This is a genomic window from Paenibacillus terricola, assembly GCF_014779765.1.
GTDB classification, from domain to species: Bacteria; Bacillota; Bacilli; order Paenibacillales; family Paenibacillaceae; genus Paenibacillus_T; species Paenibacillus_T terricola.
In genome coordinates, this window is record NZ_JACXZA010000005.1 from 57,672 (window position 1) to 115,342 (window position 57,671).

Below are 57,671 nucleotides of genomic sequence, written 5' to 3' on the forward strand. Positions count from 1 at the left end.
CCACTGTCGTCTGTACTATAGCCGTCTTCGCCGTCGTTCCGCCTGACGAACTTCCGCTTGTAGTCGCATACGTTAGAATCGTATGTCCGCTGCCTACGCCTGTCTGTACAGCTGGCTTCTGATTCGGCGTGAAATCTCCGCCTACTGCGAAGTATCCGCCCGTCTTCACCGATAGGTTGTTGTTGACTGCCACGTTGTTCCGTACGAACAAGTCACCTGTCAGATCGAGCTGTGCCAACTGGTTATTAGATACGATCTCGCCGACCGTCATGTTGTCACTTACGTTCATATCAACCTTTGTATTGATGTTCAGGTTGTCCTTAATAACGATCTGCTTCGCATCAACCGTCAGCAGGCCGTTGTTGTACACGAGGTTGCCCGCGCGAAGCGTACCGTCGATCTGAATAATAGAATCATTATTCAGGTGCAGGCTGTCCTTTACCCACACGTTGCCTTGCTCCACATTGCCGCCATTGTGTGCTTTGATCGTTAACGCTTGGTTACCGTTCAGACTACCTTTGACAATGAGCGTGCCGTATACGTCGATCGTCAATGCTTTGTTAGAGTTGATGCCGTCGACGATGACAACAGCCGGCTTCGACGCCGAACCGAGTGTGATGCTGTTCTCAAGGTTGAGATAGTTCCCCTTCACGACAGGCAGACTGCCGCTTGCTGCCGCAACTGCCTTACGCATGCCGTCTGCATCGCAGTTGTCACAGCGGACCGCTGTGCCTTCATAGCCTGCAATCCGTGTATCGATCGCCGAGAGCTGCTGATCAAGATAGCGCCCGATCTCTTCCTTCAACCCCACCACTTGAACATATGGCGGAGCATTCCGTTCATTGTTCATTCGTCCAGACAACAGTACCGAGCTGCCGTTGCCAATATCCTTCGGCGAGGATGGATCGATACGCGTTGTGCTGCCGCTATTGTCACCACCACCTGTATCGCTTGGTGCGCCTGGCTCCGTCCCCTCTTCGAGCACTTCGTATTGATAGCCATAGTCCGTCCCATAGCCGTCTGAATAAGCAGTGACACGGCCCTTGTCATCATAACCAATCGTCGTAACCTCTTTACCTGAAGGGCTCGTCACGCTAGCGATATGATGACTGCTGTCGTACGTATACGTAATCTTCGTATCGTCTGCTTGTTTCAGACTAATCATGTCGCCTTTCGCGTCATACTCGAACCCGATGGAGCGTCCGCTCGGATCGGTAACGGAAGCAAGACGGCCGCCCGTATAAGTCAGCGACAGAGACGCGCCCAAAGTCGCAACCCGCGATAGCTGCGTACCCGAGTAGGAGAGCGTAATTGCGTTGCCGTTCGAGTCTGTAATGGAGGCCAGCTGTCCGTCCCCACGGAACGCATACGTCACTTGACCCGCCGAGGTCAGTGCGAACGTGCCGTCACTGCGCTTTGTCAGCGAGGCTGTCTCCCCGCGGGGGCTCATATAACTGCGGTCCGTCAGCGGTACATATTCCGACTTGCTGCCGTTCGGATCGGTCACAATGACCGTACCGCCCGTCTGTTCTTCTACACGCCACTCATAGCCGTGATGCCAGCCTACGCCAAGTGCACCTGCGTCGTTATCCCGGCTGCGCTTGCTGATTGTGAAATCAATCGGCATCAACGCGTCGATGGATAATCCGCTGTAACCGTAGACGTAATCGCCCGTCGCCAGATCGACGGGTCCACCTTGCGTCGAGTTGTCATAGACGAGACGAACTGCGATTCGCGCAGCCGTGAACTGCGGCAGCGCCGCTTGCGCCACACTGCCGTCCATCAGCGGATCGACGAGCAGCATATTGGTTCCCGATGGGACTTTCTCTACACACTGATTGCCGCCCGCGCACAGGCTGGCTGCTCCCGTGATGTTATTGGTCAGCGCGATATCCTTAACCTTCGCTACCGTATCCGCAATGGTATCCGTCTTATAATAGAAGCCTGCAAGCTGCTCCCATGTCACATCGTACGCCGGCTTCACATAGCGCATCACCGTCAATACATCCGATACGCCAGTGCTCAAGCCGTCCTTCTCGGCCGTCGCCGTAATGTTCACGATTCGGTTAGCCGGGAGCGTCACCTTCGTACTCCACTTGCCAGAACCGGACGCCATGACGTTCTTTACCGTCTGCTGATCCACACCATTCGCATCGAATACCTCGACCGTTACAGTCGATCCTGCATCTGCTTGTCCACTCACGCTGTACTGATCGCCCGTTGCCGCAGGCTGGAGCGTCAACTGTGACGGTGCTGCCGGCTGTGGTGAAGCAACGATCTCGACCTTGGCAATGTCGCTGTAGTTGTTCGCGCTAGCTCCATCCGGAATGACGCAGATGCCGTATTGGCCCGGGTCGAGCGTCTTGCCCCCAACCGTGCCATCCCAGACGTAGCTGTTTTCTACTCCGCTGCCGGTCGGGAATGATTTGCGCACAATTAATCCATTGCTCACTTCAATCGGCTTGCCGCCCTCTGGATTCGTTGTACATAACGTGATCTTCGTCATATGCGACGTCTCGGAACCCGGATTATCGAATGTAAAATAAATCGTTGCCGGCTCGCCGCTCAGCGCATTGAACTGATTCGGCTCCACGCGCATGATCGTATCGGCATACGCTTTCTTCGTGCCTAGAATACTCGTACTATCGCTGCTTGCCCCTGGATACAGAGGCACGCCTGTAATCATAATGATAGCTGCCATTGCCAGGCTCAGCGATCGGATGTACCATCGTTTCGTCTTCCTGAACACATCTTCACCTCATTGTTTGGTTGCTTGCTAGATTCGAATTAATAGATTCATAGACATAGCAATAGTGCCGTCTATCCCTTCCGAGCCATCGTCCGAAGAGAGATCGTTCCTTTCGCGCTATCCTGCAAGACGATATCATCGCCGTTAAAGCCTAGATAAGTCTTGCCAGCCCCTATATTGCCGATCGTATACACTTCGCCAGTTGATAGATTGACGCCGCGCATGACGAGCTTGCCGTTCATGTTCTCCGCCCATGCTCCTCGCGTCGCACCGATGAACATAATCGACGATTCGGTTTTCTTAACCGACGGATCCGTCAGCGCACGCGCCTTCGCCCCGCTCTTCACAGGCAGCATGACATAACCCGAATTGTTATTGCCGCTCTCGCGCTGCTTCCACAGCACGGTCGTGCCATTGAACACGAACCAGTTCACGTACTTACCCTTGGACGGCGTATACAGCGTGCTCGACTTGTCGGAGGCCACGTCATAGATGGAGAGGGATTCCCCGAACTCATCCTTATACACGATCTTGCCGCTGCCAACGACCGGGAAACGACCTAATCCAAACATGTAGTCCCATGGATCGTCGAAGTTGTACAGGTACATCTCGTTTGTATCCGTACGCGACCATACGATATGGCGGCCGCTTATGCTAATGTTCGTGAAAGGCCCAACCGCGCTGTTGAGCAAAATTACCTTATTCGCTTTAATGTCATAGGCCTTCACGTCCCATAGGACGGAATCCGCGGCATAAGATCCCTTGTCCAGCCAAGCAATGTAGCTGTCGCTTGCCTTCGGCGAGCTCTTCGCGGCGCTGCCGACGCTGACCGCCATCTTCTTGCCCGTCTTCACATTAAGCCACATCACCTGCTGCGCCCCGCTCTTGTCCTTCTCCACCCAGACAATCTGCGAAGTGCCGCCTGTCATTCGGTCCGTGGCTTTCGCAGCGGAAGCCGGTACGGTATAAGCCGTCACCCGGTCCTTCGCTACATAGGTGACAGCCGCCATAACCGATGCTGCAGCGAGCAGCGAGACTAGCGCCAACAGCGCTGTCACCGTGATCGACCTTTGCATTGTTTTACTGCCAAACATCATTGCATCGACTCCTATCGATAGTTGTGAACAGCACAAATACAAGCTAATCCGAGCAACCCGGCTATCGTGCCGCTCCATCCGGAACGGTGTTAGACCCGTGGCTTTGCGTCCCCGCCTTTCGGCCGAGTTTGCCTTTGTTCTGATACTTGTAGATCAAATAAGTCCTTCCATATAGGTCGCTAGAAATGCAGCAATTTGGCTGTTTATTCCACAATTTTCGACACAATTTACCTTTTTCCTTTACAAAATATTAACTATACCCAGTAATTGGTTCAAAAGTACTACTATTTTCAACGATCACACATCCTGCATATGATAGATTCATTGTCTCGTGTAAACCAACAATGGCATGACCAGATCCGCAACGTGCGGTGCCAAATGCCGCTCTATCAGTTGGAATGATGTGAAGATTACATGCGAGGCAAATGAATAAAATTAGTCAATAAATGCAAATAAGCCCTCCGAATGAGGGCTTGCGGAAAGTCTATTTTTAGTGAAGCGTATTATTGATGCTCTTCCCGTAGAAGATCTCGTCCTGCTCCATCTTCAGCCGCTGCGTGATCTCCTTCTGCTCCTCTTCGCTAAGCGCATCCTTCGTATAGCCGAATAGATAGTTGTTGAGATCGAACTGCCGCAGCTTGCATTTGGTATGGAAAATGTTCTCCTGATATACGTTCACGTCGATCATATCGAACTGCGCAATAATTTCGTCCGGGATATAGTTCTGGATCGAGTTGATCTCATGATCGATGAATAGCTTGTTGCCATGGATATCCCTCGTAAATCCGCGCACCCGATAATCGATCGTCATAATATCGGTATCGAAGGAATGGATGAGGTAGTTGAGCGCCTTCAGCGGCGATATTTCGCCGCAGGTGGAGACGTCAATGTCAGCGCGAAAGGTACTGATCCCTTCGCTCGGGTGATATTCCGGATACGTATGGACGGTAATATGGCTTTTGTCCAATTGCATAACGACGTTGTCCGGCAGCGGGCCTGGCGATTCTTCGAACGATTCGGTCGGCACCTCGACGATCGGACCTTCCGAGACGAGCAGCGTTACGCTGGCGCCTTGCGGCACATAATCCTGCTTCGCCGTATTGAGGACATGCGCACCGATAATATCAGCCACCGTATTCAGAATATACGTCAGCCGTTCCGAGTTGTACTGCTCGTCGATATATTCGATGTATGCCTCCCGCTCCTCCTTCGTCTTCGTGAAGCAAATATCGTACATATTGAAGCTGAGCGACTTGGTCAAATTGTTGAAGCCGTGCAGCGTAATCCGTTGTTCTTCTGAGAAAGCCATCCTCGTACCCCTCCTGTCCTTCCGTAATATAGCCAGTTTGCAGCTGGTTGATTCACCATGTATTGACAAAAGAGGATTACAGTTGTAGTCTATGTGTATCGATCGACTACAGTTGTAATCCATGAATATCAAAAGAGAGTGCTTTAGGAGGTTAGTCAATGGAATCGACCAATCCGATGCCCCGCATCTCCGAGGCGGAATGGGAAGTGATGAAGGTCGTGTGGGCGAATGCGCCAATGACCGCAAGCGATGTCGTCGCCGCGATTGGTGACAGCAAGACCTGGAACCCGAAGACCGTACGAAGCTTAATGAGCCGGCTTGTGGAGAAGGGCGCGCTTGGCTGCACGGTTGAAGGCAAGAGCTATACTTATTTCCCGCTCGTGAAGGAAGAAGAATGCGTTCGTTCCGAAACCTCGTCGTTATTGCGAAGAGTCTATGGCGGAGCCTTGAAGCCGATGCTCGTGAATTTCTTATCCGACGAACAGCTGACGAAGGCCGATATCGAAGAATTGAAGCAAATTCTCGACCAGCGGAAGGACTAGCGGCGCATGGATATCGTATACCTGCTCAGCGTTGTTCCTACCGTTCTCTTCCGCACGATTGTTACAACGTCGCTCATTGTATTGCCAGTCGTCGTACTCATTCTTATCAACCGGCAAATCCTACAGGACCACATGCCAGCACGGTGGATGTATCTAGTATGGTTGCTGCTTCCGATCCGACTGCTTCTGCCATGGACGCCTGACAGCAGCATCAGCTTATATAACTTCATCAACTTGCCAGCCGTCTTCGAATCCACCACGAACACTTCTACGACTACCGACCCGATTGTAAACGCAACTGCATCTGGCCCTTCGAACGACCAGCCATATACGATGAGTGATGTCGCTAATGATAGCTTGGCAACAGTCTACCTCAACAACAGCACGGGCACTGCCCTAGACACTTCATCCGAAACCAGCAGCATGAATACTTCAGTAATAGAACACACAACCGAAAAACCCGACTCCGCTTCTGCTCAGCAGAATACTGCCGTCAACCGTCCGCACTCTTCCATCCTGCTATCGACGCTATCTTGGATCTGGCTTGTTGGAACTGCCATCACGGCGGCTATTATGATACGTATGAATGTCAGATTCACCCGCGGACTGCGTCGAGGGACAAGCCTTACGGCCAATTCACATCTGCGTGAGCAGCTTGATGCATGTAAGCAGCAACTGCGGATTCGCAGGAACATTAGAATTATCATCACTGATTATGTATCTTCGCCTGCCCTAACGGGTCTCTTCCGACCGAAGCTGCTGCTGCCTGCTGGCCTGCTGACGTCTCTCGGCGAACAACAGATGCAGCATATTATGCTTCACGAGCTCGCGCATTGGAAACGCCGCGACTTGCTAGTCAATGCGCTCATGCACATCTTGCTCGCCATCCATTGGTTCAATCCGATGCTCTGGTACGCCTATTCGCGTATGCGGGAAGATCAAGAGTTCGCGTGTGACGCTCACGCTTTGTCCAAGCTGCAACCGACCGACAGCCGCGACTATGCGCTGACCATTATCCAGTTGCTCGAGAGTTGGTCGAAGCAGCGCCAATTCGTCAATGCTGCAGGCATGTCCGGCAGCCGAACACTAGTAAGAAGGAGAATTGTTATGATTCAATCCAATCGGCCAACCGGTCTCCGCCGTACCATACTCGGCCTAGCAGCTCTTGTGCTGATTGCAGGGTGCTCACTAACAGGGGCGAATGTGGACAAGTCTAATACAACTGCAGCTAATTCGAAGGAAATGATCGACAATGGCAAAGCATCTAGTGCTGCTGCGACGAATATTTCATATGCAACAGACTCTCCCTACCTATCTGTTCAAGAAAAAGTGGCCAAATATGACGGTTCCCGTCAGCTTTTTGTGTCGCGAGACGGCGTTGAAGTGTATGGAACGGTTCAAGCGAAGGTAAATGATAGATATGCGATTATTTATAGTTACGATGAGATGACGATATCTGTAGACGGTATCGCCCATACTTACCCTTGGCATACCATATCGGATACGAGTCCAACAATCCCCGCTAAAATTCAGCGAGCGGACGTTGATCAAGACGGAGAAGAAGAACTGATCGTCATTACTACCTCTAAGATGTGGCAGTACGGAGAACCCTATCTTCAACGTGAAGACATTCATATTATTAATCTAGACGACTGGAGCGAAACCGTTATACCAGATCCGATTGAATCGGCTTCCCGTGCGATCGTCAACTCGCGAGTTACAGTCAACAACAACCTTCATGAGGAATTGTCATTCGAATTTAATGGTGTTCGTTATATGCGTGAAGAATCATTCAATATGATGGCAGACGGAGTCCGCCTAAAGCTTGCCGATCACATCATATTGGGTCACTCTGTTTTCTACTACGTATCTTCGAATGGTGTTATTCGGGCAGGCGTATCCGCATCAGTCGATTCTGCAGATCATACAGGATCCAGCAGCGGGTTTATATCGATTATCGTGAATTACAGTGCCGATCTCCAAGAAGCTACTGTTGAAGTCACACCAAACGGAGAAGGTTGGAGCACAGAACCGATTTAACGAAGAAGTAGCGGGGTAATATTTTCCTGATAAGCGAATGTAACAATCGTCCACAAATTAGGAGGCAGTCCATGCTAGATATTGTTGAAATCAAACGTATGATTCCGCACCGTTATCCGTTTCTGCTTGTCGATCGTATCGATACATTCGAACCAGGCGTGAAGGCTGTCGGAATTAAGAATGTAACGATCAACGAGCCTTACTTCGCGGGGCATTTTCCCGAATATCCGGTCATGCCAGGCGTCCTGATTGTTGAGGCACTCGCTCAGGTTGGCGGCATTGCAGCTTTCCATGCAGACTCCGGCGTTCCTATGATCGGACTGCTGGCCGGTATCGATAACTGCCGTTTCAAACGTCAGGTCAAGCCCGGCGACCAGCTTACGTTGACCTTCGAGGTTACGCGAGCAAAAGGTCAGATCATTAAAGGCAAAGGCACGGCAACTGTAGACGGCGAGCTTGCATGCGAAGCCGAGATCATGTTTGCGCTTCAGGCAATTTGACACTCAGGTTAGTCCCAAGAGGCGGCGCGATCATTCGCGCCGCCTCTTCGTCTTGCAACCTTTTGCCAATAACGGTCGTTGTACTCGTAAAGATCCTATCGCAAAGGTTGTGTTCAATTGAAACCTGCAATGATTCGCAAACCCATCCTCGCCATAACGGCAGTAATCGCCTTATTGTCCGCTTCGCTTCCGGCAGCCCAACAAGTGCATGCCGCAACCTCAACGCAACAGCAACAACAGCTGTGGATTCAACAGGTCAAATTCAACGGCAATGAACGAGGACTTAGCTATCCGCTTATTGTCGAACCCGGCAGAGTCTGGATCGGCATGGATGACGCCGCCAGCCTATTGATCGAGTATCGTCGAGAATATAATGCGAAGAAAGGTACGATTACCTTCACGAATCCATGGCGTTATATTGAGATGAAGCTCGGGAGCAAAACAGCGACAGTTAACGGCACCAAGGTCGCACTTGCAGCCGCGCCTGCCAAGCGGGATGGCACCGTCTATCTGCCCGCCCAACTGCTCTCCCAACTCATGAAAGCGCAAGTGACATGGACCGCTAGAACATCTACGCTGTCTGTACAATATAAGACTCGTGCACTCGCCACGAGCTGGATCGATTATTACTGGGTCGACAAAGAGAATGGCGACATCTATAAAGCCGCTGCCGGGCAGCGCGCCGTACGAATCGATCGGACAACCGCCGACGTCAGCCACGCGCAGTACCTTGAACTAGAACCGCTGGGTGACAGCAATAAATTGCTGATCAAAGCGCTCGACCGTTATGCCGAACCGACTTACATTACGAAGTTAATCATCAACGGCGACAAGCTTGTGCATCAAGCAGCAGTTCACTATTCGAACTGGTTGTGGTTGGAGGGACTTGAACGGTACAACGATCAACTCGTTATGATCAACGGCTCAACGGTTGAATTCGTCACAACTGCCGGTCAAGTAAGCGCCAAATACAATCTTGCGGATTACGGTGTGAAAGACGAGTTTGTTGTAGAAGATTACTTCAATGACGTCCTCTTCGTCCGTTCTTATTCGAAACGCACGCTGCTGCTGATCGACCTGAAGGAGAAGAAAACGTACGAGCTGTACAAACTTATGCTTGATGCCAATGAGCAGAAGATTATGAACGACGCCATTGCCTACAATAACGGTTATCCTGGAGACAAATTGACTGTACTAGGCCGCAGAGGCGACACGTTCACCTTCCTGCATGGTCAGTTGATGGAGCCATACGAAGAAACGCAGCTGACGTTTACCATTCCGCGGAAGAAGTAGGCATACTATCTTTCGGCAAAATAATGCAAAATAGCAAAAAACCATCTTGAACTCGCTTCTGCGAGGCAGGATGGTTTTTTGCATGTTTACAACTAACCGCTAATTAAGCTCCCGTACCGAACCGCTGACGGTAGCCGCACTTGCGGCACAACTCCTCCACCGCTTCACGGCGCGAGAATCCATAATAAAGATTGTTCGCGCGCTCGCCGTCGACAATCTCGGAGAACGACGTTTCATGCACATTGCCAAGGTTGATGACGCCTTCTCCATCGAGGCAGCATGGGACAACCGTGCCATCCACGAGCACTGCCGCCTGAGTACGAAGGGCGTGGCAGAACCCTCGGCCATCGTCCTCAGGCGCATCAAGACTCGGCCACTGGAACTCGTAATCTTGATTAATATAAACGTTCTTCGCGATGCGGATTCCTTTGCCAGGTTCAACACGTTCCTCGATCTGATAGTCGAGATTGAACTCTTGCTCAAGTATCGACAACGTCTCACGGTTGCGGCTTCGCTCTGCATTCGTCATGTTGTCCTGCGTCAAATTCCACAGACGGAAAGAGAACAGCACGTTGTGCTCGGATGCCTCTCGAACGAAGTCGAGAATCTCTCGGAGATAGCCGTCGCGGTTCTCCGAGCCGATATGACCGTCGAAGCTGTGCAGCGAGAAATTCATTTGGCGAAGCGCTGGTTTGCCGAGCAGCTTCGCTTTATTTTTCGTAATCAGCGTGCCATTCGTCGTAATGTTGACCTTAAAGCCCTTCTCATGCGCGGCGTCGAGCAGCAGGTCAATCTTCGGATGCAGCAGCGGCTCGCCCTTCACATGCAAATAAATATGGTTCGTATGCGGCTTGATCTGATCGAGCACGTGTTCGAACGTCTCCTGCTTGATGAACCCCTTCGCGCGGGCCGTCGGCGGGCAGAACGTGCAGGACAGATTGCATACGCTCGTAATTTCGATATACACTTTCTTGAATGTTTTCAATGAGAGAGCCCCATTCCGTATGCGTGCTATTCATCTACCCATTATAACAGACTTGCCGAACAATAGGAGCATGGATGGACCAATCGCATCGTTAACCGCATTTTGGATAAAAAAAAGCCCGTCCGCCAGGGACGAGCTACAATCAAAGCTTAATAAGCATCGCTGGCTAATGCCCTGCAAACCAGAACGCTATTCGTTAGTCGTACAAATGAATTTCCGCCAGTTGCACAACGCCGCCGCCGTTTCCGATCAGCTCGAATTTATAATACTTATAAGCCGTCGCATTGCTGAACGTATACGTGTTCGTTTGATAGCGGTCTGCAAAATCCTCATTGGATCGCGTATCGAGTATGCTCCAATTCACGCCGTCGTTAGAACCGGACACCGTCCACGAGAGCGGATCGCGATCCTCATAATCGTTCGCGGACGTAATCGCGTACTTATTCACCGCATAAGTCGATGTGCCAGGGAACTCATATTGAATCGATGGCGCATTATCGAACACCAGCCATTTGGATGCGACATTGCCGTCGAACGCATTGTCCTTCTGCTCGGCGGCAGGGCTGTTGCTATTGCTGACCGACACCGTGCCGCTCGTCGTCAGTCCTCTTGGAATGTTGTATTCCGTAAAGAACGGACTTGCATGCAGTGTAACGGCGCTGACGGAAGCCCAGCCCGGCAGCTCGCTCTCGCCGAAAACGTAGCCGTCCGGATCCTGTAGAACGAACAACCGGTGCAAATAATCGAACCCGCGCCACATGATCGAATTGCCGTCGCCTTCGTGCGGCAGGCCGAATGCATGGCCAAGCTCATGCGCCGCAGCGCCATAGCCGATCGACAGCGCCTTCTGCACCGTCGATGCAGGCTCGCCGACGAAATCGGAATCGACCGGACTCAGGTTGGCGAATTGACTCTGCACTTCCGTCTCGTCATTCGGGAACAACCATACCGTCGCGCCGCCGAACACTCCGTAATCGCCGCCGCCGAGCGCGGTATGCGCGTACATATAGTTGGAAGCTGCGTCATACTTGGAGAAGCCGACGAACGCCAAGTTTTTCGTACCCGGCTGCGGGTACTGTTGCGGAACGAGGTTAGCGACTTCAGAGTAGAGCTCGCTCTTATCATACGTTTGGTTATAGTAATATGAGGTCGGGTGCTCGCTCTCCAGCACATGCACGTCGACTTTGCCCGTCGTGTTGTTGATTTCCAGGTTGAACGTTTCGCGGCCGTAGCCGTTGGCCTTCATGGAATCGGCCGTCAGCGACTGCAGAACCTTCATGTACGTGCTGAGCTTCGCAGCGTAGTTCTGCGGATCGTTCGGCAGCATCGTTTGATAATCGGTGTTGCCGCCGCTTGGCACATACCAGAAAATGCGCGTTAACGGCTTCGAAATCGGAGGCACATAGTTCAACGTAATCGTCGTCTGCTCCGTGCCGTTCTGAATAACGAGATTGTTCACGCCTGGCACGAGATCTGCGAATACTTTGAATTCGCCTTGATAGGCCATGCCTTGAATGACATTAGTCGAACGGCTCGAGGATGTATTGGTCAACGTGACGGTCGTCGCGCTGGTATCGACCAAATTGCCGCGGATAAGCGGGAACGAATACGAGATCGTTTCATTCGCGGCGAAATTCGTCACTGCAACGCCCGGTTGAGCGCCGTCCGTGACCGAAACCGTTACCGGTTGGCTCGAAGTCGAACCGTATGCGTTGATCAGCTTTGCCACATAAGTGTAAGTGCCGTTAATTTTGCCGCTAATTGCCTTTGATGCCGACTGCGCGCCAGGCGTTTGGTCGACTAGCGTCTGCGTATCGATCAGTGTGCCGTTTTCATACAATTCCAACGTCGTTCCGTTGTCTCCATACCACAGATTCGTTGTAATCGTGTAGTTCCCGTCTCCGTCCCAGTTATTGTGGGACACGACCGGCGTTCCAGGCACACCTGCAGCAGCTGCTGCGGCTGCAATCGGCATAAAAGTCGCCAACAGTACGATTGCTAAGCTAAAGCTCAGCCATTTGGATAATTTCATCTTCAAATCCCTCTCTTCTTCTCCTATTCCAATCTCTCTTTCTCTCTATGGTCTTGCTTATATCAAAAGAAAAGATCCTCCAAAGCGACGCCAGCAATCACAACCTAACAAATTCATTTTCTGTTAGGTAAAGGAAATTTTCTCCCTACGAGTCTACTTTTTCACGTGGAAATTTGCAATGACCTTTTTGGTATTTTTATATAAAAATAAAATAAAGTAACAAATTGTGTCCGCCGAGTGAACACGCCGCTTGCATAAGAGCGCATAAAAAAGCCCGAATGCACCGCTCGCTTTCAGCGGTACAACCGGACTTTCGCTTCAAGGCCATCCATTATTTAAGCATCAAAATTTCCTTGATCTCTTCTGCCGTCAGTGAGGCAATCGACTCGTGCCCCGGCTGGATGACCTCGTCGATCAGCCGCTTCTTGCGCTGCTGCAGCTCGAACATTTTGTCCTCGACGGTGCCCTTGGCGACGAGACGTATGACCTGCACCACATTCCGCTGGCCGATCCGATGCGCTCGGTCGGCAGCCTGCTGCTCTACAGCCGGATTCCACCACAGATCGTACAAAATAACAGTGTCTGCCCCCGTCAGGTTGAGCCCCGTACCGCCTGCTTTGAGTGAAATGAGGAAAACGTCCCGCTCGCCGCTGTTGAAGCGGTTGCACAGCTCCGCCCGCTCCTTCGGCGGCGTGCTGCCGTCGAGCGAGAACATCGGCACGCCTCGAACGCCAAGCTCTCGGCGAATAATCTCCAGCATGCTCGTGAATTGCGAGAAGACGAGCATTCGCTTGCCTGCGCTTCGGCAGTCCTCGATAATGTCGAGCAACTGCTCCAGCTTGGAGGAGCCGCCTCGGTAGTCCTCGACGAACAACGCCGGATGGCAGCAGATCTGACGAAGTCTCGTGAGGCCTGCCAGAATCCGAATCCGATGCTGATCCCAATCATTCGGATCGTCAAGATGCTTCAGCGTCTCCGCCTGCAGCTTCGCCAGATAAGCCGTATACAGCTTCTTCTGGTCTGGCAGCAGATCCGATGACTGCAGCGTCTCGATCGCATCCGGCAGCTCCTTCAGTACATCGCGCTTCAGCCGGCGCAGCAGGAATGGCTTCGACCGCTTCGCGACGGTCTCGCGCGTCAGCTCATGGAATCGCTGACGGCTTGGGAACAAGTCCGGGAATACCGCATCGAAGATCGACCACAGCTCCTCTAATCGATTCTCGATCGGCGTACCCGTCAGCGCGAAGCGATATTTGGACTGCAGCGCTTTAACCGACTGCGCAGTCTGGGTCGCATAGTTCTTGAAGTACTGCGCCTCATCCAAGATGAGCGTATGGAACGACCGCTTCGCATACGTCTTAATATCGCGGCGCAGCAGCGGGTAGGACGTAATGATGACGTCCGTTTCACCTTGCAGCAGACGATCACGCTCTGCTGGTCCACCGCTAATAATGACGGAGCGGATCGAGGGCGCGAACCGCGTCAGCTCCTGCTGCCAGTTATACAGCAGCGATGCCGGGCACACAATTAGCGCAGGTTGACCTTGTTCGCGGATTTCGGGCAGCACCGATAGCAGGAAAGCAATGCTCTGGACGGTCTTGCCCAGTCCCATGTCATCCGCCAGAATGCCGCCGAATCGATAGTGCGCCAGCGTCTTCAGCCATTGGTATCCGACCTGCTGATAGTCGCGCAGCACAGCATCAAGCGCTTCGGGCACCGGGAAGTTCAAGCTGTCCGGCTGGCGCAGATTGTGCAGCAGCTGGCGAAGCGAGCGGCCAAGCCTCACCGTGCGGCTCTCTTGATCGGCATCGATCAACCGAAGGCCGCGCACCGCCGGCAGCTTGAATCCGCTGCCGATCAGATCCGCATGCCGCACGCCAAGCAGATTCATAAGGCGGGATATCTCTTCCATCTCCTCGCTCTCAAGCGGCAGCAGCGCGCCGTTAGGCAGCCGGTAGAATCGCCGTTTCTCTTCTACCGCCTTTATCACTTTCCGAATGTCCCGCTCCGGAATGCCGCCCAGATCGAACTTGAACTCCAGCCAATCGGTACGTTCGTCGATCTCCGCTCTCACCGTCGGCGTCTCTGCGCCAACATGAATTCGCACCTTCACCGCGGACGTCGCATAGACGTCCAGCAGCTTCTCAAGCTCTGGCACAATATGATAGAGGAACTCATATTCCGCATCGTCGCCGCTCATCAAATACCCGCCTTCGGTCTCGATGAAGTCCGCTCTCGCCATGAGCGCTAAGATCCGCTCCTCTCGCTCGCCGTCTCGCATCAGGATCCGATCATCCGCCTTACGCTGGCTGGCAGGTTCAAGCGGATTGACGACTAGATCGCCATAATGGAACTCAAGCGCAGCCAGCAGCCGTTCACGCACACGGTCCAGATACAGCTTCGCCTTCAGCGGCGTGTGTACAACGCGCTCCGATACGTTCTTCGCCATATGGACGTGGCCGAGCTCCATCAAGCCTGGCACCACCCGTTCCATGAATGGCTCCATCTGCTCCTGCGCAATTCTGAACCGGTGACCGCTCGTCTGACTTAACAGCCGCTGCACTTCCGTCAGCCTGACGCTTTGCGCTTCGGATAGTCCAAGCAGCTTCCCATCGGCAATAGCTAAACCGTACGAAGGCAGAACTGCGATACGTTCCAGCCCTTCAACCTGCAGCATGTAGGCAGAAGAAGCAGAAGCTTGTGCAGCAGCCTCTGTCTGTTCCTCCATCTTAAACTCAAACCGAAGCGGCAGCGGCTCATCCGTCAGCGCGATCCCTTCATAGGCTTGACCGCCATAGGACAGAAGAGCATTCGGCACATCCGACAGCAGCGGCAGCAGCGCTCCCCACGCCGCCGGCGGAATGAACAACATACGGTCTCCCGCAGCCTGCGCCGCTTGGGCGAACCCATCTACTGAGGTCCGATACAGTCGTTCATCCCGAACAATGCGAATGAGCGCTTGTACAACCGCATCCTCCTGCTGCGGAAACCGATGAACCTCTGGATCATAGGTAAAATATTTCTGGAACGCATACGACTCTCGCCGCTCGACCGCCTCAAGGAACGCATGGAGCTTCTGCACCACATACAGCCGCTTCGGCTCCGGACCACTCCTCAGCTCGATGCCAAGCAGCAGCCTTCCGATCCGGTCTTGGAATGGACTAACCGTCATCTCGACTGTGAGCGGCTCCCTCGTATCGAACTGCGATCGCGTGCCGCTTGGCCGTTGAGGCTTTCCGCCGAACAGCTCAAGGAGCTCGCCCATCAGGCGCGAATCGTCGCCTGTTTGCTGGGTATCACGTGCACGGCCGAGTACCTTCAGCGGGCCAGCGGCTCCCCCATATGCATCGGTATCCACCGAATCAACCGCGAGCTGCTTGCCAACACTTGCACTCGCCACCGCTTCCGCACCATAACCTGGCGGGCGTTTCCCTTCCGCCGCCTCGTGCAGCTGGATATCCATCAGCACCGCAGCCACATGGCTGCAGCCGCCCTTATAAGAAGACAGCGATGGACAAGTGCAAGTCGTCTGGAGTTCGCCACCCGCATCCATCATCACGGTCACGATAAACGGTTCCGTTCCCTGCACAACCGCTTCATAGCGCGACTGCAGCGGCTCGGCTGTCGTGAAGGTGACTTTGCCCGCTCGGCGGAAGGCTTCACCCTTCTTATAGGCAAGCGTTCCGCACAATTGTTGAATGGAACGCTGCGTCAGCTGCATGCTCATCGCAATGCACCGGCCTTCTTGTCATCTCCGTACACGAACTGCTCAAGCAGCATGAGCCGATCCTCCGTCAGCGGCGCCGAATTGTCCCAATCGAGCACAGCGCCTTCCGGCAGCGGCCAGCGCACCTCGCGTCGAACGAGCGATCGACTGAACGTCTCCCAATGGTCCAGCTTCCATTGATCCAGCTCCGAGCCGCGCGTTCGAATGCGTTCATAATACTGCTCCGAACTTGGAAGCTGGACGAGCAGCACCTTCACTTCGACAGGTTCAAGCGCTTGCGGGAATGCGCCTCCACCCTCCAGCTTCGCAAGCTCTCCTTCCAGCCAGGCCGGATCCTCCAGCTCGCGTGTGAATGGCCCGATAACAATCGCGTCCTGGCCATTGCTTAAGAGATCAAGCGCAGCGTCCATCGTAATCCGGTAGCCAAGATCGCGGCACAACCGCTTATATTCAGCCGAATCGCGGTCGCTTGGATCGAGCCCCGCTCCGGTCATAATCGCTTCAGCCGCAGGCCGAAGCAGCGTATCCATATCAAGCAATGCCATACGGCAGCGGCGCGCAAGCGCCCGGGCCAGCGTTGTTTTGCCAGCGCCGGCACCTCCTGCAACGAACAGCAGCAATGCCATCGTATCTCCCTCTCTCTTATGCCTGTTACGACGTCTATTACTTCGATCATAGCACAATTACGAGGGGGAGCGCTCCTTTACGCAGACTTCTTCTGCAGCTTGTAACCAAGCATTTTACGCAAAAGTATCATGACAAGCGGCAGTCCAATGGCGACTGGCAGCGCAATGAACGGCCAATAATTTTCGAGAAAATCAAGCGCCCGGAAGTGATCCTTAATGATCCAATATCCGAATACGCCAAGCATAATGCAGCAAGGGATAATCATTGGCCTATTGCTCTTGATGCCGAAGATGCGGGACATGCACACCGACGTGCCGTAGATGCAGAACATGACCTCGAATAAAGCCGGCAGCGAATACAATGCGATCATGATCATTTCGTACCGTTGAAGGAAGTTGCCCATATGAGCGTTGCGCGCCAGCTTCATGCAAGACAACGTATATTGGCTCGTCACCTCTGAGGACAGCACAGCCCCCTCCAGAATGGCCCATATAATGATCATCATGCCGCTCCCCATAATGCCGAACACACCGAATCTGCCGTGACCTTGATCCACCTTCTTCACCACTGGAAGAACCAATGTCGCCATCATCGTCGCCATTGCACAGTCTGACAAATAGTGAATGCTGGCCTTAGCTGTCTTCGGCGCACCGGATTCCATAATCGGCAGCAGGTTCCGAATATCGAATTCCTGCATAGAGCCAATCGTAATCAGCACATTCAGCGCGAACATAAACAATAACCCGATTACTGCAATGCGCCCCATGACCTCAAGCCCATAGTAACAGCCGATTGTACCCACGATTAGCGATGTGACAACGAAGATCCACAGCGGCGCGTCCGGCAAGAAATAATCACGCAAATGATAAACAAACGTAATCATAACGGGTCCGAATGCCACAATGAAGAAAGCGAATATAACGAGCGCCACCAAACTGCTGAACCAACGGCCTAACAGCAATTGGCCTAGCTGGATATAGTCCTTATCCGGTGTCCGCCGGATTACAAGATAGGTCAAGTACATCATGACGATTCCTTCTATTGTACCGAGCAGCGTAGCCAGCCACATATCTTGGCCAACCGTACGCGCCAGCACACCTTGCGTAACCCCAATCGCCTTGGCATACATTATGTTAAGGATCATCGCAATGAACATCCCGTTTGAAATCTGAATCTTCATTACTTAATCCCCTCTCTTGTCGCTTTGACCACCCCGGATTTGACGGTCGTCTCCACTTGTACCGTTATTTCGGCCTCCGCGAAGGCCTCATCCCAATCTTTCTTCAACTTCTTCCACTCTGCGGGATACTTATTGCGGAATACATCACCCATCTTCAGAAAATCAGTACGGTACTTATGCTGCGCCTTATCGATAACACCTTCCAGGGTTTGCGTCAGTTCTTGATCGAGTCCTTCATCTGCATCCTTACGCAGTTGGCTGGTAGACTGGCTGCAGCCGTTCTCGACAATATCCGCCTTGGCTGTCAGATGAACATCGAACTTCGGTCGACCCTGGGCATACGCCGGCATCACCTTCAGCTTAGCCCCATTGAACTCCAGTGTAATCATGTTCGTATCGGAATCAGGACAAGAAATGACCTCAATTCCCTTGTCCAGCCGTTCGAGGAAGAAGAGTACGCCGCGTGCATCGTCCGCCGTCAGCCACCCGACCATCTGGCCATGTTTGAAAGCGGCAGCCCCTTTCAGCTCTACTTGTTTAATCGAGCCATGTTCGCCAGGTTTTTTATTAGAGACCCCCCTTGGCTGCAGTGATACCCTCGCAATAACCGGCTCTGTCGAGTCGCTCAAGTAACTCTCTTCCAGCGACATCATATTCGTGCCTGGCGCGCGGCCTGCAATTCGATGATCGCGGAACAGACGGTCTACCGCCTCGCCGGGCACGACCTCTAGTCCCGTTACCGTCGAGATGACTTCATCAGGCTTGTCCGAAGTGACAGCTACCCATGTATTCATTCGCAGCTCATGGTTGCGCGTGAAGAAATCGACCATATCATCGATCCCTTTGCGTGCATACTGCTCGCTCATGACAATAAGGAAATTATGCGCCCAATAGACGCGGCGAGAAGAGATCTGCCCCATATTGCGGATCGCATCAAAAATGCTGGATCCTTCCGTACTAATCGAGTAGATCGGCTCCCCTGTACCGCCTGAAGGGGCGCCCGTCTGTCCGCGCGCATCCGCTGGCCGGATAATCTGTGCAGACAGCCGGACCGTTCCTGGTTTCTCTCCTAGGTCAAGACCTACGGCTGCGACCATTGCCAATTCATTAATTTGCCGAAGTCCCATACAAGACGTAAGCAGCGGGACAGTGAGAACGATCAGCAGCATGCAGCACAATATACGTTTCATTGGGATCCATCCTTTTTCGGTGGTGCCGGCATCTGGTCATGCCCCATTCGATCATGATCCTGAGCAAACCCCGGCCTTGAATTCAGCATCCACATCGGCGCCCGCAGCATCGTGTCCCGTTGATCCGATGGGCGGAATGGACTGAGCGGCGTCAAATAAGGCTCGCCGAAAGAGCGAATCGACAGCGCGTGCAGCAGCAATGCGAAGAAGGTTGATGCAAAGCCGAGCAACCCCATCGTTCCCGAAGCAATCAGAATCGGAAAACGGAACATGCGCAGCGCAAGCGACGACGAATAGCTCGGGATGGCGAAAGAGGATATGCCTGTGATCGCCACAACGATAACCATGAACGGCGAGACGAGTCCTGCCTGAACGGCTGCCTGCCCGATAATGAGAGAGCCTACGATACTGACTGCTTGACCGATCGGCTTCGGCATGCGAAGGCCCGCTTCGCGCATTAGCTCGAAGGCCAGCTCCATGATGAGTGCTTCCAGTAACACCGGGAACGGAACGACTTCGCGTCCTGACGCGATGGTGAGTGCGAGCTGCGTCGGGATCATCTCGTGATGGAAAGATACCAGCATGACGTAGATCGATGGCAGCAGCAAGCTGATCAGGAAGGCGCAGTACCGCACGATGCGGAAGAACGAGCCGACCCAGTAGCGGTTGTAGTAATCATCAGGCGCTTGAATGAACTGCCAGAAGAAGGTCGGAACGATCAGTACCACGGGCGTATTATCGATAAAAATAACGACGCGTCCCTCAAGCAGCGCGGACGCCGCTTTGTCCGGCCGTTCCGTGCTTTGAACCGTGTTGAACGGCGACAAGGGAGCGTCTTCAATTAATTCCTCGATGTAGCCGCTCTCCAAGATCGCGTCGATCTTTATGCCGCCAAGCCTTTTCTTCACTTCGTCAACCAGTCCTGGCTTAACTAAATTATTGATATAAGCGATGTTAATGTCCGTCTGTGTTCGCTTGCCGATCACCATCGGATCAATTCGAAGATGCGGATCGCGAATTCTTCGCCGTACATTCGCTGTATTCGTACGGATGGTCTCCGTGAAGCCGTCGCGCGGACCGCGAACGTTATTTTCTGACGAAGGCTCTTCTACGCCACGATCCTTCCAACCTCTTGAACAGATCAACACGCCTTGCTTAAGACCATTGACGAACATCAGCGTGTCGCCCGCAACTAGCGCGGAGATGCCTTCCGCTACCGTATCGAAGGTTTTCACGGAAGCATTAATCATCAAGCTGGTGCGCAACATGTCCGCTGTCGACAGTTTCGCAGGGTCCAGATTTCGCTCGCTGCCGTATGTAATGAGCGCTTTAAGCACGGTGTCCACAATCGAGGCATCAGCCATCCCGTCAAGGAAATAGAGGATGCCTGGATAGTCAGGGTTGCCGCATAACAGGAAGTCACGCTTCAATAGATCTACGCTTTCCCCCATTACCTCATCTACCGCAGTGACGTTATCCGACAATTGGGGCTGAATCGGCTGTTCCAACAGCCTTTGCATATCGTCTTGCGGCTTGCCATCCTTTGCTTGATCGTTCTCTGGCATCCTCCATCCCTCACTTCCACGTTGTTTGGTGGTATAGGCAGCTTGCCGCTGGTTCACAATAACGTGCAATTGGAAAGGAGCTGCTTGTTATGGATCTGTATCACTCGTGGTTCTATCAGAAGCTGCTCAACACGCAGTGGTTTTTGTGGACCGTTGTCTATATCGTCCTTGGCCTGAATTTCCTAGCCCCCGTCATCGTGTGGCTCCTCATGAACTGGAGCGTCATTAAGGAACGGTTCAAAATGAAGAAGCACAAGTCCGATAAACCGGTAAAGTCGTCGTAATGGTACTGGAAAAATGCGGCGAGGCAGTCGATAGTTTCCCACTTGAGCGCTGTAATTATTCGGCAGCAGTCCACTGCTTATGGAACAGCAATGGCAAAAGCCCGACCATGTCTCCACTCGGAGACGGTCGGGCTTGTTGTATTGGGAATTTATCTTTACTGGGCAAGCATACAATCAACATGGCATTCACCTACGTATGATTCACAAGCAAGACATCCCGTATTGAAAGCTAGAACAACCTAAAGGAGTGCATACCATGAGTTTCATGCCATCAGGCGTTCCGGGATCAACCGTCCCTTTGCCTCCTCCTCCAGCCATTATTCCACCAAAGCCGAATGTATCCTACATTGTTGACTGTCTTCAGAACATTACTTATGTCTGGCTGTGGAATGGGGATAGCTTCTGGTACTACCCTATAAGCGTTCAATCCGGAGCAGTAACCGGCTACCGTTGGAACGGGGCGTTCTGGACGTTCTACGGATTTGATCCGCGTCTTATTAATGCGAGCTCTTGTCCTCCGATTCCGACACTATTCTAAATCCGAAACCCTTATAAGAGCTTTTTTCTACCCACCCAAACCCTCAGGATTTCTACCCACCCAAACCCTCCCTGCAAGGGAGGGCCCCAAAGGTCGTGTGACCTCTGGACTCCTCATAAGGACGCAGCTTTGATAATATGGACCGTGCGCCCGCTCTTGCCCCTTCGCGGCAAAGCTATTGTTCAATGTGTCTAGATACGGTCTAGCGTCCGCAACATTGTTCGTATATGTTCACCAGTCACCGCCCATTGATGAATGGTTTGAGTAAATGCAGCATTTTGCTATGGATAGTGTGCTGTGAATGGAATAACAAATAAAGCGCATCTCATCATCAATCAGATGATGGGATGCGCTTCTATTAGAGACTTCGAAACATCGATGTTACACCATAACCTTGCAAATATCGTTCGTGAACGCCACTGGATCTTGGATCGGGAGGCCTTCGATGAGCAGCGCTTGGTTGTACAACAGGTTCGTGTACAGCTTCAGCTTCTCAGGATCGGCCGCTTGCGCCGATTTCAACGTATTGAACACCTCATGGTTCACGTTGATCTCGAGCACCTTGTCGGCCTGTACGTCTTGACCGTTCGGCATCGCCTTCAAGATTTTCTCCATCTCGATCGATACTTCGCCCTCAGCGGACAAGCAGACCGGGTGAGACTTCAAGCGCTTCGATGCTTTAACGCTCTTCACTTTGCCCTCAAGAATGGCTTTCATGCCTTCGAACAGCTCTTTCGTGCCGTTCTCTTCAGCATCATCTGCCTTATCCTTCTCATCCGCTTCAATGCCCAGATCGCCGCTCGACACGGACTTGAACGATTTGTCCTTGTACGTGTTCAGCGCTTTGATCGCAAACTCGTCGATGTCGTCGGTGAAGTAGAGCATCTCGTAGCCCTTATCCGCGACAATTTCCGTCTGCGGCAGCTTCTCGATTCGATCGATCGAGCCGCCGGTTGCATAGTAGATGAACTTCTGGTCTTCCGGCATTCTCGACACATACTCATCCAATGATACAAGCTTCTTCTCCGTGGAGGAGTAGAACAGCAGCAGATCCTGCAGATCATCCTTGTGCATGCCGTAGTCGCCATATACGCCGAACTTCAGCTGGCGGCCGAACGATTCGTAGAACTGCTCGTACTGCTCGCGCTCGTCCTTCAGCAGGCTGATTAGCGAAGATTTGATTTTGTTCTTAATGTTCTTCGCGATCAGCTTCAGCTGGCGGTCATGCTGCAGCAGCTCGCGGGAGATGTTAAGCGACAGATCCTCGGAGTCGACCATCCCTTTGACGAAGCTGAAGTAGTCTGGCAGCAGGTCCGCGCATTTGTCCATAATGAGGACGCCGTTCGAGTACAGCTCCAGCCCCTTCTCGTATTCCTTTGTGTAATAATCGAAAGGCGTACGCTCTGGAATGAACAGAATCGCATTATAGACAACAGCGCCGTCCGCGCTGATATGAATATGTTTGATTGGCTTGTCGAAACCGTAGCGCTTCTCGAAGTAGAAGTTCTCGTAGTCCGCGTCGGTCAGCTCGCTTTTGTTCTTGCGCCAGATCGGCACCATGCTGTTGACCGTCTGCTCCTCGATCACTTGATCGAATTCGTTGTCCGCGCCTTCCTTCGGCTTCTGCGTCTCGAAGTCCATCTTGATCGGGTAGCGGATGAAGTCGGAGTACTTCTTCACGATCGCCTTCAGGCGGTATGGCTCGAGGAACTCATCATATTGGTCATCCTCAGTGTTCGGCTTGATCGTCATGACGATCTCGGTACCGATCTCTTCCTTCGCAGCCGGCTCAATCGTGTAACCTTCCGCGCCTTCGGATTCCCAGCGGTATGCTTCGCTGCTGCCAAGCGCGCGGCTCGTCACAACGACCTTGTCAGCCACCATGAATGCGGAATAGAAGCCAACGCCGAACTGGCCGATAATGTTATGGCCTTCCTTCGCTTCATTCTCCTGCTTGAACGCAAGCGATCCGCTCTTCGCGATGACGCCGAGGTTGTTCTCGAGTTCTTCCCGCGTCATGCCGATGCCGGTGTCGGTAATGGTCAGCGTACGGCTGGACTTATCCGCCGTTATTTTGATGAAATAATTATCCTTGTTGAAGACGAGACTGTCATCTGTCAGCGCCTTGTAGTAAATTTTATCGATAGCATCGCTGGCGTTCGAGATCAGCTCCCGCAGAAAAATTTCACGCTGGGTATAGATCGAGTTGATCATCATTTCGAGCAAACGCTTGGATTCTGCTTTGAATGCGATTTTGGACATGATTCAATCTCCTTCCGAGCAATGGCTCATGCGTATTGTTAGCACTCCCACATCGAGAGTGCCAAAGCACTTCCTTTTATATACCATAACCTAATTTTTCATGTCAATAGGGCAAGATGACGAGCCTTGTCGAAGCAAAATGGATGAATCGTACGGGGCAAACCTATGCGCTCCAACTATCATAGATTCATATGTTACGAGTATAAGAGAATGAAAGGATTGATGCGACCAAGATGGCATATGGATTTGGCCCTGGGGGCTTTGAGGCGCTGCGGGGTCTGGCTGGACGCAAACGCAGGTCGACGATCAACATCTTTATTTTCAACGGACCCATCATCAATCAGCGTGCAGAGGGCGGCGGACAAATTCTGAAGAATGTCGGTCAAAATGCAAACCAAGGCGGACAAAACGCAATTCTTGGACGCACATCCAATAAGAAGGCCAACTTCGCTAACGGCAACGGACGCAGCGGCATCGCGGGCAAGAGGAATGACGAGCAAGGCGGGCAAGAAGCAGTGAAGAAGAACATTACCGTGTTTAAGAAGAGCAAGCATACGCACCCTCATCATCGCAAAGGGATGTTTAAAGTCTGGTAACTTAAAGCAGAAGGCGCCTGGCGGTGTACACCGGGCGCTCTATTTTATAACAAGAGATTATACTATTATTCTATTACTCAGTCTGTATCGTGACCAAACCACATTCCGTTTTAGCATTCAGTGCAATAGCTGATGATGATTCGTTTCTGGAAAACCTATTATTCCCTTACATAAAATATTTCCTAGCGTTATACTCAATTTTGGAAGATCATGGATGAAGCATATCAATAGGAGATGACATAATGGCAATTGAACCATTTATTTTTCTTGCTTGTATCGTTTGTTTTATAGTCCCTATATTACTCCGGAGATATATAGAGGTTCTTCAAGTAATAGCAGGTGTGTTTTTATTCGGCAGCATTATGGTATTCCACGAGGATGTGCAAGTAAAAATCATATTTACGATTGCTTTCATCTGGACGTTTGGTTCTATTAGCGGTCTAGGGTTAAGGTCTAAAAAGAGGTATTAATACATGATAAGAATAGACCGCCCAATGTGGCGGTCTTTCCTTTTATACCATTACGGCAACAGCGCTTTTACATAAACTACACATCCAGATAATGTACAGATAATCGATTATCGGTATAACTAGTGAAGCAAATCTAGCAGCATATTCTACCGTCCGACAAAGGAGCTCTATACAATGAACAAGAAATGGGTCATTACAACGGCAACAGGTCTGTTCCTGACAGCAGGCATTGGATTCGCATCGGCAGCCGTTATTAACGGTACGCCAGCATTAGGCTTCAAATTCTCGAACAACGGACAAGCTGTTTCGATGTCCGAGACGCCGGTCAACATTGACGGCCGCCTGTACGTGCCGGTACGTGCGCTGAGCGAAGCATCCGGCAAATACGTTGATTATGATGCGTTTAACCAAGGCGTTGCGCTGACGGACAAACCAACGTTGATCGGCAAATATGCACTGAAAGATCCGGACATCGCTAAAGGTATCAAAATGGGTGTCGGCTCCTCGCTGACGCATATTCCAGGCGATCCTGACAACGTGTTCTATACGACGGCAGACCGCGGACCTAACGGACAAGTAGACGTGAATGGCAAAACGGTGCGTACGTTCCCGCTGGCCGACTACACGCCAACGATCTATAAGATCCAAATCGCAGACGGCACGATCAACATCATTGACCAGTTCCCGCTGAAGGTTAATGGCATTGATCCTGTAACGAAAAAAGCTAATATCACGGGCCTGCCCAACATCAAAGGCCGCGACGAAGCACCTTATGATGCAAAAGGCGAAAAAGAGCTCGAATACGATCCATACGGTCTCGATATCGAAGGTCTTGCATACAACGCACAAGACGACACGTTCTGGATTTCCGACGAGTACGGTCCTTCGATCGTTCACGTGAAACGTGACGGTACGCTCATCGAGCGCATCGTGCCGCAAGGTTGGGCTTCGCAAGCGGCAACGCCGCTCGTGCCTGCACGCGAGACGCTGCCAGCCGTGTACAACAAGCTGCGTCAGAACCGTGGCGCTGAAGCTGTAGGCGTTACGCAAGACGGCAAATATATGTTCATGGCTATGCAAAATGCGCTCCGCAATCCGGACAAAGCAATGGATAACTCGCGCCAAGTTCGCATTATCAAGTTCGACCTGTCGACGCTGAAGCCAGTTGCTGAATACGTCTATCAATTGGAGGACGCTTCGCAATTCAATGGCCTCGTACAAGGCGATATTGTCGTATCCGACCTCGTCGTTGTCAATGACCACACGCTGCTTATCGATGAGCGCGACAAGTTTGCTGGCGACAAAGCACAGCTGAAGCGCATCTATGCCGTTGATCTGTCGAACGCAACGAACGTTCTTGGCAAATACGACGACGACAAGGCAGCAGGCAAAACGCTGGAGCAAATGACCGTTGCAGATCTGAAGGCAAACGACATTAAACCGGTATCCAAACGTACGGTACTTGATTCCGTCGACTTCAAATTCCCTTATGAGAAAATCGAAGGCGTAACGCTCACGAATGGCGACACGCTGACGATCGTGAACGATAACGACTTCGGCATCGACAGCACGTCCGAAGCGAACGGTACGGAGCTGTGGCAGTTCAAGCTTCCATACACGCTGAAGTAAAAATAAAGCAGCCCTCCATAAACCATTCATCATGGCTTGCGGAGGGCTGTTTTTTTTGCTTACAATCCAATATTGCGCTTGAGCCCTTGGTAGCTCCCCGCATTCGGGAAGCCATCTCGGACTAAGGCTGCGAATTGCGCTGAGAAGCCATACGCTTCAAGCTCTTGGATCGGGATCATAACCACATCGGCTATCGGGTTGGCATCAAATTCGTTAGACGGCAGCCTGAACTCGCCGCCGGTGCGGCGCAGCAGAAACGTAATATGCAGCAGCGACGGGGATGCATCCGGTTTATCGCACAAGTACAGCAGCTTCACCACTTCCGTCGACAGCCCCGTCTCTTCCTCAAGTTCCCGCACAATCGCCGCTTCCAACGTTTCGCCTTGCTCCACTCGTCCACCCGGCAGTGACCACGCCCGATCCGCAGACACCCGCTGCTTCACAAGTAGAATACGTCCTTCTTCTACGATTACACCCGTTACGCGCACTTGCAGCAATGAGCTCATTGGGTTGCCTCCTCTAATAGTATCTTCAACAAGTCCGCATCAATTATTTTCCAATGCACATTTTACAATGGCACAAGGCGTCGGACAAGCAGGAATGACAACAAAACACCCCTTGATAGCCGCAAGTGACAACGCAATTGTCGCATTGCAACCCTCAAGGGGTGCTTCAATATTGGCAGTCAGCAACTAGCTGCCTAACGATCACTATTACACAAGATCAAGCACGATTACGCTGACGGAGTTCGCTGGCAGCGTCAGAACGACGCTGTCGCTTCCGATGTGCAGCTGCGATTCGCTTGGCTGCACCAGCTCAGCGTTCTTCTTGTTCACGTTTGGCGTATGCACGATCGACTCGTCGCCAGTAAGCGTAATCAGCTGCGCGGACGCAGCGACGTTCAGATCACGGAGCTCAAGACGCGTCATTTTGTCCACATTGTCCGCGTTAACCAGCTTCACGTACACATGCTTGTCGTCCTTCGTGACCGAGCTGAACACCTCGCGGTTGTACGCTTCAAGCTTGTACGCGTGCACATGGCTCGTCGTCTGGCCATCCGTGTACGAGCAGATGAGCGCATCGCCCTTCTCGCCGCCGTAGTTGACCGTAATCGTGTACGCCACGCCTTCCGCAAGCGGCTCATGGCCGTATTGACGGAGGTTGCCTGCCGCCGTGCTGGACGAGTAGTCGCCAAGCGTGTAGCCTTCTACGCCCTGTTTGAACACTTTGACACCCGTTGCGTTACCGTTGTAGTTGATCGCATATTCGATCACATCTTTGCGCTCCGACGTAATATCCGTCAGACCCGCGCCGATGTAGAAGCCTTCTACGCCGGACAGCTTCTCCGCTACGACTTCAACTTTGTAGTTCGTCCAAGCGTCGTTCAGGATATACAGGCCGTTCAGACCGCCGTTCTGTGCATGCAGCACGAGACCGCGCTTCGCATCAACCGTATAACCAGCCGTCGAGCTAGGAATGACCTGCCACTGCGCTTGAAGCGACTGCGTGAAGTCCTGCTCCAGCAAGACGCTGCCGTCTACATTCGACGTAACCGTCACGCGACGGACTGCGATTTCCGCATTGCCCGTTGCGATCTCGATGCCGCCGCGCGGCGTGAGAACGGCTTCAGCGCCATTGCGATACGTCTTGAACGATGTGCCAAGCACCTTCGTCCCGATATACTTCGCATATAGCTGCTGCACGTAGTAGTTCGGCGTGAACCATACGGTCTCGTCGTCGAACCAGATGCAGTCCGGCGTCCAGCGGTACGTGCCGTCCGTCAGCACTTTGTTGAACAGCGGAGCCGTTGCAGCAAGACGAATGACATCCGAATTGTTCTCGAAATGCGTCATGATCGCCGCTTCCGCTACTGCGCCTGCCAGCGTGTTCTTGTCCGTCGATGCATATTCGCCCACGAATACTTTCGACGTCTGCGATTCGTTCAGCGTACCGTCCGCGTTGTATACGCGCTCGTAGTAGTTATAACGGTCGCCATTGTTCAGCAGATATTCGTTCGAACGGTAGTAGTGTTCGTCCGCAATCGTATCCATGTAATTCGACTGCTTGCCGTACCATGTAACATCCTCTTCCCAGCTCGTCTTGCCGTCCGTGAATCGGATTTTTTCTGCACCCTTCTGACCGCCGCGCAGGAAGTTCCAACCGCGCTGATAAGCGTCGTCGTCCGCTTGCGCGCCAACCGTCGAGATAATGTGCAGCTCATGGTTAGGATAGTTCGCTTGCATGAATTCGTCGATGGCAGTCTTGAACACTTCGAAGTTCGCGAAGAACTCCGTGCCCCAGTTCTCGTTGCCTACGCCGAGGTAGCGCAGATCGAACGGTCCAACATGTCCCATCCGCTTCCGAAGCGCAGCCCATTCATTACCCTCAAAATCCATGCTGATCGCAAAATCGATCAAATCCGTGAAGCTGCGGATATAGTAGTCACGCAGTTCGCCGCCTGCCGGATTCGCATAGTCCGAGCGCGCTTGGCAGAGCACGCCGCAAGCCATAACTGGCAATGGCGTCGCATTCAAATCTTCTGCCAGCTGGAAATATTCCATATAGCCGAGGCCCATCGTCATCATGTAGCCCCAGACGTTGTAGTTCTCTTTGCGCAGCTCAATATCGCCGACCGAGTGCTTCCAATCATACACGTTATCCCACACGTGCGATCCTTCGGAAATACAGCCGCCTGGAAAACGAAGGAACTTCGGATGCAGATCCACGAGTGCATTCACGAGGTCTTTCCGCAGACGGTAGTTCGAGTTGCCCTTATAGTTCGCATGAGCCGAAGCCGAACGTACTTCTTCACTCGCACCCCATACATCCTGCGGAACGAGCGATACCATATCGATCGACACTTCGCCGCTGAATGTCAGTACAAGCTGACCGAGCACTGTAGCCGTTCCTGTCAGTACGACTTTCGGATCGATACCATATTTGGACCATTGGCCGCCGCCTGTTACAACGACGACTGCCGGCTCGCTGATCGCTTCGCCATCCGGGTTCAGCAGCTGCGCTGTAATGACGCCGCCTACATCGGATTTGGCCCATATCGTAAAGTCATAACCATCGCCAGCCTTGATCGACATCGCGCAAGCGCCATTCGAATCTGTATAGCCGCGGTTGTACAGCTTCGTGCCGTCCGGCACCGTAATATAGTGCGCGTTCACATCGGGGTCTTCGATGCCGAAGTGAGCATTCAGGCCGCCTTCGCTGCGAACCGTCACACGTTCCACATCGCCGAACCATGCATGCATTGCCTCATAGTTACGTCCCGTTGAAGCGCCGCACTCGCCGCAAACATGCGAGAAGCTGTCGAACTCGAACGCTTCGAATGAACGGTTCTGTACGAGCTCCGCATAGATGCCGCCGTCCGCTGCGTTATTGATATCTTCATAGAAGAGTCCATACAATACGTCACTGACGTCCAACACTTCCTTGCCGCCCTCGATCGTCAGCGTATATGGCGGAAGCCCTTGCGGAATAACGGATACCGAGAAGCTCTTCTCGGCTTGGCGGCCGCCTTTACGAAGGGTTGCCGTAAGGGTTACAGCCTGCGCTTCCGATAGATCGGCATTGATCTTGCCCTGCTCATTCATTGCACTTGGGTTGCTCGACTGCCAGCTTGCTTCCACTTTACCGCCCATAAGAAGCGTCGGCAGCGTAATGTCCTTCGTGACAATCGACGTCGGGAACGACAAATACTTGTCCTTCGCGAGCGCGACGATTGCTTCATCCGTCAGCGATTCGCACATCACTTCAATCACTTCGTCCTGCGTCAGGCCAGCTTGGTAAACACGGAAATCTGATACTGCACCGTTAAAGTCAGGATCCACATCGTATTGCGACTTGCCGATCGTGTTGTTGCTGTAATTCGCCGAGTCCGTGAACGTCGCGAACCATTCGCGCAGCTGCGCATAACGGCCGCTCGACGTCTGACTGATCATGCCGTCCGCAACGGCTTCACCGTTCACATATACAACGGGACCGGCGCTGCTGAGCGTACCGCCTTGTGTACCTGTTACCGATAACGCCACATGAATCCATTCGCCTGCTGCAAAACCTCTGCCTGGATCAACGACAATGTCGCCGCCTGCGAAGCACGTTCCGCGGAATCCGCGCGTCAAGAACAGGTAGGGTCCCCTCGAACCGCGGCCGAAATCGAAGATTCGCTCCCATACGTTGTGGCCCTTGCGCAGGTATACCCAAGCGGAGATCGTAATGCCCGTCTGATCACTTACATTCGCCAGCAGATCAGCTGGCAGCTGGAGATACGATGTTCCGCCTGTACCACCAGCGAGGGAAACCGCCATACGGCCGCCAATGTTCTCAATGGTAGGCTTCGTTGTACCCGACGCGATTGCGTCTTTGCCGCTGCCGGAGCGGTCATAGCCGACATTCGCTGCATCATCAAAAGCGTAATGCGCGATTAGGCTTGTGCTGCGTACATTGTCAAGGTTACTGCTGCTCATGAATTTTCCCCTTTTAATAGAGTTTTAGTTAGCCATAGGATATAGCGTTATCATTTGGCAGAAGAAGAAAATGTAATTCACCGTACTGATCATTTATTGCATACGCGAATATAATAACATAATTACTAATCAATTAACATATAGATTATCAACCTAGTTCTACCCACCCAAACCCTCCCTGCAAGGGAGGGCCCCAAAGGTCGTGTGACCTCTGGACTCCTCACAAGGACGATGTCTTGGTTGGGATGGATCGTGCGCCCGCTCTTGCCGCCTTGCGGCAAAGCTTTTGTTCACTGTACCTAGATACGGGGTTATCGTCCGCAAACGTTGTTCGTTTGTGCCCACCTGTCACCGCCCATTGTTGGGACTTCTGATAAGCTGCACCATTTGTTGGGACAACGAAACTACTGGAATCCGGAATGAGTAACGCTTAAATCCTGTTCATGTCCTGAATATGCCTATTGTTCGCCGCATAAAGTGTGTTTGTGCCGTGCTTATCATGCGAGAAAGCTTATATAAACAAAATAAGCGCTGCTGAGCAGCGCTTATTGGAGTAGTGAACATTTTGTACATAGCGTGTAGCCTAGGCCGTCTAATGTTCGACTATGTAGTTCGTTTAATCTTGAAACTTAGCAGGACGCTTCTCAATGAAGGCCGTAACGCCTTCGCGCATGGACTCTGTCTCGAACAATTCGCCGAACAGTTCGGTTTCCCGTTCTAGTCCCTCTTCGAGTGTACCGTCCAGGCCATCGTTGATTGCGGTTAGCGCTGCAGCGACGGATGCTGCGCTTCGGTCGTGGGCAATACGTTCTGCCCATTCGAGTGCTGCCTGGAGCAGTTGTTCACGCGGTACAGACTTGTTGACGAGGCCGATCTGTTCGGCCTGTTGACCCGTAACCGGTTGGCTGAGCAAGATCATCTCGGTTGCCTTCGCCTTGCCGATAAGCCGAGTCAGACGCTGCGTACCGCCGTAGCCTGGAATGAGTCCGAGATTGAGCTCAGGCAGTCCCAGCTGTGCCTCATCTGCCGCAATGCGCAGATGGCAGCTAAGCGCCAGCTCCAATCCTCCGCCAAGCGCCGCTCCATTAATCGCGGCTATGACCGGTTTCTTCATCGTCTCGATGCGCCGGAACTTCTCTTGCACTGACCGTGCGAGCTGCGTTGCTGCTTGCGCATCTCCGAATGCACTAGTGAACTGCTTAATGTCAGCACCTGCTGCAAAGCATTTGCCTTCGCCGGTCAGGACGATCGCTTTCACTTCCGAATCGGCTGCAAGCTTATCGAGACATGCCGACAACTCGTCAATAACTTCCGTGCTTAACGCATTAACGGGCGGACGGTTCAACGTAACCGTTGCTACACGGTTCGCTAATTTTACCCCGACCATAGAATAGACGTACTCTTCTGCGGTAGACATGGATAATCATCCTCTCCTGCACCTGGGGTACAACACGAACAGCCCCTTCGATAGGGGCCCGCTCGGTCGAAATCGAATACTCCATTATACCATGCTACACGCGTTTCACCTGAAGCGTCTGAACCGATTTGTTCGTGTAGGTTCCCCGCAGCGTCTCCTCTGACAAAAGGTTTAACTTCACCACGCTTGCCACCTTGCTTGCGTCCGACTTGGACAGCAGCCGCCACATATCCGCTTCAGGCAGCACATCGAACAATCTCGCATCATCATATTCTCTGCGCTCTTGAACGATAATCTTCGCTTGGTAGTCGCCCGCTTGCAACTCGCCAGCCGGATTGCCATTACAATATGCAATGATGACGTTTCGCAGCGTCTCCAGCTGCTGCTCGATCTGTTTCTGCTGCTGCTTCAGCTCATAATACTGACGAAATGTTTCCTCCACACCATATCACTCCCCTACCATTATTCATCCCATTCTATGAATGAGCTCAGATAGGTAGAACAGTTAGGAGAGGTTTCATTGTTATTCACCAGCTTACTCTACAACTACTGTCTGTTCGAGCTGCTCAATCGTTCTCCCAACTGACGAAAAGCTTCCCGGACCTTCTCCTGCGGCAGCTCCGCGTATCGATCGCCAATGCTCACCTCATAGTAGCAGACCGTACCCGTCTTAGGACGCAGCACATGCGTGAATCCGATGCCCGTCTGCTGTGTGATTTCGATCAGGATCGGCTCCAGCTCCTCCTTCGGCCTCTCGGCATGCACATGAAACATATTCGAGACCGGCACCTGCGGCACCGTCCTTATCGCCGGGTGACAGCCATTGTACAGCGCCGCCAACTCGACAGCTCCCTCATAATAGTCGGCCATGCGCGGCAATCGGAGATCCAAATAGTACTCAGCGCTTAAGAAATACGGGTACAGGCTGATCAGATCGCCGCCGTGACGCCTTTTCCAAACCTTCGACTCTTCCGCAAAATCGTACTCCCCCGCCAGCACAGCCCCGGCAATGCCGCCAAGCCCCTTGTACACCGACACGTAAACACTATCGAACAAGCTGCAAATTTCCTCAGCCGATCGACCATAGTAGGGCGTAACCTCGAATAGCCTTGCGCCATCGAGATGCAGCTTAATCCCTTTCGCGCGGCAATGCGCGGAGATCGCTTCGAGCTCGGCATAGTCAGGCAGTTGGCCGCCAATTTCCCGCTGCGGCAGTTCCAGCAGCAGGCAAGCAACATCGTCCGGCATGCCAAGGACATCGGATAGCAGCACTGGCCGTGTCGTATCCGCAAGCAGGATGGGCTCGAGATGATGCAGCTCCTTCAATCCGTCCTGCTCGTGGATCTCCAGATGGCACAGCGGATGATACGCAACTTTCTTGCTGCCGGCAGCATCTGACCAGATTCGAAGAGCGATCTGCTGCGCCATCGTGCCACTCGGGAAGAACACCGAAGCCGGTTTACCCAGCAGTTGGGCGAACCGATTCTGGAACTGTTCAATGACAGGGCCGCTCCCATATACGTCACTGTCGACATCGCCGTCAATCGTTTCGAACGCTTCCTTCAAAACATGTACATTTCGTTGCCCGTGGCCGTTCAACGGATACGGCGCATTATTATAAGCCTCAGCTAGCGTTACATCTAAACGCATATAGATCACCGCTCCTTTCCAGACACTGTGTTGTAGTGTCTGGCATTTGCGCGAATTCCATACCCATACATGCACAAAGACCGCCAATCGAAGGACAAGCGACTTCGCTAATTGGGCGGTAGTCTTGCAAATTTTTATCTGGAAACTGTTTACAACAAATATGTTAATTGATTAATATTGTTATATATTATTTAACTTGGACAAATAAACCATTTCAAACAAGACATTGCCATGCACGATCAAACTAATACGAAGAGGTTCGATTCGATGAGAAGACGCCGATTAACGATTGCATTACTCTTATCAACCCTGCTGCTGCCGAATCTTCAAGCCTGCACTTCAACAACAGATGAATTGGATGTGGATGACAAGTTATTAGAAGACGATTCAAATCTAAACCTTGATCCGAATCCCGATTTGAAACTAACGCTTCGGTGGTACGGCAATAATGCGCGCGAGCTGCGGTACGGTGACGAAGTTTATTTTGATAAAATCCGCCAGAAGTTCCCGAACATCGAGATCGAACGCTACGAGGAGTTCATGGACGATAAACGGCTGCAGCCTACGGGGTCAGAAGCCCCATGGCCGATGGATACTCTGACCGACATGCTCTCCGCTCACCAAGAGCCGGACATTATCGTCGCCTATACCGAGCTAATTCCGAAGCTATCCGAGCTAGGACTTCTATCCGATATGGAGGAATACGTATCGGCCAACAAACTCGACCTATCGCGATTCGAACCGGCTTTCATCGAACAAGTGCGCAGCTATTCGCCTGATGGTCAACTGCTCGCCGTTCCGTATATGCGCACCTTGCATGCAATGAGTTATAACAAAGTGTGGTTCGATAAGGCTCACATTCCTTATCCAACAGACGGGATGACCTGGGAAGAGTGGATGCCGTGGGCAGCGAACATCAAGAAGAAATATGAGGAGATGAACGTTGGATCTACCTTGATATACGCCGTTAGCCATGCATTCGGTTACCCACTGCTCGCCTTGCAGCGTTCCGCATCTATACTTGATGCTGATACAGGGAAGGCCAATGTAACGAATGCCGATTGGACCGCAATTGCTCGAATTATGCAGATCCACTACGGCTGGATTCATACCCCCTTCGAAGTGTATAACGGACCAAGTCAGCCATACCATAACACGCTGGAATACTCAACAGACGGCTATGAATTAACCTATAAATTCATCAACTCTATATACGGGGAGCAATACTTTCAACAAAGCGACTGGGACATGGTTTCCTTCCCGACCTTCGAGGATAAGCCTGGCATCGGGCCTGATTTCGTCGGAGAGGTGCTCTCCGTCAATCCGAACAGCGAGCACCGGGAGGAAGCGTTCGAGGTGTTATCTTATCTCGTATCGGACGAGTTTCAGACTTGGAATGCCCGTCTAGGCAACGGTTCACCGCTGGCAGATCCGGCCATCAATGCCCAATTCGCCGTCGATAATTTATTCTATTCAGGTAAGAACGTCCGCGCCTTCTTCCATAACCAACCTGCTAAGCCTGCCAAGAAGAATGCGAAGGAACCCAAAGCCGAGTATATGATGAATGGTCTCATGGACGGATTCTACAATTCATCCAACCTTGTTGAGGAACAGCTGTACAATTTCGAAGAGAAATGGAATAATCGCTAAATTATAAAACACGTATGCGATATGCAAAAGGGCTCCCTGCCTGTCATCTTGCATGACGGTAGGAAGCCCTTCTATGTGTGCATTATTGCGCCGCAGCTCCAATGAACTTGCCTGCCAGGTCTGCTTTGCTAATCTCGAACTCCACATGATCGCCAAGCGCGCGCGGTACGGAAATGCTGATGCCCAGCGCGTCGTCCGTCCAATAAGAGAATACATTCAACACGTTGCCGATTCCAATATCGTCGGCTTGTTTCATATAGGTAAGAAGCTCTGCATCAGACCAGTTGGTTAACTCGTTAGCTGCTTCCTTACTCAGATCCAGACTCGGATCGAACGGAACGTACTTCGCTTGGTGCAGCAGCTTCACGAAGGAGTCATCCAGCTTGACGTTGTCCTTGAGCAGCATCTTCATTCCCGTTGTCAGATCCACATTGGTCGTAAAATAAATATTGTTCGGATGTGCAGCTCCTTTACTGTTCGCGTATCCGGTATATTGGATGCTGAGCACCTTATCATTCATCTGTTTCACTGTATAGTCGATGTCCATCGTCGTCTCGTTCGCAGCGTAGTAGCTGATCGCTTTGCGCGCTTCATTCTTGATCAGCGAATTAATCGTCTTCTCCCGCTTCGCATCCCCAAGATTCGTAACCTGCGGATACTGGATCTTCATCTCATGCTCGGTAAGAGCCGCACGTTCCAAGGATGGGGTTGCGGACTGACCTTCGCTAGTCGTCTGCTGAGCCGGCTCGGTAGTCCCCGTAGAATTCTCAGTTTTATCGCTGCTGCAAGCCGTTAAGAGCGCTATTAATATAAAGATGATGCTTAATCTAGCCATGTTCATTCTCCTTCGATCATACTTGAATGAACCGTACTGTGTCGTATAAGGACGACGACAGACGTTTCACCTTGCCACTTCCCATTATCCTCATTATAGAACACGGTCATTCGCTTCGAGTGCCGATATTGTGAGGATAATTCGACGAAGGAGTATACGAATGATGTCTGATCTATGCAGAAATCGGTATCCTGACGATAAATGCGCTGCCTTGTCCCAACCTGCTTGCTACCTGGATCGTGCCGCCGCAAGCCGCTGCGATACGCTTCGCAATGGCAAGACCAAGCCCGTGTCCGCCGAGATGTCGGGAACGCGTCTTGTCCTCTCGGTAGAATCGTTCGAATATTTTCTCCTGCTCCTCTGCAGGAATGCCGATGCCTTGATCGATTACGGCGATGGCGAGAACGCGATGGCCTCGCTGCTTCTCCTCGGCCAGCTTCACGCGTACAAGCGTGCCGGACGGTGAATATTTCACCGCATTGTCGACCAGTATGACGAGCAGTTGGAGAAGCCGCTGCTCATCGCCGTACACCAGCAGCTTGTCCGGCGCATCCAAGTCATGCAGAATCTGCTTCGCTTCGAACAATGGCGCAAGACCGTGCAATGTCCGCTCCGCGCTTGCCCGAAGATCGAATTGCGTGAGCTGCAGCTGCTCTGCCCCTGAATCCGAACGGGCCAAATATAGCAGGTCGCCGACCAAACGCGTCATCCCTTTGACTTCATCCTTCATATAGCCGAGCGTCCGCGTTTCGAATCGGTCTTCGTCTTCGTTCTCGTTCGGCGCAGCTTGTCTGCGCATCCCTAGCGTCTCGATCGAAGACATCAGTACGCTAAGCGGCGTACGCAGCTCATGCGAGGCGTCGGCGACGAATTCTCGTTGCCGCGCAAGCGACTGCGCGATCGGAATCATGGCTCGCTTGGACATGAGGTGGCTGACGAAGACGCACGCGACGGCAAACAGCAGCGTCAGACCGCCAAGCACCAGCGCAGCGGTTCGCAGCATCTCTTCCTGCGCGCTAATGTCGACGCCGACATACAGTGTTCCGATATTGCGGCCGGCAGCGGTCAGTTCCCGGCTTGCCACAAGGAATGACGTTCGCTCCTCCTGTTGGCCGTCATGATCTCGGAAGAACAAGCGGCTTTGCGTTTCAAGCTTTACCTTGCGAGGCTTATCGTCTCTTGCGCCCCATCCTTCTAATGCTCGCAGCGCTTGCGAACGAATCCCGCTCTGGCTCTCGTTGCCCAAGACGAGACTTCCCTGCTGATCCACCCAATAATAGAATGCTTGATCGGCGCCTATCTCGAACGAATTGTCCTTCTTATCGTTAAACTGGTTGGCTCGCATATTTCCGTAGTTTTCTTGCACGAATCGGAGCTCATCATCAAGCAGCGCATTCAGCTTGTTCTCCCGCTCGCTGCGGGCGGATTGCTGAAACAACGAGTAAGCGGCAGCAGCGAACAATCCGAGGAACAACAACAGCAAGGCACTGTATTGTGCGGTCAAACGCCAACGCGTCCGTTTGATCACATCGTTATGCAGGCTGCCTTTACGTCTGTCTTTTCCCCTAAGCATGGATTCGGTACCCGACGCCGCGTACGCTTTCGATCAACCCTTTGTGCCCGGCAATCTCCAGCTTCTTGCGCGCCAGCTTAACAGTCGCATCGACAGCCTTAGGGGTAACATCCGAATCGTATCCCCAGATGCGATCCAGAATCAGCTCGCGAGTGAGCACCCTCCCGCGGTTAACCGCTAGAAGATCGATAATCTGGAACTCTCTTGTCGTCAGCGAGATTCGCTGGTCCCCCAGCTGGACTTCATGGCTGGCTCGATTCAACCGAATCTCTCCCAATTGCACCATCTCCTCCATAAGAGGCGCGAAGTTGCGCCGGGTTAACGCGCGGACTCTGGCCAACAGCTCGTCCACCTCAAAAGGCTTCACCAGGTAGTCGTCTGCACCTGCATCGAGCCCCGTAACGCGATCTTGCAACGAATCGCGGGCGGTCAACATCAGTATCGCCCCCGCATAATGGGCTTGGCGCAGCTTGCGGCATGTCGAAGCTCCATCGCCCTCCGGCATCATCCAATCCAGCAGCACCACGTCATAGGTTGAGGCAAGCGCATAGTCGTATGCATCGCTGCCTGTCATTACCCAATCCACTCGCCCGCCGGTCTTGGCTTCCATCATATGAACAATCAATTCGCCAAGGCGAGTATCATCTTCCGCTAATAGAAGGTTCATCCCTATCAACCTCTCTGATCTTTGCTATCGTTTCTACTAAATGACTGCCTATAAGATAGCAAGCAAAGATGAAAGAAAGATGAAGACAAGCTGATAGTAAATTGAAAGTTGGCAACGTGATCGAAAGCGGACTTATGGAACTTCCTTTCACCGTTTTTTCACCAAAGGGCGATATTCTTGGGTTGTAAAGAAAACGAGGAGGTGAACATGAATGAAATCAACGAGATGGAAAATGTTAAAATGGCCGTTTCTCGCTGCAATTGGAGTTTTCGTGCTAATCATCTGCTCTGGTTGGACGCACGGCGGCCACCCGGGCTTCGGGCAGGAGACAGGCTTCGGACATGGCGGCGGTTCATTCAGAAGTGGCGATGGGATGTTGGTGCAGCGCATTCGCGTCACCGAGCATGACAGAGACGGGTTCGGACTGATCGGCTTGCTGGCGAAGCTCGGCGTATTGTTGATCGGGGCTGCGCTGTTTGCAAAGGGAAAATCGCTGCTGAAATGGATTGGCGGACTCATGGCAATCGTCGCGCTGTGGTCGCTTCTATCCTTCTGGACGATTGTCATTGCAGCTGTCGTAATCGGCGCTTACATCTATATTCGCAGGAGAAGCAAAGGCGGATCCGACATCGAGATGACACCTTCGGCGGAATGGCTTACGGCATCCGTACCACACAATGATGTTCACATCTTGGATCAATGGGAAAGGCAACTCAATAAGGAGGCGAAACAATAATGGGTATTTTCAAACGTGTCAAAACAATCGTACAGTCCGACGTGCATGGTTATCTGGATCGAATCGAGGATCCGGTCAATATGGTGAAGCAATATATCCGCGATCTTGAAGAGCAGCTGGACCGCGCAGCGGAGGCTTTAACCCAGCAACTGCTTGTCGAGCGAAAGCATGCCGCGCTTATCGAGCAGACGGAAGCGCTGCTTGCCAAACGCAGTCACCAAGCTGAACTTGCGGTTGACAGAGGCGAGGACGCGATCGCACAGATTGCGATTCGAGAGAAGCTGATTCTTCAAGAACGGCTTACGCAGTATCGCAGCCAATTCGAAGCCTTGCAGCAGCAGACGGTACAGCTGAAGGAGCAGATCGTACAGTTGAAGCATACGTACGATGCGCTGCAAGCCAAGAAGCACTATCTGATTGCGAGAGTGCAAACCGCCGAGGCGCTGAAGGGCGTGAACGGCACGCTGCACAGCTTCGATCCTCGGCAAGCCGTGCGCGGATTCGCGCGGATGGAAGAGAAGGTATGGCAATTGGAAGCGGAAGCGACCGCGCGCAAGGAAGTGCAGGCAATAACGAGCCAGGCTTCTGGCAACGCGCTGCAGGACAAGCTTCAAGACAGCGTGCTCCTGGAGCTGGATGCGTTAAAGCGTCAGCGCCAGGAGAAGGAGCTCAAGCAGCTGTGAGCCAAGCCGCGGCATCCCGTACGGCAGGCAGGCTGGTTCGAGCCTGCCTGCCTGGGGAACACGAAAAACCGACCATCGCTGATGGTCGGTTTTTCGAGATGACGGCTTACAAGGACCAATCGTCATCCTCGTAACGAGCGACAATAAGTGCTTTGATACCTATTTCCTCACTTGAATGAATTGCCTTCTCATGTTGATGCAAGTTTATGGAAACAGAACGATTGACTATTTGTTTGTTAAGGTCTTCTACCATTGTGGTTAACTCACAATTAAGTGCAATGTACCGCACCAAAAAAAAGACCTTGAATGGTATAAGCCATTCAAGGTCTCTGGGGTTACAATAGCACTACTATCGACTAAAAGTCGTACGGGTCAGCAACTTCAAAATCACTTTCATGCCAAATTTCTTTCTCAGCAAGCATTTCTAAGAAGTTATTAATCGTATTTCTTAAAGTTTCTTCAATGCAATAGCCTCTTCCTACACCTGGATAAGGGACTCCGTCTGAATCCTTTATCAACAAATTTGTGTATCCTGTTATTTCCCCTTTAATCCCCTCAAAAATTTTAACTTTAAATTTGTGATATGGCGTTTTATTCATCTCAATCACTTCGAATTCAGCAATACACTTTCGTATCGATGCAATGCCTGATATGCTTATAGCTTTCCAATCGTCCAAAGGATTCACCCTACCTTGTTCCAAAAGATACTATAGAATTATCTGGTGCTATGTCTATATACTTCCCATTTTTTGAATGCTATAGCACCAGTCAACCTTATGAGTTATACTTATCCACTAGCTAACCTCCAGCTCATTAGATACTATATTCACTTAAGTGCATACTATTAAGCCCCCAATAATTTTGGATACAGATTTTAAACTGGAAAGTCTTCACCTAAATGAAAACCTTGATAGGCGTTGAGCCAATCAAGGTTGAAAACTGAATTAAAATATTATTGTAATAAGATGTACTCAGGCGGAACACAATCCGCTAACCATACTACATTGTTACCCTGGTAAAACTTTACCCCGTCATTGAAGGCCTTTTCAGCATCAAGCTTTAGTAATACAGGGTCTGAATCTTTACGTTTCCCCACTAAATTCGCTGTATTAATATCAACTGATAAATGGACATACTGTCTCGCCATCGGTTGAAGTCCTTCTGATAAGATCTGCTCAACTAAAGGCCTCGCTGTACCATGATAAAGTATCGAAGGAGGGACATCGACCGTTTTATGTATTTTCTGAGGAATAGAATGACCGTATAGTGCTCTTATTCTGTCCTTAAAAATCTCATGTCGTTTTTTATCCGATAAATCAATCATTTGTCTTAAATCATTTTCCGTTACTGACTCCCATTGATTTTCAATGTGAAGTGCCATTAATAACTGGTTTATATAGACCCACCCTTCATTATCTAGCTCTAATTCATATTCCCAAGGTGCATGACGTAGTGCATAAGAAACCGCTTTGCTAAGTTTTGAATAATCCATATCATTCTCCTTTAAATAGTTTTCCTTGGTGTCTAAAAAGTAATATTCAAGTTCAACAAATTCAAAATAAAATCATTTCTCTTGCCTAATCTGATCTTATCTCGTTCAACTCATAGATCCAATAGGATTCTCCTATATTTTTATGAGCACATCATAAATACCACTTATATTATTAATTAAATTACGCATAGATAAACGAAGGCCTCATGTGGGAATAACACTCACATGCGGCCTAATTTTCTACACTTTAAACCTACTTCTAATCAAAATCGATCATCTCATTAATAGCGTCCTTAAACCAAGTCCAAAAATCAACAAACACTTTCCTTTGCTCGAATCCCGGAGAAGCATAGTCATGAATTATTTGAATTTGATCATCTTTCCCTAACTCAAAACATGCCACATCATCATTATCAATTCTCTCAGCAAATGGAACCAATTTTCTCTTGGGATATCGATTCTTTAACCCCTCATATCTGTCTAACAATCTTTCTCTATTCATAAAAACCCACGGGTCCAGATTAACCAATTTAAGATCAATCACTTTTTGTATTCCATCGGGATATTTAAATCCTTGCGGAAGTTGTGATTCATCAAGTAATTCATATAGCATATTTAGCTACCGTCCCATCCTATAATATTTGATCCATTTGGATACGTAGTTCTGTAAAGAAACCGTTTTGCCATTTCAACCGGAATCGATTTGTTTGATTCATGAATAATAGCATGAACATTAATCCTTGCTTGTCTCGCAGCAAGTACACGAGTATTGTCGATTGTGGTTAACTTACCGTACGCCATCCTAACAACATCTATCGGCTCACCTTTCCAGCTTTTTTTCGTCATACTTTCTGTTATCTCCTTAGCACCATTCACTGAACTCTGACTAAATCTAATTTTATACGGGTTAATGAAATTGTAATTCCTGAATGCCTGCCAACAGCTCGTCTTCCAACCATGCGAATGCATCAGCTGTTGCCGTATCTGTCGAAGAGTCATTCGACATCGACGCTACCTTTCCGTCAGCCGGCGCATTGCCAATGCCCGGATGATAGTCTGGCTCCGTGTTGCCACTGCTGTCCTCCGGTCCTTGCAGCGAACCCATGCTGCCGTTGCCGCTCTCCAGATCGCCGATCCAGCCGATGCCCTCGCGTATGCGCTCGCCATAGCGGTTGTACATCCGGCTTACTAGGCGGCCCCAATCATCATATCGTACCGCAAGGTCACCGTTCTTGTCTGTTAGTGCGGTAACATCGTCGTGTCCATTGTAGACGTACCAGAACGTTTGACCTTTGAGTTACCGACAATGGACGGCCTTCTTCGTTGAAGGTATATGACAGAATCGTTGTACCTGTTCGGTCCTCTTCGTCCATGATGACCCACGAATCGCCCTTGTAGTGATAGACGGTCGTTTCTTGCAAATTGCCCTTTCAGAACGCTGTCAGTGTTCATTAAAAAAAGATGACTCCTGATGAATTCAGAAGCCATCTCATAACTGCTCAAGACTATGGCAATTCATAAATAATGGATTACCGCAGCGTCTGTAACTAAATTAATCGTAATACTTATACAAAAACACAATTATTGACTACAAGAGTCAATAACTGTGCTTTGCATGTGCCTTCAAATAATTATAAGTGTAATATTGAACTTTCATTGTTCACGAGATCAATAAACATCTAATAATTACTTAAGTTGCTCTTTATTATCGCTACTCCCAACGAAATGGTCTGGTCCATTAAATTTATTAATTGCTCAATATCAATAGTAAACCTATACACTTCGGGATTCTGAGCAAACCTCTCCACCGTCTCATTATATATTAGAACCTCTTGACCACTTAACTTTACAATAAAATGATCCGTTAATTCTTTCTCATCACTAACTTTTGAAAGATGAAGAAAATCTTTTATTTCTTCAATATATTCCACTTTCACTTCAACTTCTAAAAATGAAATCAAACTTTTTACAGACAGTGGGTTGTTCCTCGTAATAAAAGTTCTCTTATCAAAACCATCCATAGCTTCACCACATCCTACTACTTTCTTTAACTTAATAAGGACTTTCGGCAAAAGATAAGCCGTTCGAACTGCTAGAATCCCGGTGAGAACTCCTAGAGCAAAAAGTTTTGGCCCATCCTTAAAGGTCGAAGAAAATAGCCTATATCGTATTTCATCTCCTATATCACTATCATTAGTCTAACGGTGTTATCACCGTAGTAATATAAATAATATAAATCATCGACTGTTACTTGAGTAACATTATTAATTAGTTCTTGTAGTTCCCACTTACCTTTGCCGTTATTCTGGGTAGCTGTTTTTAACAGGTACTTTAACTGATTGTGATCAAATACTCCGTAGAAATGGACACTCTCTAGCAATTGACCTAGCGACCAGTAATAAGCCCCCTCATTTTTCTTCGCAACCTCTACCCAATACCTAACATTTGCTGTTGCTAGGGGGAATTATATTCCATAACCGAGACCCTATTAAATAGGTCATTTGTTCCCGCCGTCTGCTGTGCCGTCGCATAGTTCGCCAACGACTGCACGATGAGGCGCACCGTGTCTTTGCAATAGCGGACATTCACATACTCTTGATCCGTATGCTCATACGCATAGCCGGCAGACAGATTAACAGACGGGATACCGTAGTTGGCAAAAGTGACAGCATCGCTAAGGCCGCCCTCAACCGCGCGCCAGCCCCTCATCCCGCTCATCGATCCGACCGTCTCCCAATACGAAGCAAGCCCCCAGTCGCAGAACGCCATTCGGCTGTTGCGCACGACGATGTCCCTGCTCCCTCTCCGATCGACGACGACGCTCATATCCACTCCGCTCAGCCATGCAAGGCTTAGCTGCTCGGAGCCAAGCCTTCCAATCTCCTCTTCCCGGGTAAAAGCAAGCTTGACTCGCCCATGGAACGTCCCGCTTCTCGCCAGACTGCGTAATACCGCCAGTATGATGGCGATGCCCGCCCGATCATCTGCGCCAAGCGGCCCCGTGCTGCTGTGCCAAATATCGCCGTCCTGCAGAATCGTCCGCGCCGGATCCACCCATACCGTATCCATATGGGCGCACAACAAGATCGTTGGCCCGTTACCCGTGCCATATATTCGCTCGGCAATGACATTGCCGTAATGATCGCACTCCACTCGTTCCGTCTGCTTCCGCAGACGTCTGATCAAATAATCCGCTACCGGCCGCTCCTGCCCGCTCGGGGCCGTGATCATAAGCAGCTCGTATAAATCGCGTTCCAGCTTGCGCATCGCGTGGTCTCCTTTTTGTTCAAAAATGCCTATAAACACAGCGCATCTCCGCCATTAATCGGATAGGACAACAACGACACCTCTGCATAGCTCCACTCGGAGAATATATACAGCAGGCGGTCATTCCATGACTCACTTCTGTGCTCGGATATTTCTATAAATCTAGTATTCCCTCTATCAGATCGATTAAACACGCTTCGTATAAAATGAAAAAGAGCCCGTTATTCGGGCTCTCGATGAATAGATGATGACTATTAATTGTTGATATATTTCTCGAAAACATAACCGAAATCCTTGACCTTGTACTCGTCAAGCTTACTCTTCTTCCAGCTGAACACCGACAGGTTGATCTGATCGAACTGCGTCGAGAGAGCGGCACTCTGCGGCATCGCGTGGCTGAGCGTTTCCTTCGCTACATCGATGCTCTCGTCGGACAGCTTCAAGTATTCGTAGTTGTGCTTCTTGATCTCGGAGATTTTGTACAGCGCTTTGTACAAATCCTTCAACTGCTCGAGCTGGCTCTTGCGCACATCGATGGAGAATGGTGTGTCGCCAATAACAAACTTGATTTCGACGTCCATATCGACCGTGCCTGCCGTCTCCAGCAGCACCTGCGAGATTGAATACGACGAATAGGAATAGCGCTTCAACACCCGTTTGGAGCTGAGCGCACTATCGCCGTCAAGATGGATAAGCGCAAGATTCGTAAAGCAATATTCGTCCTTCTTAGACTTGATGACGAAATAAATTTTCTCGTTATCCTCGTGGAAGACGTAGTCATCCGAGTCGACTTTGTCATAATCCGCCGCCGGGATGATCTGCCCGATATCACTGAGGCCAAACGCTTCCGATGCTAGCTTTTTGAACACCCTATACACCCTCTCATGTCGGATTGATACCTGCTCCCTTATGCTGGGAGGGCCCTCATTAACTGCATTCGTTCATTACTTTAGTCTACTGGAGAGAACCTGGCCGCACAAGAATGAATTAATGCCTGGGACGACGGTCAGGCCGCAGGATGCCAAGACTGCCTGGATTAGTGTTGCTGGGGCAGGGATCTGATGTGGATATATCCAGGCTAACGAACTGAAGTGACGTTATTTGGGTAGGAATGTGCCTGGGCTTCTACGGTTATTATCCGTCATTGATATCAAATTGCAACATAGCACCGCAACTACGTCTACCATATTAAGTATATACACCATGTAAGTTCCAACTTAGAGGGGCTTCCAAGGGGGAATGGTCTATGAACGATATAACGACAGAACTCATTATTCGTCCTTATCAGCAAGAGGACCTGCCGCTGCTCGGCGAGCTGCATCAAGCCGTCACGAAGCACAATCCAAGCGCTGTATTCTGGTGGGTCGGGGACGAAAGCAATTGGTCAAACGTCTACTGTGCTTATCAGAACGGGCAGATGATTGCCAAAGGGCAGATCAGCATCATCAATGTCATACCGGCTGGACGCTCGTCCGAGAGCAAGCACAATATCTATATCAATGTGAAAACAGTGCCGGATCGTGCGGACGATTACGAGTTGCTCAGACAGCTGCATGATCGGCTCTATGCTAGGGCGCTGCAGTTGAAGGACACGCTGCCGCCAGAGTATGGCACGCTGCTCTGTGTCGGCAACGATCATTCGGAGACGGCGAATAACGCGTTCTTCTTGCAGTCGGGGTATCAACATCTAGTAACGCTATTCCGCATGCAGCACGAATTGACTGAGCCTATCCCATCGATCACGCTAGAGGAAGGGTTCGATTTCGCGCCTTGGGATATGGCAACCGCCGAGGAGGAAGAGGAATATCTTGCAGTTGATGCAGAGATTTGGCCGGACAAGCCGCTTGGCTTAACCCGCTTGCATGAATTCAAGGGCCGTCCGAATTGGCGAACATTCACCATTCGGCAGAATGGCACGCTTGTTGCAAGCGTGATGGTGTGCGAGGAGGAAGGCGCAGGCGAGATTGAAGAGGTGTTCGTCCGTGAGCCTTGGCGCAAACGCGGACTAGCCCGCTACCTGCTTGCGCAAGGGCTTTCCTACATTCAATCGATCGGCTTGCCGAAGGCCGGACTTATGGTTCTTGCCGACAACAGCTCCGCGCTGACGCTGTACGAATCGATCGGTTTCCGGACAGTGAGCCAAGAGATTCGGTATTGCATCGAGTTATAGTCAGTAGGAGCTATGCATGGATAGCAAGAGGGGCGATCATCGGCCCCTCTTCTCTCATATATAAGCTAAGACTCTTTCTTCTTTGCAGTCTTCTTCTTCGCTGCAGCCTTCTCAAGATTCTCCGCGACCCGGAATTGAACGATACGGCTAATCAGATCATAAGGAATCGGCTTGTCCAGCGGGAATTGAATGGCGCCTTTCGACCATTTCAATCCGGTGAGCTCGTGTTCGAATTCCTTAATGCCGCTGCCGCTCGGATAGAAGCCGATGTGATTCTTGAATGCGGCATAGAAGACGAGGTTGCCATGCAGTGCGAACGCCGGCATTGCATAGCTGATTTTCTCTGTTGCTTCCGGCACAATCTCCTTAATCAAGCTACGAATCGATTGCAGCTTCTGTTGAATGTCTGGTGCGAAGCTTGCAATATATTCATCCGTCGTAGTGAACGTCGCTGTCATAGGTGCCTCCTCGAAATCATTACTGGCAATACTGGTCCAGCTATTAGCTATTGCCACCAGTATAACATGACGAGACGCAGAAGCGCCGTCCCGAGGGAAGACGCTCTACAATCGCTATTGCTTATTACCGTTTCGCATTCAGTTGTAGGTTCAGCTCTAACTGAATGGGAACAATCATTAGATTAGAGAGACAATCATTGTATAAAAACGAGCCCAAAAAGTGTCGACCTTAAATAAGTAAAAGAAGCTAAAAATAGTGCACCTGGCTTCCGAAGCACGTCGATGCATAGCAAAAAGCACTCGCTATATTTTCAAAGTTAGAACGAGTGCTCTAACAATGAAAATTATAGGAGTGCTTAAGTGGAATCAGAACTTTTAGAGATGGACCTAAACTTCAAAGAAAAGTTTAAATCCAATATAGAAAATTTAAATGAAGTCTTTTTAGAGAAAAAGAGAAAAGAGCAAAAGAAAAAATACTACAAACAGAAACTTACAAATTGAGATCTTAAAAGAAAGTTAGATTTTCAATAGAAACTTGAGATTCAAACCAAACTTGAGATTCAAATGAATAGAAACTGATTTTTTAATATCAAGACTTGTACACTTATCCCATACTTCGAATGGTAGATACGCCTACGAGTATATAATCTAATTCTTTTTTAGTTAAAGGTTCGCCATTTATCAGTATTATAGCTTCCGAGTTCACTGGTTCATATTCATTTAAGTCAATATAAAAGGGCTCTTTTCCTGGATAATTCGAATCATTGTCATCTAACAGCCAATCCACTGTCACATTATAAAACTTTGCTAATTTCTTTATTGTTTCCAGATCCGGCTCACTGACGCCGTTCTCATATCCGCTTAATGTCTTCGCATGAATACTAGTTGATTGTTGGACTTCTACTTGCGTAACCTCTTTCTTTGTTCTTGCATATTTTAGTCGCTCCGCAATTTTCACGAACGCGCCTCCTTTTTATTGCTAAAATTAGACAATTTACACCTGTTGACTCTTAGAATCTAATCCATTATTCTACTAAAGTGTTCATTTTATTCTTAGATACTAGGAGTTGGTAGACGACTATGCTAACCGTTCTAAACAGTAATTGTGATCGCTGCAAACAAGACAAAATTTGTGTCCGCTCAATTAAGAATGATCGAGAAACTCATGTTTGCGAAGATTGTATAAGCGATTTATTCGATTATGAAGATTTATGCCGACCCAGATCTTTGATGCTTATCAAATAAATGCCTAAACCTTATTCCATCATATCTTGTCTACGTTCCTGTTAAATAGGTACTTCGGATATATATATGAAAATTCCTTCCTCGCCCCGGGTTTCCGGGACGAGGAATTCTATTAAGTTCGGATCATTTATTTATTAACTTATAAGTCTCGAGGATATAGTAATATTCCTCTTCATGGTCCTCCAACGTTATTTGCCGTTCATCCTCGTAGTTCCCGCTTCGCATAACAAGCATTAGAATTGTACCTTCGCCGATCAACAGATAGTGCACATCCCCCTCTGGCGGGATTTGCGCTGAGTCTAAGGAACTGTAACCCATTCTCTAACTCCTTTCTACCATTGCATAAGAGAAAGTATATCTCATAGAGCCTACGGGACTTGTCGAGATCTGACGGAGCGCACTAAATATATTCTTTTAAATTTCGCGGCGTAAGAACGAGCAAATTGGCGTTATTCCTTCCACCATGGGGAAATAGGATAGAAATCCGCATTAATTCGAACAGTTTGTCCAATTCTCGGCGTGCACATCTGCACGCCCCGCTCATTCGCGCTGCGGATCGCACGTTCAACCGGATCGGTCCAATCATGCAGCGCCAGCGTAAAGCCTGCCCAGTGAATCGGAAGCAGCACTTGGCCCCTCACATCGAGATGCGCTTGAACCGTCTGCTCCGGCATCATATGGATCGCAGCCCAACGCTCGTTGTATTGCCCACATTCCATCATCGTCAGATCGAATGGCCCATACTTCTTCCCAATCTCCGCAAAATGGGGCCCATATCCGCTATCGCCGCTGAAGAACACGCTTGCGCCTTGGCCCTTGATCACCCACGAGCACCAGAGCGTGGCGTTGCGGTCGTTCAAGCTCCGCCCCGAGAAATGCCGAGCTGGCGTGCAAGCCAGCGACAGCCCACGGAACGTATACTCGCTCCACCAGTCAAACTCATGGATGCGCTCTCGCTCGATGCCCCAACGCTCGAAGTGGCTGCCAACGCCCAGCGGTACGATGAAATGGCCGACTTTCCCTTTCAGCCGCTGGATCGAGCCATAATCCAGATGATCATAATGGTCATGCGACATGATGATCGCATCAATCGCCGGGAGCGAGTCGATGACGCCTGACATCGATTCGCTGTATCGCTTGCCGCCGATGAGCGGGACGGGAGACGGCGCACGTCCCAGCATCGGGTCAAGCAATAGCGTGACCCCGTCCAGCTCTAGCAGCGCAGCCGAATGGCCGAACCATGTCACCTTCGGCTCGCCGCTCTTGGTCTCGGTGGCATGCAGGCTGAGCGGAGCCAGGCGAAGCGGCTGCCGCGGCCTTTTGCGCGGATTACCCTTGATATACTGCTTCAGCAGATCCGTCCCTTCCTTCGCATTCATCCCCATGCTCGTCGGGATTAGATTGACGAACTTCCGCGTCTGCTTGTCGTAATGCGCCGACTGCTTGAAGCGCTGCCGCGTCTCCTTCGAGGCGCGGGCACCGAGCGGCGGGTAGAAACGCATAATAAGGGTGGCTATGACGATAACGGCAACGATAATAAGTAATAATGGGATCACGTGCGTTGTCTCCTGCCTTCGTGTACAGCGCTGACGGCTGTAAAATTGTTGTCTATGTAAAGGGTTATGAATACTGACTAGCGTTTGGATGGTTCATCGACTTGTTACTGCCGGGAAATTCCCATAATCCCAATTGGGACTTGGCCAGCTCTAAGCCTCGTAATCAACAGTTTACCCTACGCATTCTCAATAATGGCAGCATCCACATCAATCATGCTGCTCCTCCTTATCTGGATCGAAACCACATTGGAAATGGTACGAAACATCATGTGTTCATTGTACACGATTAAGGATGGAAACAGGAGCCGACGGGGCTTGGCTGAAGCAAAAAGATCCACCCTGAATTATCAGGATGGATCTTGCACTTTTATTTACTTCTCATCGGGGTACAACCGTTTTAAAGATTTTAAAAGGTCTGCTGTAGAAGCATATTCACCTTTATGATAAGCCTCAACACTTTCATTGATTAACCGTTTAAGTGATGGATTGGTAAGCACCTCTAATGCGATGGAACTTTGATCTTTTTCTTGCAGTCCCACTCTAATCACCACCACCAGTCTAGGAATGTCAGTTACATCTTACCCGCGCCGATAGCTGATCCGCCCGTTCTCGATCTCCGCGTTGCCCCTGCTAATCGCTACCTGAAGTCCAGCCTGAACAGCACGTTCCAATGCGCTGCCTGAGCGAGAATAGCCTAGCAGCTTAACGGTCTCCCGCGTAATGTCTTCGACTGGCAGACTGCCTTGATTAAACAGCAGCTCCTTCAGCGCATTGGCGACCTCGTCCGGCGGCAAGTCCTCTGCGCTTCGACGCTCCTGCTCATCCTCTGCGACGCGGAAATGTTCATATCGCTTCGGATCAAGTTCCGGCGGCCAATAGAACAACGTCTCCTCGAAGGTCGTCGTCTGCAGCTCCAGGTCACGCATCAATTCGTCTACAAGCCGCTCCACTCGCGAACTCGTCCGTGTCACTCCCCATGACTGCAGCACCCGCTTCACAAGCAGCGATCGACTGATCGGTCCTTCGCCTTGAACAACTTGTTGGATCTGCTTGCGAACCGTTCTGGCATTGATCGGGTTGTAGATCTCCTCCGCGGGCAGCGTTACTCGGCCAAGGGTTACGGACTTATACGGCATTCGCCAAGTCTGCTGGCTGCCGACATGACCTGCCGCAGCACTGATCTGACTAGTGGTTGAAGCAACATTAACTGTTGTCGAAGATGTTGGCGGCGATGGTGCTGCCTCTGCCTCGCTGGCAACGGGTTGCCGTGGAAGCTTACTCAGAATCTCCGCATAGGCAGAGTCCTTCTTCAACCGGATCTCCGACGAACGTTCCTCCATCTGCGCGGCTTGAATCGCATGCACGATCTGCCCAATCACTTTGGCCGGATTGTCCAGCCAATCGAGCGACCACACGCGGTGGATTCGCCAGCCAAGCTGTCGAAGAACTTGCTCACGCAGCACTTCACGGTCCCGTGCTGTCGCGCCTTCTCGATAGCTCATTCCGTCAGTCAGGACGGCAAGCACATAATGCCCCGGGTCCGTTGGATCAACAATCGCCAAGTCCATCCGGTAGCCTGAAGTGCCGACATGCAGATCCACCTTGTACCCTTGCTCTCTTAGCTGTTCTGCGATCTGCGCTTCGAAGCCATGCTGGCGAGAAGTCAGCTGATCGGCTTGAATGCCAAGCGCAGCATGGCCTTTCTCCGCATACTCCAAGAAGGAACGCAGCATCGCGACGCCTTGCGACTGCGTTCTGGATACATCCAGTTGATCCGCTCGCAGCGTGGAGTAGACATGCATCTCATGTCTAGCTCGCGATACCGCGACATTCAATCGACGCCAGCCGCCTTCGCGGTTGAGCGGCCCGAAGTTCAGTACCACCTTGCCGCTCGCATCTGGCCCGTAACCAATCGAGAAGAGAATGACGTCTCGTTCGTCGCCCTGTACGTTCTCAAGATTTTTGACGAAAATCGGTTCCTTCAACTGCGACGCCAACTGCTCCAATTCATGATCCTGCCGGAATGCATCGTCCAGCAGATCCTCGATCAGCCCTTGCTGAATGGAGTTGAACGTTACGACGCCGATGCTGTACTTCGGCGACTCCGTGCTGCGTAGTCTGCGAACTATGTCTGCAACAACCTGCTCAGCTTCCGCCCGGTTCTGTTTCGTTCTGCCGCGATCATAGTAGCCTTCAACCGGATGCCACTGCACATTCGATCTCCTCTCATGAGGGGATGGGAACGTTAGCAGCTTGCCTTCGTAGAAATGCCGATTGCTGAATGCAATCAGGCTCTCATGTCGACTCCGATAGTGCCAGAGCAGATGCTCTTGCGGCATCCCGAGCGCAAGACAGTCGTCCAATATGCTCTCCAGATCGTCCGGCACGACCATATCGCTCGCGTCCTCTTCACTTGTCTGCGCCGAGAAGAAGCTTGTTGGCGGCAGCTGCTTCGGATCGCCCACTACGATGACGTTGCGACCTCTCGCCATTGCACCAACCGCCTCGCTTGTTGGCATCTGCGAAGCTTCATCGAATACAACAAGATCGAACGGTGCATATTTCGGATCGAGGAACTGCGCGACGGACATCGGACTCATCAGCACGCAAGGGCACAGCCGATTCAATAGATTCGGAATTTGCTCGAACAGCTTACGCAGCGACAACCCTCTGCCTCCGCTTCGGATTGCCCGAAGCAGAATGCCTGCTTCGGAGCTTGAAGCCGCCGCGCTGCTCAGAGGCGGCACATTCGCAGCCAAGCGCGCAGCAATCTCTTGTCTCGTCAGCTGTTCGAAGCGGCTGTCGATTTCGCGGAAAGCTCTGATTTTCTCTTCGAACAATCGTCCCGAGAATGAAGCCAACTGTTGATCCGTTCCCACAATATAATGAATGATCGCCTGCCACCATGCACGCTGGAACGAAGGCACAACATCTTCATGCTGCAACTCGCCGGCCTCATAAGCCTGAACGACCATCGATAGTCCCGCCTGCTCCGCTCGATCCCGAACAAGGCGCCAGCTGCACCATTCGCGCAATTCATCGACAACTCCGCCCCATTGCGCCGTCATACTCGCGCGATAGTCCAGCCAGAGCTGACCGCTGCGCTTCGCATCAATCTTCGTCCAATCCAGCTTGAGCAGCTCAGAAAGCTGTTGTTCAAGCTTCGCTCGTTCACGATTCACAGTTACGAGCTTGTCGCAGGAGGTGCCGCGCTGCTTCAGGAACGCTTCCGCCCCACCGGCCAGCTGATCTGCGAATCGGACAGCGCCCAGATTAGCCTGCGTCGTATCCTGATATAAACGCAAGAGCGCCTGCTGCAGCCTGCCGCCCCACTCATTAAGCTGCTGAACGCCATCCCAATCCGCCTCCCCGTTATTCCACAGGGAACCGAGCAGGGGTGCTGTTACCGACTCCAGCTGCTTGATCGCAGCCGATGCCTCTTGGTACTGAACGACCTGCGTTAATACTTGCGCGACTTCGGTCTTCGAGAACCCTCCGCTAGGCAGCGCCAGCTTGCGCAGCAGCTTATAGATCCGGTTCTGCTTAAGCAGCTTAGGCAAGAACCACTTCAGCTCCGAGCTTCTCCACTCTGCTAGTAGAGAGGACGCTTCCAGCGTTAATACGTCGGATGAAAACTGTGAGAGCAGACCAGCACGTAATGATTGACGGGCACGACCTTGCTCAATCGCCTTCGTTAACTGCTCGCTGGCGCTGCTCCAATCCTGTGCTCGGAGCAGGCTGTGCGGTACGGCAGTCGGCATCGAACGCAAGCATTCCACGACATCTGCCAACAATGTGAATTCGTGATCCGTCGGATCGGAGTGAGCATATCCAAGCCACGCGGAAACATCCGCATATGCCCCGCGAAGATCTACTAGCGTATTGGCATACGCCGTAAGCCATTCCACAGCTTGCGACCGCATCGTTGGTGTGTACATGCTGCAAGCAGCATCCGTCCAAGCGTTGCCGAACGGATGTCCAGCAGCCTCGCCTGCAATGCGAAGCTCCTTCACGCAGCTGTCCCAGTTCAGCCATTGTTCGCGTGTCATCGAACTTGCGACGGCTGGGTCAATCGCCTTAATCGGTGCGGCAGACTTCACTCGGCCATAATGGCCAATGGCTTCATACAGCGTTGCGCCGCAATCATACTTACGATGCAGCGCATCTACATAAGCGTTAAGCTCGCTCCGAGCCGAAGCCAGCCGAGCGGCCTCCTGCCTCCACTCCTCTGGCGAAGCCTGGTGAGCAGCTTCCAGCGACAAGCGCAGCTGCTCCAGTACGGCTTTCTTCGTGCTTTTGTTCGAATGCAGCTCCAAACAGAATGGGCCAAGGCCAATCGCTGCAAGGCGGCTTTGTACGACGCTGAGCGCGGCCATTTTCTCCGCAACGAACAAGACCGTCTTCCCTCCCGCAAGAGCGGAGGCGATCATATTCGTAATCGTCTGCGACTTCCCTGTTCCCGGAGGGCCGTGCAAGACGAAGCTCTGCCCCGCGTTCGCAGCGCTGATCGCCGCGATCTGAGAGGAATCAGCGCTAATCGGCAGCATCAGCTGATCAGGTGCATATCGCTGATCCAACTCCGTTGCTTGCGGGAACGCCTCCTCTGGCGTCCAATTGAGCCGCCCTCCGATAAGGCTGGCAACTATTCGGTTACGGGCCAGATCGTCCGCTCGGCTGCGAATATCGTTCCACATCACGAATCGATTGAACGAGAACAAACCAATAATGGCCGTCTCTACAACATCCCATCGCGATAGATTCATAATGACATGACGGATCATCGTGAACACAGCCGCCAGATCAATGCCATGTTCATCGCGCGGCAGCGGGTCAAGCCCGCTGACCTGAATGCCGAAGTCCTGCCGGAGCATCTCCAGCAGCGTAATATTCACTTGCGGCTCTTCGTCTCGTATACGAAGGACGAAGCCGGCACGCGATGTTTTGCGCACCAGCTCAATCGGAATAAGTACAATTGGTGCGTATCTTGGCTGCTCGCTCGCTGAGGACTCGTACCATTTCAACAGACCTAGGGCGAGGTACAATGTATTCGCGCCATTCTCCTCCAGTGATACTCTCGCTGACCGGTAGAGATGGATCGCCTTCTCCAGCAGCAGCCGTTCATCCGCATCGGCACGCAGCCGCTTGCTCTTAAACTCCTCATAGACGAGAAGGTTCAGCGGATGCTCGCTGCTCACCTGCTTGAACAGCTCTGCGCTCCTCTCCGAACGATCCCAATCGGCGGGCTTGGGCAGCAGTTGAAACTCTTGCCCATCCGCAAGCGCATCCTCCAGTTCGCCAAGACGTGTATGAAGCAGCGGCAGCGCCGACTTCGTCATACGGAAGTTGAGCAGTGTATTGCGAAGCGTTAGATCAAGCAACTTCCGCTCCCACTGCTTCAGCTTAGTCACTGAGATCGAATCTACTTCCACAGGACGCGACTGAACCGTGATCTCGTCAGGCGCTTCTCCCGAGGCAGACTTGGTCTTGTGCCTATTGGACGGTTCATCCAGAAACTCAAAACCGCCTGATTCTGAAGCTATTCGAATCGGAATCGGCCGTATCCCGCTGGAACGGGCGCGTTTCACATCAATGAAGCCGAAGAACTTGTCGGGCTGATTGAGATGCTTAACAGCCAATCCGGCTGCGTCCTGATAAGTCGATTGGCTGCCTGCGCACATGGCGGTTGCTTCCACGATGCTGATGTCGTGCACGCCTGAAGCGAGCTTTTTGCTAAGAAGCGAAATATCATCCTGAATGCTCTCTGCGAACGTCTCATCCACGAGCCAGACGCCTGGGAACGCATGCCCATCTGTAAAAATAAGAAGCGGATGCAGACCCGCCGCTTCCAGACATGCGGTGTACAGCAGCGATAGGTCAAGGCAGTTGCCCATCTTAGGTGAACGAATGATCGCGTCCGGCAGCCTAACCCGCTGACCAAGCTCTTCGAAGCTCGCAGGCGCAACGCAATACGTTGGCTGATGCACTTGTATCGCGTTATAGATGGCAGCCGCTTGCTGAAGCACGCGATTCGGGTTATGGCTCTGATACGCATCGAACGATGGATTGCCTGTCCACTTACCCAACCAAGTCGATGCCTCATGAAGAAGCTGTGCCGTTATCGGATGATTCGGCATAATGAAGGCAGCCACCATCTCAGGCATAACAGCCAGCCCGCTCCATTGATCATAGGCGAGCAGCGTAAGAGAGACTCGCTCATGGATGAGCGTCTGCCCCTCATGGGTTACCTCTAGTATAAGAACACCTGTCAGTCGTTCGGTTAAACCTGCTAGCAAAGGTCCATTCAGCTCTAGATGGATCGGTCCCAGTTCAAGCGGCTGCCCCGTTGGCATGTGATCTATATTTTGAGACCAATTGATCGTGAATTCAGGCTCTGTCTTCAATCGGATCTGTACACCGGACAGGTCGGCTTCCGAATGGTTGTGAAGGGTCAGCTTACGAATAATAGGGACAAAATTCTGCTGCATCGCATAGTTGATAACGTCATACCGAATCCATTCAAAGCTTAACCGTTGCGTGTTGTCATGCTCCATTCGACCTCTACCTTTCCGTGTATGAATATATGAGGAAACCTATATGTTTCACTATACATTAATTGGGTATTATTTCCTACAATTACCGACGGCTATCGTCGAATCCTAACAGCTTATGATACAATAATCTAATTACTTATGCCTATTGTCCACTAGAACGAATAATAGATCGAATCATCGTACGGAAGGAGTATAACTTCAATGATTATCGAGATCGAACATGCGACTTATCGGAAGGAAGGATTGACGCTGCTGAAGGATGTCAGTTGGCAGGTGGCCCCAGGCGAGCACTGGGCGCTGCTCGGGCTTAATGGCTCCGGCAAGACGACGCTGCTTAATCTGATCAACGGCTATTTCTGGCCAACGGAAGGGACGGTCCGTGTACTGGGGCATCGATTCGGAGAAGTCGACCTTCGAGCGCTGCGCAAAGAAATCGGATGGGTCAGTACCTCTCTGCAGGAGAAACTGTACGCCTCCGACCGTGTCCAAAATATCGTGATCAGCGGCAAGCACGCAACGATCGGCCTCTACGACCAAGTTGAAGAGGATGATGTAGCGCTCGCTCGTACCTTGTTCGCCAAGCTTGGCTGCTCGCATCTGTGGGATCGCGAGTTCCGCACTTGCTCGCAAG

At 51.3% G+C, this 57,671-nt stretch carries 48 protein-coding genes and 1 riboswitch (2 of these 49 cut by a window edge); of the genes, 15 read left to right on the forward strand and 33 right to left on the reverse strand.

The window, feature by feature from the left end; genetic code table 11:
- The 3 genes from H8B09_RS19300 to speD all read right to left on the reverse strand — a co-directional run.
- Positions 1-2,749, reverse strand: the start of a protein-coding gene (locus tag H8B09_RS19300; protein WP_191205218.1) for an RHS repeat-associated core domain-containing protein. The gene continues 4,064 nt to the left of window position 1, outside the view; 2,749 of the gene's 6,813 nt are visible here — the first part of the coding sequence; the start codon lies at positions 2,747-2,749; the stop codon falls past the left edge of the window.
- Positions 2,750-2,820: 71 nt separating this feature from the next.
- A complete protein-coding gene (locus H8B09_RS19305; RefSeq protein WP_224753786.1) occupies positions 2,821-3,846 on the reverse strand; it encodes a TolB-like translocation protein in 1,026 nt (341 codons plus the stop codon).
- Between the two features lie 48 nt (positions 3,847-3,894).
- Positions 3,895-3,989, reverse strand: a riboswitch (cyclic di-GMP riboswitch).
- Positions 3,990-4,336: 347 nt separating this feature from the next.
- A complete protein-coding gene (speD, locus tag H8B09_RS19310; RefSeq protein WP_191205220.1) occupies positions 4,337-5,155 on the reverse strand; it encodes an adenosylmethionine decarboxylase in 819 nt (272 codons plus the stop codon).
- A 158-nt stretch (positions 5,156-5,313) separates the two neighbouring features.
- Here speD and H8B09_RS19315 point away from each other — a divergent pair, with 158 nt between their 5' ends.
- From H8B09_RS19315 to H8B09_RS19330, 4 genes are all read left to right on the forward strand, one after another.
- Positions 5,314-5,697: a BlaI/MecI/CopY family transcriptional regulator gene (locus H8B09_RS19315; RefSeq protein ID WP_191205221.1), complete on the forward strand. Its 384-nt coding sequence runs from the start codon at positions 5,314-5,316 to the stop codon at positions 5,695-5,697.
- Positions 5,698-5,703: 6 nt separating this feature from the next.
- Positions 5,704-7,737 (forward strand): M56 family metallopeptidase, encoded by a 2,034-nt coding sequence (locus H8B09_RS19320; protein ID WP_191205222.1) that lies wholly within the window; start codon positions 5,704-5,706, stop codon positions 7,735-7,737.
- A gap of 71 nt (positions 7,738-7,808) precedes the next feature.
- Positions 7,809-8,237: a 3-hydroxyacyl-ACP dehydratase FabZ gene (gene fabZ, locus H8B09_RS19325; RefSeq protein ID WP_191205223.1), complete on the forward strand. Its 429-nt coding sequence runs from the start codon at positions 7,809-7,811 to the stop codon at positions 8,235-8,237.
- Positions 8,238-8,354: 117 nt separating this feature from the next.
- A complete protein-coding gene (locus tag H8B09_RS19330) occupies positions 8,355-9,530 on the forward strand; it encodes a copper amine oxidase N-terminal domain-containing protein (RefSeq protein WP_224753787.1) in 1,176 nt (391 codons plus the stop codon).
- Positions 9,531-9,633: 103 nt separating this feature from the next.
- Here the strand turns inward: H8B09_RS19330 and H8B09_RS19335 are convergent, their stop codons facing one another.
- From H8B09_RS19335 to H8B09_RS19365, 7 genes are all read right to left on the reverse strand, one after another.
- Positions 9,634-10,515, reverse strand: a complete 882-nt coding sequence (locus tag H8B09_RS19335; protein ID WP_191205225.1) for a radical SAM/SPASM domain-containing protein — start codon at positions 10,513-10,515, stop codon at positions 9,634-9,636.
- A gap of 196 nt (positions 10,516-10,711) precedes the next feature.
- A complete protein-coding gene (locus H8B09_RS19340) occupies positions 10,712-12,547 on the reverse strand; it encodes a discoidin domain-containing protein (protein WP_191205226.1) in 1,836 nt (611 codons plus the stop codon).
- A gap of 331 nt (positions 12,548-12,878) precedes the next feature.
- Positions 12,879-16,274, reverse strand: a complete 3,396-nt coding sequence (locus H8B09_RS19345; protein ID WP_191205227.1) for a DEAD/DEAH box helicase — start codon at positions 16,272-16,274, stop codon at positions 12,879-12,881.
- Positions 16,271-16,900, reverse strand: coding sequence for a P-loop nucleotide/nucleoside kinase family protein (locus tag H8B09_RS19350; protein ID WP_191205228.1), 630 nt, complete (start codon positions 16,898-16,900; stop codon positions 16,271-16,273). Before H8B09_RS19350 ends, H8B09_RS19345 begins: the two co-directional genes overlap by 4 nt.
- 77 nt (positions 16,901-16,977) lie before the next feature.
- On the reverse strand, positions 16,978-18,081 hold the full coding sequence (locus H8B09_RS19355) for a GerAB/ArcD/ProY family transporter (RefSeq protein WP_191205229.1): 1,104 nt from the start codon (positions 18,079-18,081) through the stop codon (positions 16,978-16,980).
- Complete coding sequence (locus tag H8B09_RS19360) at positions 18,081-19,271, reverse strand: Ger(x)C family spore germination protein (RefSeq protein ID WP_191205230.1); 1,191 nt, start codon at positions 19,269-19,271, stop codon at positions 18,081-18,083. The genes H8B09_RS19355 and H8B09_RS19360 overlap by 1 nt, the downstream gene beginning before the upstream one ends.
- Positions 19,268-20,836 carry a spore germination protein gene (locus H8B09_RS19365; protein ID WP_224753788.1) on the reverse strand — a complete coding sequence of 523 codons (1,569 nt, stop codon included), beginning with the start codon at positions 20,834-20,836 and terminating at the stop codon, positions 19,268-19,270. The genes H8B09_RS19360 and H8B09_RS19365 overlap by 4 nt, the downstream gene beginning before the upstream one ends.
- A gap of 89 nt (positions 20,837-20,925) precedes the next feature.
- On the opposite strand from H8B09_RS19365, the gene H8B09_RS19370 reads away from it, so the two are divergent.
- Positions 20,926-21,120: a hypothetical protein gene (locus tag H8B09_RS19370; RefSeq protein WP_191205231.1), complete on the forward strand. Its 195-nt coding sequence runs from the start codon at positions 20,926-20,928 to the stop codon at positions 21,118-21,120.
- 256 nt (positions 21,121-21,376) lie between these two features.
- Positions 21,377-21,658, forward strand: coding sequence for a transporter (locus H8B09_RS19375; protein ID WP_224753789.1), 282 nt, complete (start codon positions 21,377-21,379; stop codon positions 21,656-21,658).
- 381 nt (positions 21,659-22,039) lie between these two features.
- Here H8B09_RS19375 and htpG read toward each other — a convergent pair whose 3' ends face one another.
- Positions 22,040-23,920, reverse strand: a complete 1,881-nt coding sequence (gene htpG / locus H8B09_RS19380; protein WP_191205232.1) for a molecular chaperone HtpG — start codon at positions 23,918-23,920, stop codon at positions 22,040-22,042.
- Between the two features lie 233 nt (positions 23,921-24,153).
- Here htpG and H8B09_RS19385 point away from each other — a divergent pair, with 233 nt between their 5' ends.
- Positions 24,154-24,516 (forward strand): hypothetical protein, encoded by a 363-nt coding sequence (locus tag H8B09_RS19385; protein WP_191205233.1) that lies wholly within the window; start codon positions 24,154-24,156, stop codon positions 24,514-24,516.
- 644 nt (positions 24,517-25,160) lie between these two features.
- The gene (locus H8B09_RS19390) at positions 25,161-26,615 is read left to right on the forward strand and encodes an esterase-like activity of phytase family protein (protein ID WP_191205234.1); all 1,455 of its coding nucleotides are present in this window, start codon (positions 25,161-25,163) and stop codon (positions 26,613-26,615) included.
- A gap of 59 nt (positions 26,616-26,674) precedes the next feature.
- Here H8B09_RS19390 and H8B09_RS19395 read toward each other — a convergent pair whose 3' ends face one another.
- The 5 genes from H8B09_RS19395 to H8B09_RS19415 all read right to left on the reverse strand — a co-directional run bounded on the left by H8B09_RS19395 (position 26,675) and on the right by H8B09_RS19415 (position 34,157).
- Positions 26,675-27,121, reverse strand: coding sequence for an NUDIX hydrolase (locus tag H8B09_RS19395; protein ID WP_191205235.1), 447 nt, complete (start codon positions 27,119-27,121; stop codon positions 26,675-26,677).
- Between the two features lie 207 nt (positions 27,122-27,328).
- Positions 27,329-31,090 (reverse strand): alpha-L-arabinofuranosidase family protein, encoded by a 3,762-nt coding sequence (locus H8B09_RS19400; protein ID WP_191205236.1) that lies wholly within the window; start codon positions 31,088-31,090, stop codon positions 27,329-27,331.
- 616 nt (positions 31,091-31,706) lie between these two features.
- Positions 31,707-32,477 carry an enoyl-CoA hydratase gene (locus tag H8B09_RS19405; RefSeq protein ID WP_191205650.1) on the reverse strand — a complete coding sequence of 257 codons (771 nt, stop codon included), beginning with the start codon at positions 32,475-32,477 and terminating at the stop codon, positions 31,707-31,709.
- A gap of 124 nt (positions 32,478-32,601) precedes the next feature.
- Positions 32,602-32,949 carry a hypothetical protein gene (locus H8B09_RS19410; RefSeq protein WP_191205237.1) on the reverse strand — a complete coding sequence of 116 codons (348 nt, stop codon included), beginning with the start codon at positions 32,947-32,949 and terminating at the stop codon, positions 32,602-32,604.
- Positions 32,950-33,053: 104 nt separating this feature from the next.
- Entirely contained in the window at positions 33,054-34,157 is a 1,104-nt protein-coding gene (locus tag H8B09_RS19415) for a threonine aldolase family protein (protein ID WP_191205238.1), read from the reverse strand.
- Between the two features lie 267 nt (positions 34,158-34,424).
- On the opposite strand from H8B09_RS19415, the gene H8B09_RS19420 reads away from it, so the two are divergent.
- The gene (locus H8B09_RS19420; RefSeq protein ID WP_191205239.1) at positions 34,425-35,807 is read left to right on the forward strand and encodes an ABC transporter substrate-binding protein; all 1,383 of its coding nucleotides are present in this window, start codon (positions 34,425-34,427) and stop codon (positions 35,805-35,807) included.
- Between the two features lie 82 nt (positions 35,808-35,889).
- Here the strand turns inward: H8B09_RS19420 and H8B09_RS19425 are convergent, their stop codons facing one another.
- From H8B09_RS19425 to H8B09_RS19435, 3 genes are all read right to left on the reverse strand, one after another.
- Positions 35,890-36,642, reverse strand: a complete 753-nt coding sequence (locus H8B09_RS19425) for a DUF4163 domain-containing protein (protein ID WP_191205240.1) — start codon at positions 36,640-36,642, stop codon at positions 35,890-35,892.
- A 172-nt stretch (positions 36,643-36,814) separates the two neighbouring features.
- On the reverse strand, positions 36,815-38,215 hold the full coding sequence (locus H8B09_RS19430) for a sensor histidine kinase (protein ID WP_191205241.1): 1,401 nt from the start codon (positions 38,213-38,215) through the stop codon (positions 36,815-36,817).
- Complete coding sequence (locus tag H8B09_RS19435; protein WP_191205242.1) at positions 38,208-38,882, reverse strand: response regulator transcription factor; 675 nt, start codon at positions 38,880-38,882, stop codon at positions 38,208-38,210. The genes H8B09_RS19430 and H8B09_RS19435 overlap by 8 nt, the downstream gene beginning before the upstream one ends.
- Before the next feature lie 211 nt (positions 38,883-39,093).
- Between H8B09_RS19435 and H8B09_RS19440 the strand changes: the two genes are divergently transcribed.
- From H8B09_RS19440 to H8B09_RS19450, 3 genes are read left to right on the forward strand one after another with little or no spacing between them, the layout of a single operon-like run.
- Positions 39,094-39,618 carry a hypothetical protein gene (locus H8B09_RS19440; RefSeq protein WP_191205243.1) on the forward strand — a complete coding sequence of 175 codons (525 nt, stop codon included), beginning with the start codon at positions 39,094-39,096 and terminating at the stop codon, positions 39,616-39,618.
- On the forward strand, positions 39,618-40,301 hold the full coding sequence (locus H8B09_RS19445) for a PspA/IM30 family protein (RefSeq protein ID WP_191205244.1): 684 nt from the start codon (positions 39,618-39,620) through the stop codon (positions 40,299-40,301). Before H8B09_RS19440 ends, H8B09_RS19445 begins: the two co-directional genes overlap by 1 nt.
- Positions 40,298-40,435 (forward strand): hypothetical protein, encoded by a 138-nt coding sequence (locus H8B09_RS19450; RefSeq protein ID WP_191205245.1) that lies wholly within the window; start codon positions 40,298-40,300, stop codon positions 40,433-40,435. The genes H8B09_RS19445 and H8B09_RS19450 overlap by 4 nt, the downstream gene beginning before the upstream one ends.
- 222 nt (positions 40,436-40,657) lie before the next feature.
- Here the strand turns inward: H8B09_RS19450 and H8B09_RS19455 are convergent, their stop codons facing one another.
- From H8B09_RS19455 to H8B09_RS19490, 8 genes are all read right to left on the reverse strand, one after another.
- Entirely contained in the window at positions 40,658-40,978 is a 321-nt protein-coding gene (locus H8B09_RS19455) for a hypothetical protein (RefSeq protein ID WP_191205246.1), read from the reverse strand.
- Between the two features lie 275 nt (positions 40,979-41,253).
- Complete coding sequence (locus H8B09_RS19460; protein WP_191205247.1) at positions 41,254-41,793, reverse strand: RNA 2'-phosphotransferase; 540 nt, start codon at positions 41,791-41,793, stop codon at positions 41,254-41,256.
- 259 nt (positions 41,794-42,052) lie between these two features.
- Entirely contained in the window at positions 42,053-42,406 is a 354-nt protein-coding gene (locus tag H8B09_RS19465; protein ID WP_191205248.1) for a hypothetical protein, read from the reverse strand.
- Positions 42,407-42,408: 2 nt separating this feature from the next.
- A complete protein-coding gene (locus H8B09_RS19470) occupies positions 42,409-42,639 on the reverse strand; it encodes a hypothetical protein (RefSeq protein WP_191205249.1) in 231 nt (76 codons plus the stop codon).
- Positions 42,640-42,700: 61 nt separating this feature from the next.
- Positions 42,701-42,973, reverse strand: a complete 273-nt coding sequence (locus H8B09_RS19475; RefSeq protein WP_191205250.1) for a hypothetical protein — start codon at positions 42,971-42,973, stop codon at positions 42,701-42,703.
- A 499-nt stretch (positions 42,974-43,472) separates the two neighbouring features.
- Positions 43,473-43,814, reverse strand: a complete 342-nt coding sequence (locus tag H8B09_RS19480) for a hypothetical protein (protein WP_224753791.1) — start codon at positions 43,812-43,814, stop codon at positions 43,473-43,475.
- Positions 43,815-44,247: 433 nt separating this feature from the next.
- Positions 44,248-45,060: a M20/M25/M40 family metallo-hydrolase gene (locus H8B09_RS19485; protein WP_191205252.1), complete on the reverse strand. Its 813-nt coding sequence runs from the start codon at positions 45,058-45,060 to the stop codon at positions 44,248-44,250.
- A 254-nt stretch (positions 45,061-45,314) separates the two neighbouring features.
- Entirely contained in the window at positions 45,315-45,929 is a 615-nt protein-coding gene (locus H8B09_RS19490; RefSeq protein ID WP_191205253.1) for a PH domain-containing protein, read from the reverse strand.
- Between the two features lie 377 nt (positions 45,930-46,306).
- On the opposite strand from H8B09_RS19490, the gene H8B09_RS19495 reads away from it, so the two are divergent.
- Positions 46,307-47,230, forward strand: a complete 924-nt coding sequence (locus tag H8B09_RS19495; RefSeq protein ID WP_191205254.1) for a GNAT family N-acetyltransferase — start codon at positions 46,307-46,309, stop codon at positions 47,228-47,230.
- A 65-nt stretch (positions 47,231-47,295) separates the two neighbouring features.
- On the opposite strand, the gene H8B09_RS19500 is transcribed toward H8B09_RS19495, so the two are convergent.
- Entirely contained in the window at positions 47,296-47,688 is a 393-nt protein-coding gene (locus H8B09_RS19500; RefSeq protein WP_191205255.1) for an iron chaperone, read from the reverse strand.
- A 360-nt stretch (positions 47,689-48,048) separates the two neighbouring features.
- On the opposite strand from H8B09_RS19500, the gene H8B09_RS19505 reads away from it, so the two are divergent.
- Positions 48,049-48,189, forward strand: a complete 141-nt coding sequence (locus H8B09_RS19505) for a hypothetical protein (RefSeq protein WP_191205256.1) — start codon at positions 48,049-48,051, stop codon at positions 48,187-48,189.
- A gap of 103 nt (positions 48,190-48,292) precedes the next feature.
- Here H8B09_RS19505 and H8B09_RS19510 read toward each other — a convergent pair whose 3' ends face one another.
- The 5 genes from H8B09_RS19510 to proA all read right to left on the reverse strand — a co-directional run bounded on the left by H8B09_RS19510 (position 48,293) and on the right by proA (position 57,040).
- Positions 48,293-48,646, reverse strand: coding sequence for a helix-turn-helix domain-containing protein (locus tag H8B09_RS19510; protein WP_191205257.1), 354 nt, complete (start codon positions 48,644-48,646; stop codon positions 48,293-48,295).
- A 410-nt stretch (positions 48,647-49,056) separates the two neighbouring features.
- A complete protein-coding gene (locus H8B09_RS19515) occupies positions 49,057-49,251 on the reverse strand; it encodes a hypothetical protein (RefSeq protein WP_191205258.1) in 195 nt (64 codons plus the stop codon).
- A 131-nt stretch (positions 49,252-49,382) separates the two neighbouring features.
- Entirely contained in the window at positions 49,383-50,489 is a 1,107-nt protein-coding gene (locus H8B09_RS19520; RefSeq protein WP_318152664.1) for an MBL fold metallo-hydrolase, read from the reverse strand.
- Between the two features lie 371 nt (positions 50,490-50,860).
- Positions 50,861-51,028, reverse strand: coding sequence for a hypothetical protein (locus tag H8B09_RS19525; protein WP_191205259.1), 168 nt, complete (start codon positions 51,026-51,028; stop codon positions 50,861-50,863).
- A gap of 39 nt (positions 51,029-51,067) precedes the next feature.
- Positions 51,068-57,040, reverse strand: coding sequence for an anti-phage protein ProA (proA, locus tag H8B09_RS19530; protein ID WP_191205260.1), 5,973 nt, complete (start codon positions 57,038-57,040; stop codon positions 51,068-51,070).
- A gap of 201 nt (positions 57,041-57,241) precedes the next feature.
- Between proA and H8B09_RS19535 the strand changes: the two genes are divergently transcribed.
- Positions 57,242-57,671 carry the 5' portion of an ABC transporter ATP-binding protein gene (locus tag H8B09_RS19535; protein ID WP_191205261.1) on the forward strand. It continues 347 nt past the right edge of the window, so the window shows 430 of its 777 coding nt (coding positions 1-430); the start codon lies at positions 57,242-57,244; its stop codon lies beyond the right edge, outside the window.

What these genes read in the sequence shown, in the direction of transcription:
- H8B09_RS19305 (WP_224753786.1), bottom strand. Translation starts at nt 3,846, where the DNA reads ATGATGTTTGGCAGTAAAACAATGCAAAGGTCGATCACGGTGACAGCG.
- speD (WP_191205220.1), bottom strand. Translation starts at nt 5,155, where the DNA reads ATGGCTTTCTCAGAAGAACAACGGATTACGCTGCACGGCTTCAACAAT.
- H8B09_RS19315 (WP_191205221.1), top strand. Translation starts at nt 5,314, where the DNA reads ATGGAATCGACCAATCCGATGCCCCGCATCTCCGAGGCGGAATGGGAA.
- H8B09_RS19320 (WP_191205222.1), top strand. Translation starts at nt 5,704, where the DNA reads ATGGATATCGTATACCTGCTCAGCGTTGTTCCTACCGTTCTCTTCCGC.
- fabZ (WP_191205223.1), top strand. Translation starts at nt 7,809, where the DNA reads ATGCTAGATATTGTTGAAATCAAACGTATGATTCCGCACCGTTATCCG.
- H8B09_RS19340 (WP_191205226.1), bottom strand. Translation starts at nt 12,547, where the DNA reads ATGAAATTATCCAAATGGCTGAGCTTTAGCTTAGCAATCGTACTGTTG.
- H8B09_RS19345 (WP_191205227.1), bottom strand. Translation starts at nt 16,274, where the DNA reads ATGAGCATGCAGCTGACGCAGCGTTCCATTCAACAATTGTGCGGAACG.
- H8B09_RS19350 (WP_191205228.1), bottom strand. Translation starts at nt 16,900, where the DNA reads ATGGCATTGCTGCTGTTCGTTGCAGGAGGTGCCGGCGCTGGCAAAACA.
- H8B09_RS19355 (WP_191205229.1), bottom strand. Translation starts at nt 18,081, where the DNA reads ATGAAGATTCAGATTTCAAACGGGATGTTCATTGCGATGATCCTTAAC.
- H8B09_RS19360 (WP_191205230.1), bottom strand. Translation starts at nt 19,271, where the DNA reads ATGAAACGTATATTGTGCTGCATGCTGCTGATCGTTCTCACTGTCCCG.
- H8B09_RS19365 (WP_224753788.1), bottom strand. Translation starts at nt 20,836, where the DNA reads ATGCCAGAGAACGATCAAGCAAAGGATGGCAAGCCGCAAGACGATATG.
- H8B09_RS19370 (WP_191205231.1), top strand. Translation starts at nt 20,926, where the DNA reads ATGGATCTGTATCACTCGTGGTTCTATCAGAAGCTGCTCAACACGCAG.
- H8B09_RS19375 (WP_224753789.1), top strand. Translation starts at nt 21,377, where the DNA reads ATGAGTTTCATGCCATCAGGCGTTCCGGGATCAACCGTCCCTTTGCCT.
- htpG (WP_191205232.1), bottom strand. Translation starts at nt 23,920, where the DNA reads ATGTCCAAAATCGCATTCAAAGCAGAATCCAAGCGTTTGCTCGAAATG.
- H8B09_RS19385 (WP_191205233.1), top strand. Translation starts at nt 24,154, where the DNA reads ATGGCATATGGATTTGGCCCTGGGGGCTTTGAGGCGCTGCGGGGTCTG.
- H8B09_RS19390 (WP_191205234.1), top strand. Translation starts at nt 25,161, where the DNA reads ATGAACAAGAAATGGGTCATTACAACGGCAACAGGTCTGTTCCTGACA.
- H8B09_RS19395 (WP_191205235.1), bottom strand. Translation starts at nt 27,121, where the DNA reads ATGAGCTCATTGCTGCAAGTGCGCGTAACGGGTGTAATCGTAGAAGAA.
- H8B09_RS19400 (WP_191205236.1), bottom strand. Translation starts at nt 31,090, where the DNA reads ATGAGCAGCAGTAACCTTGACAATGTACGCAGCACAAGCCTAATCGCG.
- H8B09_RS19405 (WP_191205650.1), bottom strand. Translation starts at nt 32,477, where the DNA reads ATGGTCGGGGTAAAATTAGCGAACCGTGTAGCAACGGTTACGTTGAAC.
- H8B09_RS19415 (WP_191205238.1), bottom strand. Translation starts at nt 34,157, where the DNA reads ATGCGTTTAGATGTAACGCTAGCTGAGGCTTATAATAATGCGCCGTAT.
- H8B09_RS19420 (WP_191205239.1), top strand. Translation starts at nt 34,425, where the DNA reads ATGAGAAGACGCCGATTAACGATTGCATTACTCTTATCAACCCTGCTG.
- H8B09_RS19425 (WP_191205240.1), bottom strand. Translation starts at nt 36,642, where the DNA reads ATGGCTAGATTAAGCATCATCTTTATATTAATAGCGCTCTTAACGGCT.
- H8B09_RS19430 (WP_191205241.1), bottom strand. Translation starts at nt 38,215, where the DNA reads ATGCTTAGGGGAAAAGACAGACGTAAAGGCAGCCTGCATAACGATGTG.
- H8B09_RS19435 (WP_191205242.1), bottom strand. Translation starts at nt 38,882, where the DNA reads ATGAACCTTCTATTAGCGGAAGATGATACTCGCCTTGGCGAATTGATT.
- H8B09_RS19440 (WP_191205243.1), top strand. Translation starts at nt 39,094, where the DNA reads ATGAAATCAACGAGATGGAAAATGTTAAAATGGCCGTTTCTCGCTGCA.
- H8B09_RS19445 (WP_191205244.1), top strand. Translation starts at nt 39,618, where the DNA reads ATGGGTATTTTCAAACGTGTCAAAACAATCGTACAGTCCGACGTGCAT.
- H8B09_RS19460 (WP_191205247.1), bottom strand. Translation starts at nt 41,793, where the DNA reads ATGGATTATTCAAAACTTAGCAAAGCGGTTTCTTATGCACTACGTCAT.
- H8B09_RS19465 (WP_191205248.1), bottom strand. Translation starts at nt 42,406, where the DNA reads ATGCTATATGAATTACTTGATGAATCACAACTTCCGCAAGGATTTAAA.
- H8B09_RS19470 (WP_191205249.1), bottom strand. Translation starts at nt 42,639, where the DNA reads ATGACGAAAAAAAGCTGGAAAGGTGAGCCGATAGATGTTGTTAGGATG.
- H8B09_RS19475 (WP_191205250.1), bottom strand. Translation starts at nt 42,973, where the DNA reads ATGTACAACCGCTATGGCGAGCGCATACGCGAGGGCATCGGCTGGATC.
- H8B09_RS19480 (WP_224753791.1), bottom strand. Translation starts at nt 43,814, where the DNA reads ATGGATGGTTTTGATAAGAGAACTTTTATTACGAGGAACAACCCACTG.
- H8B09_RS19485 (WP_191205252.1), bottom strand. Translation starts at nt 45,060, where the DNA reads ATGCGCAAGCTGGAACGCGATTTATACGAGCTGCTTATGATCACGGCC.
- H8B09_RS19495 (WP_191205254.1), top strand. Translation starts at nt 46,307, where the DNA reads ATGAACGATATAACGACAGAACTCATTATTCGTCCTTATCAGCAAGAG.
- H8B09_RS19500 (WP_191205255.1), bottom strand. Translation starts at nt 47,688, where the DNA reads ATGACAGCGACGTTCACTACGACGGATGAATATATTGCAAGCTTCGCA.
- H8B09_RS19515 (WP_191205258.1), bottom strand. Translation starts at nt 49,251, where the DNA reads ATGGGTTACAGTTCCTTAGACTCAGCGCAAATCCCGCCAGAGGGGGAT.
- proA (WP_191205260.1), bottom strand. Translation starts at nt 57,040, where the DNA reads ATGGAGCATGACAACACGCAACGGTTAAGCTTTGAATGGATTCGGTAT.